Below are 45,658 nucleotides of genomic sequence, written 5' to 3' on the forward strand. Positions count from 1 at the left end.
CACCTCGGCGGCCTCTTTCACCGTCGAGCCCCAACCCAACAGAACCCAGAACAGCATCCGCACCTCATGGGTGTACACCGGACGTCCCATCGCAACCATCCCTCAATGATCAGGCACGTTGCGATGACTGCTTGAGACCGCCGTATAGCGGGCTGTACATTCGCGCGCACGTAGGGTGGCTCGCATGACATTTCTCGTACGGCTCGTGATCAATGCAGTCGCGATCTGGCTGGCCGCCCAGTGGGTGTCCGGGATCGCCGTATCGAGTTCGGGGCGGGGGACTGCCTGGGACCTGCTCGTCCTGGCCGGGATCGCTGCGGTGTTCACGATCGTCAACGCGTTCGTCAAGCCGTTGGTGAAGCTGTTGTCGCTCCCGCTGCTCATCGTGACGCTCGGCCTGTTCACCCTCGTCATCAACGCGCTCATGCTGATGCTGACGGCGTGGATCTCGTCGGCCACCGAGTACGGCTTGACGATCGCCACGTTCGGCGCGGCCTTCTGGGGTGCGCTGATCATCTCGATCGTCAACTGGCTGCTGGGAGCGTTCGTCCCGGAACGCCGTTAGGCGAACGCCAGTGCGGCTCCGGTCGTCAGGCCCCAGACGAGCATGGCCAGGCCGGAGTCACGTAGCGCGGGGATCAGCGCGAATCCCGTCTGCCCGGACCGCACCGGCTTGTTGGCCCGTGCCGCCAGCGGCAGAGCGATCAGCGCGACGAGCGCCCACGGCGTCCGGGCAGTGAGAGCCACGGTGACGGCGAACGGCACCACCATCAGCGCAAGGTGGAGCAGTCGTGTCCGCGTGTCGCCCAATTTGACTGCGAGCGTGAGCTTTCCCGAATCCGGATCGGTGTCGATGTCCCGCAGATTGTTGGCGACGAGTACTGCACTCGAGAACGACCCGACGGCGATCGCCGCGACCAGACCGACCCAGTCGACGCGGTCCGCCTGCACGAACTGCGTGCCCAACACCGCGACCAGTCCGAAGAACACGAACACGGCGATTTCGCCGAGTCCCGCGTAGCCGTACGGCTTCGTGCCGCCCGTGTAGTACCAGGCGCCCGCGATGCAGACCGCGCCGACGACGACGAGCCACCAAGCCGTCGTCGCCGCGAGAACCAGTCCCGCGACACCGCCGACGACGAAACATCCGATCGCCGCGGCTTTCACCGAGCCGGGCGACGCCAACTTCGATCCCACGAGCCGGAGCGGTCCGACGCGTTCGTCGTCGGTGCCGCGAATGCCGTCGGAATAGTCGTTGGCGAAGTTGACGCCGATGATCAGCGCCAGGCTCACGACGAGCGCGAGCAGCGCCTTCCACCACACCGCCGCGTCGAGCGACGCGGCCGCACCCGTTCCGACGAGTACGGGTGCGATTGCATTCGGCAACGTCCGCGGACGGGCGCCTTCGATCCATTGCGCTGTGGTGGCCATTCATCGATCTTTGCGCATGCCGTCCAGGTCTGTCTCGGGAGGTGTCGAGACGCGGAGAACCTAGGGAAAACGCAACGGCGGCAGAACGGGTAGTTGAATCTGCGGCAACTCGATGCGCGGCAACTGGAACGGCGGCGGAGGTGGCGGCGGGGCTGCGGGTTCGACGTACCCACCGGTGTCGTAGCGCGGCACACTCGGCGCAGTCGCCTGCGAATCAGCGGGGGGCGCCTCGATCGTGGGGGTGTTCTCGACGACCGGAGCAGGTGGCGGGAGGGTGGTCAGCAGCTGTGTCGCGGTGACGGGCGCCGTCGGCGTCGACGACGTGTCGACGGCAGGAGCAGGAACGCGGGTCGTCGTCGATTCCGCCTCCGGCGACGGCCACATGACCCACGACAACAACCCGAATGCGACGACGGACGGCAGACCGAAGCGCAGCAGCGGCGTCAGCAGCGATTTCGCGCTGCGCCTGGCAGGGGGCGCGGCGGCGTTGCCCACGCCGTCGACACGTGTCGCGTACAGCGCTGCGCCTCGCGACGCGATCAAGTCCGGTGCGTCGGGCCGAACGACGGGAAGCTGCAGGTAGCGCCCGAGAATGTCCTCGATCAGTGGGATGCGGGCCCCGCCTCCGATCGCGACGACGGCTTCCGGCGGAATCTCCGACATCTCCGCGAGATCGCGCAGCGCGATGGCGGACCGCTCGACCGCCCGCATGATGCAGATCTCGAACATCCGCCGGTCCATCAGTCGGAAGGCGCCGTCGGACGTCTGGGTTGCCTCGTGCGTCGACAACGCTTCCTTGATCTCGCGGCTGAACGCAAGCAGTCCCGCTTCCTCGTCGGGAGTGCGCGGAGTAGCCAGGATGTCGAGCGTCATGAGGTAGTCGCGCACCGCGAGATCGAGGACGTCGCCGCTGAAATCCTGCGACCTCGTCGCGGCATAGACCGTGCCGCTGTCTGTATCGGCGACGGTCATGTCCAGGCCGGTGGCGCCCAGGTCGTAGATCGCCACCGTGCGGTATCGGAAATCGGGGTCGGCCCGAAGCTGTTCGAGGGTGCCCGCGATCTCGGAGATGATGTGGACCTCCGAGACGTACTCCTCGACGAGCGCCGCTTTCAGTGCTGCGGAGTAACTGGGGTCGGGGAACGCGACGCCGAGCGAGTGCGGTGCGTCGGAGCGGTCGACGATGGTCCGGATGGCGTGCGCGACGTCGTCGGCGTCGGGAACGTCGGCCGCAGACGGGAACCATTCGGCCGAGAAGGACACGCCGTCGGCCGTGCGCACGGCACGAATGCCGCTCGCGCCCATCGACATTCCTATCGACACCATTGCTTCTCGCGCCCTCCCACTCCCCGATTCGGCAGTTCCTCCACCTGCGCGTCCTGGTGACCCCCGTCGCACTATACCGTCTTTCGGTTTGTTTTTTGATCGATAACCGACCAGGGGCTGAATGTGGGACCGTGTCGGCACACTCACCTACGATGTCGTTCGGTGCCTCTGGATACTCGCGCAGTCGACGTCGACGCCCCCGCCGTCAGGATCGACGTGGGCGTGCTCGGTCCTGTCAGCACCCGGGTCGACGGGCAACTCGTGTCCATTCCCGGCGCCAGGGCGCGGGCCCTGCTCGTCGCGTTGGCGTGCGCGCCGGGGCACAGCCGGAGCGTCGGCGCGCTCCTGGACGACGTGTGGCCCGACGCGCCCCCGCGGGCCCCGAAGAACGCGCTGCAGACCCAGGTCTCCCGGCTTCGGGCCGTCCTGCCGCCGAACACTCTGGTGAGCAGCCCCGCCGGGTACCGCTTGGTACTGACGCCGGAACAGCTGGACCTGACGTGCGCGGAGACCCGCGTCGGGCAGGCTCGCGGTCACCTCGCGTCCGGCAATGTCGACGCGGCTCTCGACTTGGTCGGGCAGGCTCGCGCGCTGTGGCGAGGTGAGCCTGCCTCCGATCTTCCGGAGGGAACCGTCGGCGACGACCTGAAAGCACGTGCGGACGCCGCGTCGGATGCGCTCGACGCGATCGAGATCGAGGCTCTGCTCGGGCTGCGTGACTTCGAGCGGGCCTTGGCGCCGGCTCGCCGCGTCGCGGCACGGGATGCGCTGGACGAGCGTGCTGCTGCCGATCTCATGCGATGCCTGCACGGCCTCGGCCGATCGAACGAGGCTCTCGCGGTGTTCGCCGAGCTGCGGGAGAACCTCGCCGACCGTCTGGGAACCGACCCGTCGCCCATGCTCGTCGACCTCAACGCCGAAATTCTGTCGGCGAGCGTGCCGCGCACCCCCGTCGCGGTGGGGTTGCGTGCCGCGCCGAACGTGTTGATCGGTCGCGAGCGCGACATCGCCGCGATCGAATCGCTGATGACTCGGGCTCGGGTGACCACCATCGTCGGACCGGGCGGAAGCGGTAAGACGCGTCTTGCCCACGAAATCGGCTCGCGCGCGTCGTCATCGGTGCCGGTGGTGCTCGTCGAGCTCGCGTCGTTGCGTCGCGGCCAGGACGTCGTGGCCGCCATCAGTGGAACGCTCGGGCTGAGCGAGACGGATCTGAAGATCGGCGGCATCGGAGGTGGTCGTGTACGGACCGCGGGGGAGCGTCTGCGGGAGGCGTTGTCCGGTCGGGCGGTAGTGCTGATTCTCGACAACTGCGAACATCTGATCGACGACGTGGCGGAGATCGTCGACGAATTGATCGGTGCCAGTGCGTCTTTGACGGTGCTGGCCACCTCCCGGTCTCCGATGTCGATCACGTCGGAATCCGCGTACCCGCTTCCGCCTCTGGTCGCCGGTGGAATCGACTCTCCGGCAGCGCAATTGTTCGTGTCCCGAGCGCGGGCGGTGCGGCCGGCGGCGTCGTTCGACCCGATCGAGGTGGATCGCCTGTGTCGCACGCTCGACGGGTTGCCTCTCGCCATCGAACTGGCCGCGGCCCGCGTGCGCACCCTCACCGTCGCGGACATCAATGCGAGGCTCGAGCATCGATTCGCGTTGCTGCGCAGCACCGATCGCACCCGTCCCGTGCGGCACCGGACGTTGCACGCGGTCATCGAATGGAGCTGGAATCTGCTGGAGCCGCCGCAACAACGTACGTTGGCCCGATTGTGTCGTTTCCCAGCGGGATTCACCGTCGACGCGGCCGAGCGTGTCGCCGGGTTCGCGGGCGTCGACGACGTCGCCGATGCGTTGGACGGGCTCGTGAACCAATCGTTGCTGACCGTCGTCGACGAGAACGAGCACGTGCGCTACCACATGCTCGAGACGGTCAGGGAATTCGGTGAGGAACAACTGCGCGAGGACGAGGCCGCGGAGGTCGGGGCACGACTGCTCGGGTGGGGAACCGCCGTCGCGCGCACTGCGGTCGCGGGCTTTCGCACGCCGGACCAGGTCTCGGTGATCCGCATGCTCGAAGCCGACCACGACAACCTGGTCGACGTGCTGCGCCATGCAGTCGACGACGAGCGGTGGTCGCAGGCGTACACGGTGTTCGCGGCGCTCGCCTTCTTCTGGTCGCTGCGCGGCGCGCACACCGAGGTGCTGAACTGGGCGCCGCGGATGTCGGACGCGCCTGCGGTCGTGAATGTCGACGACGATTCTCTCGTGCTCGCCCACGTCGTGCTCCTGGCGCACGTCGGGCGCGGCGGTCAGATCCGGGATGCGGCACGCATTCGAACTCGGTTGCGCCGCAGCCTACGTGCGCGTTCCGGTGTCGAGCCGGGCCTGCGGTTCGTCGCGGAGGTCCTGGTCGGACGTACCGACGGTCGAGGTCTCCCACGACGACTGGCCTATGCTGTCCGGGCCGACGAGCCCGCGCGTCGCTGTGCAGCACGAATGGTTCGAGCGGGGCTCGCCGAGAACTTCGGCTACCTGCACCTTGCCGCGCGCGACGCGGACGTCGCCTACGCACTCGCCGTCGACCGCGGTGACACGTGGGCCGCCGCGTCGGCGTCGCAGAGTCTCGGAAGTATTCACGGACAGTCGGGCCGAGCAGATCTCGCCGTGTCGCACTATGCGCGCGCAGCCGATCTGCTGTGGCGTCTGCATTCGTTCGACGAGAGCGCACAGATGCGCGGATTCGCCGGTGCTGCGCTCATCGCCGACGGCCGAATTGCCGAGGGCCGCACACTGATCGACGACGTCGCTGCGATGAGCGTGGACGGTGAGTCGTCGATCAGCTCGGATGCCGATCAGCAGGATCAGCGTCTGGCGTCGATCACCGCCACGCGTGCAGAGGCCGACCTGGCGGAGGGAAACATCGAATCCGGCCTCGCGCTGTACCGTCGCTCCACCGAGATCGCCGGCTTCTCGGCCGACGTACCCACCGACCCGTATCTGACGCTGCTCGCCGCCGCATCCGTCGCGGCTCACGTGCTGCACGGTGCTGCGGGCCGCATCGCCGACACCGTCGTCGTTCTGACCGAGGTCGCACTGCGACGGCTCGGAACCAACGAGTTCCGGGACCTGCCGCAGTTGGGATCGGTCGCCTGTGCCGTCGGATCGTTCGACGTCCACTCCGGGCGTGACCCCGGACGAGGCGTCGAGCTCCTCGCGCTGTCGGTGAAAGTGCATGCACGACACGACTACTCGACCATGCGTCCCCAGTTGCATCTCGACGCGGCACGACGCGTTCTCGGCGACGCCGTCGTCGACGACCAGGTTGCCCGTGTCGCGAAGACGACGAGAACCGAAGCGCTCGAAGGGATACTCGAGCTGCTTCGGTCCTGACCCGGGAACGTCACGCCTTGCGCATGTACGCCCTGACGGTGAGTGGTGCGACGACCGCGACGACGATCGCCGCGCCGAGAATCGACCACAGGACGTGGATTCCGACGTGCCCGTCGTTGGACAGTTCGCGAACAGCCGTCACGAGGTGTGAAACCGGGTTGACGCCGACGAACGTCTGCAGCCAGCCAGGCATCGTGTCGACGGGCACGAATGCGTTGGACAGGAACGTCAACGGGAACAGGATCATCATCGACACCCCCTGTACCGACGAGGCTTTGCTCATCAGGACGCCCATCAGGGCGAAGATCCAGCTGATGGCCCATGCGCAGAAGATCACCAGTGCGCCTGCAGCGAGGATGCCGAGTGCTCCGCCGCCGGGTCGGTAGCCCATCGCGTAGCCGGTGCCGAACGTGATGACGGTGGCGATGAAGTAGCGCACGACGTCGGCGGTCAGTGCCCCGGCCAACGGCGAGATACGGGCGATGGGAAGCGATTTGAAGCGATCGAACACGCCCTTGTCCATGTCTTCACGCAGCTGTGTGCCGGTGACGACGGAGGTCGTGATGACCGTCTGCGCGAGAATGCCCGGAATGATGAGCGGCAGGTACGCGTCGACGTTTCCGCTGATCGCGCCGCCGAAGATGTAGGCGAACATCAAGGTGAAGATGACCGGCTGGAAGACGACGTCGAACAGTTGTTCCGGGTTGTGCTTGAACTTGAGCAGTCCGCGATACGCCATGGTCAGCGAATGGGCGACGGACTGTCGAAGCGAGATGGTGCGCTGCGGGTTCAGTTGTCGTTGTGCGGGTTCGGGTTTGGTGAGTGTCGTGGTCATGCGGCCTCGATCGTGTCGTGTCCGGTGATGGTCATGAAGACCTCGTCCAGGCTGGGCTTGGAGACGGTGATTTCGTCGACGGCTATGCCGTGCTCGCGTAGCCGAATCAAGATCTCGGGAGTGTGCGACGGGTCGGTCATCGGTGCGGTGAGACGGCCGGATTCGGCGGACGCCGACACCTCGACGCCGAGCTGCGCGGCGACGATGGACCGGGCCGCGTCGAACTGTGTGCCGTCGGCGAGTGTCAGCTGCAGCGACGAGATGCCGACCGACGCCTTGAGCTCGTCCGCCGTGCCGTCGGCGATGACCTTGCCGCGGTCGATGACGGCGATCCGGTCACACAACTGATCGGCCTCGTCGAGGTACTGCGTCGTCAGCAGAACGGTGGAGCCCTGGGCGACGAGTCGGCGAATCGTCTCCCACATCTGCGCGCGGGTGCGTGGGTCGAGACCGGTGGTCGGTTCGTCGAGGAACAGCAGGGGAGGGGAGGAGATGAGGCTGGCCGCGAGATCGAGTCGACGACGCATACCGCCGGAGAAATTCTTCAGCGGACGGCTCGCGGCCTCGGTGAGTCCGAACTCCTCGAGCAGCTCGGAGGCCTTGCGGCGGCTCTCTTTTCGGCCGAGGCCGAGGAGCCGGGAGAAGACGACGAGGTTCTCGGTCGCCGACAGATCCTCGTCGACGGAGGCGTACTGGCCGGTGACGCCGACGAGCGAGCGCACGGCGGTCGCGTCGGACATGACGTCGTGGCCGAAGATGCGCGCCGCGCCGCCGTCGGGACGCAGGAGGGTGGCGAGCATGCGAACGGTCGTGGTCTTGCCTGCACCGTTCGGCCCGAGGACGCCGTACACGGCGCCTGCGGGAACCGTCAGGGATACGCCGTCCACGGCGCGGTGCGAGCCGAACATCTTGACGAGGTCCACTGCCTCGATAGCTGGTGTCATGCCACGAACAGTGCACCCGTCCGCTTGCACGACGCTTGCACGGGACATGCGCGTCGCACCCGTGCGCGGAAAGTTGGCCTCCGCTCCAACTATTCACGCACGAGCGCCGCCAGGCGCACTACAGCGGAAGTTCCGTTTCCGTCAGACTGGGGCCGCCGCCGACGCGTCTGAACCACTCACGCCCGAACGCGGCCTGCAGCATGTCGACGGGCATCTGCAGGAACGGCCCGAAGTCACCGACCTGCGTCTCGTGCGCCAGCATGGCGTTGCGCTTGGCATCCATGACCGTGCTGACGTCGACGACGGTGGTGATCTCCGACTCGGGCAGCCCGAACGTGTCGAGGTCGAGCGAGTTGTCCTCGTCGGCCCAGTTCGGGTTGAGCTCGACGAGTTTCTTCATGTGGTCGCGGTTGGCTGTCGTCTCGTAGACGTTCTTCGTCCCGGCCAGTTCCGCGGCCCTCGCGCCGACGTAGTGCACCTGGATGTGATCGGGGTGCCCGTAGCCGCCGTTGGGATCGTAGATGGTCAGGACGTCGGCGTTCTCCTCGTCGAGTACGGCGGCGAGCTTGCCTGCTGCCTCGTCGACGTCGACGTTGCAGAATGCGTCGGGCGCGTCGTTCTCGGGTGTTCCGGCCATACCGGAGTCGGCGTAGTGCAGCATGACGACTCGATCCGCACCGAGGATGCCCGCAGATGTCGCAAGCTCGGTCTTGCGACGTTCGGCCAGGGTCTCGCCCTCGGCGAGAATGCCGTCGGGAAACTCGCCGAGGGCACCGTCGGTCGCGGTAACCAGCACGACCCGATGCCCCGCGTCGGCCGCGAGGCGCATGACGCCGCCGGTGTTGAAGACCTCGTCGTCGGGATGGGCGTGAAAGCAGACAAGTGTGCTCATGAAGGGACATGCTTGCACGCCCCGTCGATTATTTCGTGGCTGCGGGTGCGTAACTGTCGGCGAACTCCGCGGTCGGAGCGATGTTGGTGATGATGTCCAGTCCGACGCCGTCCGGTGCGGCGATGATGAAGTGTCGTTGACCGAAGTCCTCGCTGCGGATGTCGAGCAGAAGCGTGGCACCGCCGCGCACCACGAGGCGGTCGTATTCTGCGTCCACGTCGTCGACTTCCAGATTGAGAAGCGTTCCGCGGGACGGGTGGCGAAGTGCGGGCGGAATCGTCTCGTGCGACGCGTCCAGGATGGCGAGTTCGAAATTCGGGTCGCGTCTGAGACTGACGTACCAGTCGCTGTCGAACGTCGTCTCGAACTGCAACGTTTCGACGTAGAACGACGCCGTGGCGCGTACGTCGTGGGTCATCAGAACGGGGTAGAAGCTGCTGAGCATCATGGACCTCCTATAGATACGTACAGTCTGTATGTGTTTGAGACTACACATACACTGTGTACGTATCAAGGGAGGAAACGATGAGTCCGACGAAGAAGGAGCAGAGCGCCGTCACGACTGCGCACTTGCTCGACGTTGCGCGTGAGATGTTCGCGGAGTCGGGATTTTCCGGCGTCGGTCTCGAAGACGTCGCGGCTCGATCGGGTGTGACGCGCGGCGCGGTGTATCACCATTTCAAAAGCAAGAACGGCCTTTTCGCGGCGGTGCTCGATCTGGTCGCCGAGCGTGTCGCCGACGCGGTGTCGGACGCCGCGTCACGCGCGGACACGGACTGGGGTCAGTTGGTCGACGGCTGTCACGCATTCGTCGACGCCGCGTGTTCCGACGCGCATCGACAGATTCTGCTGGTCGACGGGCCTGCGGTTCTCGGGTGGGCGACGTGGCGGGAGTCCGACGCCCGGCATTCGGGCAGGCTTCTGCGGGAGGGCTTGGCGGAGTTGCTCGGTTTGTCCGGCGCGTCGGCCGACCCTGCTGCGGTCATGTTGTCGGGGGCAATGAACGAGGCTGCACTGTGGTTGGCCAGGGCCGACGCAGCCCCGCAGGATCGTCGGAATGCGCACGCGATGCTCGACCGGTTGCTGGGGGCGTTGCGGTCGTGACGTCGTTCAGGCTCGGCCGGTGAGGCGTAGGTCGCGAAGGCTCAGCGACAGAGAAGTAGTCGACGGCGTCTGCGCCTTGCGGTAACGCCGAACGTCACACCAGTGCTGCGCCGACACCCACGCAGGCGCCGGTAGCGGTCAGGGCTGCGACCGACGCCTTCTGCGGATTCTTCACCCGTCGAACAGTGATCGGTCGCGTTCGATTCGATTGTCGAGGATGACCGCACTTTGGGGCGGGCCGAAACTTCATGCGGCGCAGCGCTGTAGAGGGCGTTCGAAGCAGGGTCCGCCGCTACGTCGTCGTGGAGGGAAGCCCGCGACCCCGGTTCGTGGCGCGTTCTTGTCGGTGGCATGTGATAGTGCCGATTCGATCGTAATGCACTGCGAGACAACCAGTTTCCTTGACATCCCGATCTCCGGTGGTATAGTCGAACATAAGTTCGAATCGAGTCGGGGGCTTGAATCCATGCCGTTCACTAGGCGCAGCGCGTTCGCGAAATACGTCGGACCACAGAAGAAACCGGTCATCGACACGGCGGTGTTGGGTGAACTGTCGCAGGTCGCGGTCCTGGAGAATCAGGCCTGCGCACGGAAAGTCGCTCTCGCAGCCCACATATGGGATTCGTGCATCCATCAAACCATTCAGGTCGGGGACCTGATCACCGACGCCGGCAACTATGCGGCCTCCGAAACAGCGAAGATTTTGGGCTGCTCGAAAACCGTCGCGGACACCTTCGCCGAGATCGGCATGGACCTACGCCTACGCCTGCCCGCGATCAAAACAGCATTCGACGCCGGCGAACTCGACCTCGCCCGCGTCCGCGCGATCTACCGCGTCACCTCCCCGCTGTCTTTGGATGCCGCCACACGGATCGAAGCCGAAGTGCTACACGCCGCCAGAAGGCTCTCCCCCGGACCATTGGCCACCGAAATCGCCGCCATCATCCAGCGCACCGCACCCGACGAAGTCGCCGAGGTGCGAGAAGACCTGAAAAAACTCACCGGAGTGCGCTACCGCGACAAAGACCTGATCGCCACCATCGAAGCAACCCTCGACGCCGCCGACGCCGCCGCCTGCTGGCAATCGATCACCGAAATGGCCGCCACCCTATGCCCCCGCGACCCCCGCACCCGCAGCCAACGCCTCGCCGCCGCCTACACCGCATGCATACGACGCGAAACCCATCTCGCCTGCACCTGCGAAGCCGACGAAGACCACCCCTGCACCGCCAACCGTGTGCTGCCGGATCGGCGAGTACCACTGACCTCGATCACCATCGACCTCGCCACCCTCGCCGCATTGAACGATCTACCCGCCTACCTCGCCGGACACGGGTTGATCGACGCCGCCTACGCCCGCGAACTCGCCGCCAACAGCGACTGGCAGATCGTCATCACCGAAGCCAGAAACATCGCCGACGAACTCCACATCACCCTCGACAACACCACCACAGCCGACACCACGGCCGACAACGACGACGAAGTAAGAGACGCGAGCGCAGTCAGCGATGCGGGCAACGACAGTGACGCGTGCGAGGCTGGCGACCAGAGTCAGGCTAGCGACGAGACCTGCAGCGGCGGAGGCGGCGAAAACGAGGCCGACGGCGAGAGCACGGGGACCGAGACCACCGAGAGTGAAAACACAGCGGCCAAGACCGCCGAGACCGCCCAGAGTGAAAACACGGCGGCCGAGACCGACGACCGGGTCGAGGAAAACGACGGCGACGCGGCTGACGACCGGGTCGAGGAAAACGACGGCGACGCGGCTGACGACCGGGTCGAGGAAAACGACGGCGACGCGGCTGACGACCAGGGCGACCAAAACGACTGCGACGCGGCCGAAGACACGGCTGCGGCCTCAAATGACGGGTGCGCGGCATCCGAAAGGGACGCCGCCGCAGCTACCGGAGGCTCGATACCCGTCGATCATCTGACGTTCCACCCACTCGGACGCGGGCGACGCCGACGCGGACTGAACCTACCAAAACCGGCTGCAGGCGCCGCTCGCGCACAGACCGTCCCCAACGACACCGGCCCCTACCGCGGCTCCTACACACTCATCGCCGCCCTCGAGAAAGCGATCGCCGCCAACCCTGCTGTCGCGCAAGCGCTCTACCCCGACGGTCACGGCGGATTCATCGAACCACCCGCCGGGGCGCTGCAGTACAAGCCCCGCGCACAGCTCGCCGACCTGGTCCGCCACCGCGACCGCACCTGCCGATTCCCCGGCTGCGACGTCCCCGCAGCCAGCTGCGAACTCGACCACATCATCCCCTACCTCCACCACGACCCCGCCCGCGGCGGCTGGACGATCCTGACCAACCTGCACTGCCTGTGCCGCTACCACCACTCCCTCAAAACCATGGGCGCCTGGCACACCACCACGCTCGCCGGAGCCATAGAACACTGGACATCGAACTCTGGCAGCACCGCCGTCACCCTCCCCGGAAACAGCGTCGGCGCAACCGATCTCACCGGCCACACACTCACACCACACATACCCCGCAAACGCAGACCCACATGCGAAAAGACATCACACGAACCGAAATCGACAGCCCCACCGCCCGTCGAGCCCGACAAAACCAGCGAGACAGAAAAGACCAGCCAGGCCGAGAAGGCCAGCGAGACAACCACCCACGATGAACCCACCGACCCCTGGAACGTCGACATCACCGGAAAAGAAAGGGTAGACGCCGATGACCCAGCACCGTTCTGAGCAGACGGCGACCCGCCAATATCGTTGTCGCCGTGCGGCGTCGGCGTTACGCGCCTCGGTGGAGAGGGTCGTCCAGCAGCTGTTTCCGCAGACCCGCGCGGTCCACTTTCCCCGGCCCACGCACGGGCAACGCGTCGACCAGGAAAAGCTCACGCGGCGCGGCAGTCGGATCGAGCGTCCGAATCACGTGCTCGCGCAACGACTCCAGCGTCAACGGCCCGGACGCGACGACCGCAGCCACGACGCGCTGGCCCAGCCGCTCGTCGGGCAGACCGAGAACCGCGCATTCACGCACCAACGGGTGTGTCACCAGCGCTGCCTCGACCACCTGCGGCACGACCGTCAGACCGCCGGTCGAGATGGCCTCGTCGAGCCTGCCCTGGATCGACAGCACGCCGTCGGTCAGGAGGCCGGTGTCGTCGGTGCGGAACCATCCCGGCTCGGCGAACGCGGGATGATCCGGCATGCCGCGATACCCGAGTGCCACGGTCGCGCCACCGAGCACGACGCGGCCGTCGTCGAGGCGAACGGTCACTCCGTCCAGCGGCACACCGTCGTAGACGCAGCCGCCCGCGGTCTCACTCATGCCGTACGTACGAACCAACCGTATTCCGGCCGCACTTGCTCTCTCCCGCAACGGAACCGGCGTGGCCGCACCTCCGAGCAGGACGGCGTCGAACGACGCCAATGCCTCCGTAGCCGCGGGATCGTCGAGCACCTTGACCAACTGCGTCGGCACCAGCGACGTGTATCGACGCCCGGACATGCGCGCGACGGCACCCGGGAGCGACGACGGATCGAAGCCGGCCGCGACGTCGAGAATCACCGGATCGGTTCCGGCGAGCGCGCTACGCAGCAGCACCTGCATCCCGGCGATGTGATGGGCGGGCAACGCCAGCAACCACGAACCGGGCCCACCCAGCCGGTCGTACGTCGCTGTTCCACTGGCCCGCAGCGCCGACGCCGACAGCATCGCGCCCTTCGGTGTTCCCGTCGTCCCGGAGGTGGCGACGACCAACGCAGCCGCGTCGTCGATCTCGGTGCCCGGCGCGAGGGCGTCGCGCAGCCTGGCGGTTTCCCGCTCGTCGGCCGCGGGGACGGGCAGGACCGCAGGGGAGCTGCCATCCAGAACCGAGCGAAGCCGCGGCAGGAGATCTGCCGCGGCTTCACCGGTAGGAATCTTCAGTTCTTCGAGCGAGTTCACATCGCAAGCCTATTCCGACGGCTCGATCGTGAACGGGTCGGCGAGCGGCCACCCACCCTTGGCGAGGTTGGCACGGACGCGGGCGATGTCCTCTTCCCGCGGCATCTCGTTGGTCACCTTCGTGATCGTCACCGCGATGCCCGCCTTGTCCGCTGGGATCTGACCGTCGGCGATGAGCGCGTCCATCACCGCCTGGACCTCGTCGTCCGACAGACGACGTGCCAAGAGCGCGAACAGCGGCACGTAATCCGAATCGGGCACACCCTCCGGATAGCCCACGCGGAGCCACCCGAGGATCGAGGCCAAGAACTGAGGCACTGCCATCTACTTCAGCGACGCGGGATCGGCGAGCGGCCAGCCACCGGCGGCGAGCCGAGCCGACACACGCGTGATGTCGTCGGCGGTGGGCTCGTGGTCGACGAGCTCGCGGATGTACGTGCTGATCTCCTCGTTCGAGATCGCGCCGTCCTGAAGCGCGCCGCCGACGGGGGAGACGAGGGACAGAACGACCTCGTGCACCTGCGCATCGGTCAGTTCGGCCTTGCGCAGCAACGCGACGAGCGGGAAGCGGTCCTTGGGCGGAACTCCCTCCGGGTAGCCGGCGCGAAGCCAGTTCAGGACGGAGCCGGGAAACGTGCTTGTCTCGGTCATGGAAGGTGTCCTTCTGATCAGAAGACGGAGATGCCGAAGGTGCTGTCCAGGAAGTCCTTCATGATGAAGAGAATTCCGGCGACGATGGCGACGATCACGACGGCGAAGCAGAGAGCTGCTGCCGCGGTGGCGACTACCGGACGTGCAGTGGTGGAGCCTGCTGAAAGACCCGACGAACCGGTGGCGGTCGTCGAACCGTCGTCGCGCGCTTCACCGATGGACAGTGCTTTGAGCCCGACCGCGAAGATGGCCGGCAGACCCGCACCGAGGAGAAGTCCGACGAGGACGACCTGCCACAGCGAGTCGAGCGTGTGCCTGAGCGTTTCCATTGTGTGTGTCCTAAACCGTTGTGGTCGTCTTGGCGTCGGCCGGAACCAGTCCGCCGTCCCACTCGTCGTTGACGTTGTTCGGGTCGACCGGCTGGCGGCGCGAGCGGATGTACATGAAGGCTGCCAGCGCGACGAGGATCGCGAAGACGACGAGGATGCCGGGGAGTCCGCCGATGACGTCGGCGAGGAACCAGCAGATCGCGCCGACGATGGCGGCCGACGGCAGAGTGACGACCCAGGCGACGGCCATGCGTCCGGCGACGCCCCAGCGCACTGCCGCGCCCGGCTTGCCGAGTCCCGACCCGAGGATCGAGCCGGTCGCGACCTGCGTCGTCGACAACGGGAGTCCGAGGTGGCTCGACGTGAGAATGATCGCGGCCGACGAGGATTCGGCTGCCATACCCTGCGGCGACGCGATCTCGACGAGACCCTTGCCGAGGGTGCGGATGACGCGCCAACCACCGAGGTAGGTGCCGAGTGCGATCGCGAGAGCACAGGTGACCTTCACCCAGAGAGGCATTTCCGAGTCGGGGGTGACGGTGCCGTACGCGACGAGGGCCAAGAAGATGACGCCCATCGTCTTCTGCGCGTCGTTGGTGCCGTGAGCGAGCGAGACCAGCGACGCCGACCCGATCTGGCCCCAGCGGAATCCGCGTTCCTTCGACTTCTCGGGGACGGCGTTGGTGATGCGGTAGATGACCCACGTACCGACGGTGGCCACGAGGCCTGCGACGACGGGTGCGAGCACCGCGGGGAGGACGATCTTGCTCCACACGCCGTCCCAGACGACACCCGAGGTGCCGAGGCCGGCGATGGTGGCGCCGATCAGTCCACCGAAGAGAGCGTGCGACGAGCTGGACGGAATGCCCAGCAGCCAGGTCGCGAGGTTCCACAGAATGCCGCCGACGAGTCCGGCGAAGATGATGGTCAGCAGTGCCTGACCTCCGGTGTCGCCCAGGTTCACGATGCCCTTCGCGACCGTGGCTGCGACCTCTACGGAAAGGAAAGCGCCGACCAGATTCAGGACGGCGGACAGAGTGACCGCAACCTTGGGCTTCAGTGCCCCTGTTGCGATCGACGTCGCCATGGCGTTGGCGGTGTCGTGGAAACCGTTGGTGAAGTCGAAGGCCAGAGCCGTCACGACGACCACCAGAAGGACGAGGAATTCTGCGCTCACGAGAAAATTGTGGGGCCGGTCCTGCCGAAAGCGATAATTTCGTTCGAAGTGTTCTTTTCGGGTTTCTGCAGGACCCCTTCCGTTCACCTTCCGTTCACACTTTTGCCTTATATGTCCGATTTGCGTGCGACCCCCGTCACTCGGCTTCGAACGTCGGCTCGAGCGACACTGTCGGACCGCTGTGGAACAGTGGAAAGCATGGATTTCGACGACGCTCCGAGCGGTGGGTTACCCAGCGGCGGGCACGGTGTGGACGAGGCCGTCGCGGCCGCGTTGTCGTACCTGGATTCGGTGGATCCCGCGACGGGTGCCGACGCTCGAACCGGCTGGGAGGGCCTGCGTCTCGTCTCGCCCGCCGCAGGTCCGACGCAGAGTTCGGTGCAGTCGTTCCTGTGGCTGCATCTTCGAGTTCTGGTCGACGACGCGGGTCGTGCCTGGGAGATCGCACAGGCGCTCGCCGACCTGCTCGATCGACTCGGTCACGCCCGCTACGCCGACATCGCGCGCGGCGAGAGCACCCGAGCGCTGCTGCATGCCGACGACGAAACGTGGCAGCAGCTCTTGTCCGACGCCGTGGCGCGGTCGGGTATCGGTGCGGAGAACACCGAACTCGTCACGTGGCAGGAGACGCCCATCGGCCCCGAGCGGGCGATGGTCGACCTGATCGGCGAAACACTCGAAGTCGCAACGGTCGCAGGCGAATTCGCCCCGAAACGGCTCGGCGGCGCGCCTCTGCGTGACACCACACTCGCCTCTCGACGGCGCGGCATCACCGACTCGGTACTGCGGTCCGAGCGCGCGGGGGGTGTTCTCCTCGAGCAACTGCTCGATCACCGTCTCGAGCTCTGGACTCGATACAGTCCGCCGCGCGCCGAGCTGTATCGGGATCTCTCCCAGCCGCTTCACGACGCCGGTGAGCCTGCCTACGGATGTGTCCGACGGCTCGAGGGCCTGCTCGCTCAGGTCGGGGAGGGTGTCGACGTCGACGCCGATCTGTCGGATGTGTCCGGACGCCTGTTGCAGCGGCTCGGACTCGTCCGCAAACACCATGGTCGGCTCGTGCCGACGACGCGTGCCCGCGGCATCAGCGCCGATCGGATGTGGGCCACCGTCGTCAGTCGATTGATCGGTACCGACTACCACCCCGACGCCATCGCCGCCGAGGTGATGGTGGCCGAGGTTGCCCGTGGGCAGTGGCCCCACGGCACCACCATGTTGACCACCGCACTGCTGCGGGCGGAGGGATGGACCACCGATCCCGATCCGGACGCCGACGCCGTCCTCGTCGACCTCGTCACGCTCGGGTCGCCGCGTGAGACGGACACCCCGTCGTCGGACGCGATGCGGCTGGCTGCGGCCGTGCTCCGACACCGACTCCTCCATACTCGGCTTCCCGCTCTCTGATCGGAGGCCGCCGCTAAGCTGACAGCTGCCTGTCCCATCCGACGGGTGGGACCGTCATCGGGAGGCGCAGTGGAACACGATGCCGTCGAACCGAACCGACGGTCGCAGGCGCGACGTCAGAGCGACTCGGCACGTCGATACCTCGACCTCGAAGCGACGACGCTCGCCCTGCGGTCGACCGTGGAACTGGCTGCGCGCAGCGTCGGATTCGCGATCGCGCAGCTGAACGTTCTCGACGAGAACACCCAGTACACCCTCGTGAACATCGGCGGCCCTCCCGTGTCGACCGTCGATCGATCGACGACCCTGTGCGACGACGTCGTCCGCACCGAGAAGCCGGCCGTCGTCGCCCGCAACCGCATCGACGCGACGGTTCGCCAGCGAGGCATCCTCGACGAGGTCGGCGTCGCCGCATACGCGTCGGTGCCGCTGCGTGGTCGCGAAGGTCTGGTGATCGGAACGCTGTGTCTGCTCGACCGAATGCCGCGCGACTTCAGCGACGGGCAGTTCCAGGAACTGGAGCAGTTCGCGTCGATCCTCGAAGAACAGCTCGACCTGCACCGACGCGTCGGGTCGAGCCCGACGCGACTCGACAGCGACCACGACCTGACCGGGGCACTGGACGCCGGACAGATGGTGCCGTGGTTCCAGCCCATCGTCGACATGCGCACCGAGAAGACCGTGGGGTTCGAGGCGTTGGCGCGCTGGCATCACCCCACGAAAGGGCTCGTCGCCCCCGCGGACTTCGTGCCGTTCGCCGAATCCACCGAGCTGATCATCGACGTCGACCTCGCCGTGATGCGGCAAGCGGTGAACGAAGCCGAGAAGTGGCACACCGTGCGCCCCGACCTGCGGCTGAGCGTCAACCTGTCCGGTCGTCATCTCAAGCACCCCGACGCGGTCGCGCAACTGCAGAGCTCGGTCGCCACGTCGTCGGTGTCGCCGTCCATGATCTCGTTGGAGTTGACGGAAACGACGTCGGTCAGCGACGGCCCGTTGATTCGCCGTCACATCGAGGACGTGCATGCCCTCGGGTTCCGTGTGCTGCTCGACGACTTCGGATCGGGATGGTCCTCGCTCGAACGCCTGGTGACGCTCGAGCCCGACGGTATCAAGATCGACGGCCAGCTCACCAAGTTCGTCGACACCGAGCGTGGCCGCGCGCTGCTGCGCGCGTTGTCGGTCGTCGCGCAGGATCTCGAGATGTCGATGATCATCGAAGGCGTCGAGACGCGGGAGCAGGCGGACATCGCGCTCGACCTCGGATGCACTCTGGCGCAAGGCTTTCTGTGGTCGAGGCCGCTGTCGGCGAGCGCGGTGCGGCGCTCGCTGAATCTGTAGTCAGTCGCCGCGCACGTCGCGTCGCAACGGATGATCCGACGGGATCTCGACGAGAACGATCGGAACGCCGTCGGGATCGCGCAGCCACATCTCGATCAGACCCCACGACTCCTGCTTCGGATCCCGATCGACCGCGACGCCACGCTCGCGCAGCTCGGCGGCCGCGGCCTCGATGTCACGAACCTGGAGCCACAGCGCACCGTCGAACGTGCTCGGCGTCGACGAACCGCCGTGAGCCGCGACCTCGATGAGGCTCTGGCCCGCGAAGAAGACCGTCCCCGCGCCGTACTCGCGGTGCACGGCGAGTCCGAGGTCGTCGCGGTAGAACGCGAGCGTGCGGTCGTAGTCGGCGGGACGCAGGATGGTTCGACCGCTCAGAATCTCCACGACACATCGATACCACAGGATTCGGACATCACGCGGTGAACCGACGCGTGCACAGGTCAGATCAACTGCGTCGCCACGCGGTTTCCGCCTGCGGCCTTCGCCTTGTACATCATCGAATCCGCCACGCGCGACGCGGTTTCGACGGTGTCCGCGCCGTTGATCCACAAGTCGGAATCGGCGTACAGAATCGCGGCCCCCACGCTGACCGTCACCGGAACCGCGTCGTTCTCGCCGTGCAGCGCGCGCCGAATTCCGTGGATCAGCGCGTCGATGTGCAACCGGGAGGTGACGACCGCCGCCAGATACTCCTCGCCGCCGGTGCGTCCCAGAATGCCGTAGCGCGCGACGTGCGCGGTGAGGCGTTCGGCGACACGGCAGATCACGGCGTCGCCCTCGTCGTGCCCGTAGACGTCGTTCACGGACTTGAACCTGTCGATGTCGACGACGATGATCGCCGCGCACCGACCTTCCTGTCGTCCCTGCTCCCACAGAACCGCAAGTCCGTTGTCGAGGCCGCGACGGTTGAGCAGGCCGGTCAGCGGGTCGAGAACCGAACTGCGGGCGTCGGCGGACAGCGTCGTCAAGAAGATGTGCGACGTGACGGGCACGCTCATGATGCCGAGAAGGACGACGTTGGTCTGCACGAGCAGCGTGATCGGATCGACGTCGCCGCGGAGCCAGAGCGCCGTCGCGAACGCCAGCGTCGTCACCGACGCGAACACCAGGTGCGCGACGACCCAGCGCGGACTGAGGAAGAACGTCACGAACGCGCCGATGACGGAGAACAGGACGCACCCCAACAACGCGTTGTGCCAATCGAAGACACTGAGCTCGGCGGCGACGCCGAGGTCCGCATACAGCGCGAACGCGACGACGCCTTTCTTGCCGGGGAACGGAAGCAGCAGCCACATCGCGGCGATGACGATGTTGGCGGTGCTCAGTGTCAGCGTCAGCACCGTTGCCGCGGTGCCCGTCGGCCCGCCCTCGGCGAACAAGCTGAGAAACGCCATCAGGCTGATGTTCAGCATCGACAGCGCGACGATGGCCCGGACGATCCGGCCCGACGGATGCGTGTTCTGGAACTCGGTCATCCATTCGTAGTCGTGAGACTGAACGAACCACTCCACCACGGACTCCCACGCGCCGCCGGGGCGTTCGCTCCGACGGCGTGTGAGGGGGTCACGAGAGAGGGACAATGCGGCGCCCGGGCTCAGAAGTAGCGCGGGAACGGCGACCAGTCCGGGTCGCGCTTCTGCAGGAACGAGTCACGGCCTTCGACGGCTTCGTCCGTCATGTACGCCAGGCGCGTCGCCTCACCGGCGAACAACTGCTGTCCGACCAGCCCGTCGTCCTGAAGATTGAACGCGTACTTGAGCATTCGCTGAGCCTGCGGCGACTTCGAGTTGATCTTCTTCGCCCAATCGATGGCCACGTTCTCGAGTTCGTCGTGATCGACGACGCGGTTGACGGCGCCCATGGTGTGCATCTCCTCGGCCGTGTACACCTCGCCGAGGAAGAATATCTCGCGAGCGAACTTCTGGCCCACCATCTTCGCGAGATACGCACTGCCGTAACCGCCGTCGAAGCTGCCGACGTCTGCGTCGGTCTGCTTGAACCGCGCGTGTTCCCGGCTCGCGAGGGTCAGATCGCACACGACGTGGAGGCTGTGTCCGCCGCCCGCGGCCCACCCGTTGACGAGACATATGACGACCTTGGGCATGAATCGGATCAGGCGCTGCACCTCGAGGATGTGCAGTCGTCCCGCCCGTGCTTTGTCGACGGTGTCTGCAGTGTCGCCTTCTGCGTACTGGTAGCCGCTGCGTCCACGGATGCGCTGGTCTCCGCCCGAGCAGAACGACCACACTCCGTCCTTGGGGGCGGGACCGTTACCGGTGAGCAGCACGGTGCCGACGTCGGAGCTGACGCGCGCGTGCTCGAGCGTCCGGTAGAGCTCGTCGACGGTGTGCGGGCGGAAAGCGTTCCTGACCTCGGGTCGATCGAACGCGACGCGCACCAAGTCGTCGGTGACATGACGGTGGTACGTGATGTCGGTGAGATCCTCGAAGCCGGGAACGGGTTGCCACAGAGCAGGGTTGAAGGTCACCCAGTTCACGATAGAGCCACCTGCCGACGTCGGAACCGGTACGCCTGACAATTGTGCGATTCGAGGAGAGATACGGTGAGGCGGTGACGGACAGTGCAGGTAAGGACGACTACGAGCACCACGGCGGATTCCCTCGGTACACCCCCGCGGAGGTCGGGCCCGAGTACGGCAGACTCGTCGACGCCCTCAGGACGCTGCAGGATCTGGCGGTGAGCACGGCGCCGACGCCCGAGGTGATCGAGGACGCCGCCGAACGCGTCGAAGCACTGATCGACCTGCTGAAGCCGTTCGCGGTACCCGAAGGCGAGCAGCCCGCAGGCCGCGTCCTGTCGCTGCCGGGACGCGGCTCGCTGCTGATGCTGCCGTGGACCGTCGAGAAGTTCGACGCCGAAGGTGTCCGTAGCCGTGGCATGTTCCGGCGCTATCACCTCGGCGGCAACGGCGCTGCGCACGGCGGGACGCTCCCGCTGCTGTTCGACGACCTGTTCGGCATGATCCAGCATGCGTACGGCCGTCCGATCAGCCGTACTGCGTACCTGCACATCAACTACAGAAAGATCACGCCGCTCGACACCGAGCTCGTCGTCGAGGGCAGCGTCGACAAGGTGGAAGGTCGCAAGACGTTCATCAGCGCGGTGCTGAAAGACCGCGAGGGCACGGTCCTCGCCGACTGCGAGGCTCTCATGGTCCAGCTGTTGAAGGGCCAACCGTGATCCCGTCCATCGACGAACTGCTCGCCGAGTCGGCTGTTCTCTCGTTGCCGATGCGGACGAAGTTTCGCGGCATCACCACACGCGAGGTCATGCTGATTCGCGGACCGGGCGGGTGGGGCGAGTTCTCGCCGTTCGTCGAGTACGACGACCAGGAGTCGGCGCCGTGGCTGCGTTCGGCGATCGAAGCTGCATGGGACGGGCCACCCGAGCCCTATCGCGCACGAGTGCGCGTGAACGCGACCGTGCCTGCCGTCTCCGCGGCCGAGGTGCCCGGCATTCTCGCGCGATACCCCGGCGTCGACACCGCAAAGGTGAAGGTCGCGGAAAAAGGACAGACGCTGGCCGACGACGTCGAACGCGTCCGGGCAGTGCGCGCCGAGATCCCGCGGGTGCGCGTCGACGCCAACGGCGGATGGACCGTCGACCAGGCCGTCGAAGCCCTCACGTTGCTGACCGAGGACGGAGACCTCGAATACGCCGAACAACCCTGTGCGACGGTTCCCGAGCTCGTCGAGGTCCGCAGGAGGCTGCCCGGAGTGCGCATCGCCGCCGACGAGAGCATCAGGCGCGCCGAGGATCCGCTGCGCGTCGTGCGGGCCGGGGGAGCGGACGTCGCAGTGCTCAAGGTCGCCCCGCTGGGCGGTATGCGAGCGCTGCTCGAGCTGGCCGGTGAACTCGGCGAGTACGGCGTGCCCGTCGTCGTCTCCAGCGCACTCGATTCGGCCGTCGGGATGGCGTCGGGGCTCGCGGCCGCGTCGGCGATTCCACGGCTCGAGTTCGCGTGTGGACTCGGCACCGGAAGCCTGCTGGAAACGGACGTCGCGGACGGGGCCGAACTCGTCGACGGAACCCTCCCGGCCGGACCCGTCGAACCCGACCCCGAACGGTTGCGCGCACTCGCCGCGTCCGACGAGCGAACCAGGTGGTGGCACCAGCGACTTCGGCGGACCTACACGCACCTGCGGTAACCTTCCGGCGGTTACGTACTGACCTGTAAATACCCGGGAGGAAAGTCGAAGTGGTTGCTGCTCTGAAGGAATCGTTGCTCGACGAGTCGAAGCGCGACGTGCTGCTCGCCGACGTCATCGAACTGATCGACGCCGAGGTGTCGGACAAGAAGGGCGCAAGCGGCCTCGCCGTCAAGGGCGGCTACGGTGCCGTCAAGAAGGTCGGACCGTCGTACATCGAGCGGGCCGTCGAAGCGCTGTGGCCCGACTTCGTCACGCAGCTCGAGCCGTTCTGGCAGTCCTACAACGCTGCGCCGGCAGGAACGTTCGCCGACTACCTCGTCGCGAACTCCGACCAGGTCTCGAACGCGCTGCTGTCGGTCACCGACTCGCGCATCGAGGAGACCGACAAGGGCGTCGTGAAGAAGTTCTACGGCAGCCTGCGCGGTTCGGCGCAGAAGAACGTCGCCGAGGCGCTACCGCGTCTGGGCGCTTTGGTCACCAAGTACGCCGGATAGGCGCCTTCGGCGCACGTGAGTGCCAATGTATAGCCCGCTATACATTGGCACTCACGACATTGGCACTCACGTGGCTGCGAAGCGGCCCGCCCGCACAGCCTCGACCAGCAACGCATGGTCGGCCTCGGTCTGATCCGCGTACAACCGCGCGAACCTGCTCAACGCGACGTCCACCGCATCGGACGTGCCCAGGTAACCCGCGATCATCGACGCCCCACTCGTACGGGCGTGTCCCTTCGCCAACAGCCGGCCGACGACGCCCGCATAGTCCACGAGCGCAGGCGCATCGATCGACCCGAGGTCGATCGTGCCCTTCATGTTCCTGAACTGCCGCACGTAGTACTGACGCCCGTCGATCGTCGTCCACCCCAGCAGTGGATCGCTCACCGTCTGCAGATCCTGCTGGTATTCGACGACGCGTTGCCCCTGATGCGCGTGCCACGCCGACTCACCGTGCACGTACGGCGCCAGCACCGAACGCCTGGCCTGCTTGAGCTGCAGGAACACGACGTCGTCGGGACTCGATCCCTCCAGCAGTGCGACGTAGGCGCGCAGCCCGACACTGCCGACGCCCACGACCCGATGCGCGACGTCGATCAACGTGTATCCGCCGAGCACTCGCCGCCAGTGCGGAGACAGCGTCGTCAGATACTCGTCGAGTCCCTCGGCGAGCAGCTCCTCGTCGCGCGCCGAGATGCGCGTGGTGATCGGCGGCTCCTCGACGAGCCGCCGCTTGCCCTCGTGCTCCTCGGTGAACTGCGGCAGCACACGGTCGCTCGTGCGTCGCCTGGCCTTCTTGGTCGCCCGCTTGATCTCCTTGCGCAGCGAACCCTCGGTGGCGTCGGCCTCGAGCCTGTCGGCGGTCAGACGCTGGAACGAGCGCGACATCAGCGGCTCGTCCGCCAGACGCGACACCTCGATGCGATACGCCCGAACACACGCGACGACGGCTTCCTCGCACTGCTGCTCGGTGCGTCCGTTCTGCCGGCCCGCCACCCAGATGCTGGCGGCGAGGCGTCGTAGATCCCATTCCCACGCGCCGGGGTGGGCCTCGTCGAAGTCGTTGAGGTCGATGACCAGATCGCGTTCGGGGGAGGCGTAGAAGCCGAAGTTACCGAGGTGCGAGTCACCGCTGACGACGGGCGTGATCCCCGTCGACGGCAACATCGCGACGTCGCGTGCCATGACGATCGCGGTTCCACGCAGGAACCCGTACGGCGATTCGACCATCCGCTCGACGCGGACAGGGATCAGCCAGTCGATGCGCCCGTCGTGCGAGAACTCGATCTGACGGATCGGGTCGAGCCGGTTCGCGGGCGGTGTCCAGTCGCCCATCGACTCGCGAGACACCTTGTCGCGCAAGCTTTTTCCGAGACGATAGCGCTCCTCGCGCGGAACCGGTCGGGCCCGGAGAGTGGCGAACGATCTGCCGTCGACGTCGACGATGTCGGGGACGACGGTGTGGCCGTGTCGAGCTTCGTGCATGAATGAACTGTAAAACCGAGCGTCTGCCTGCGCGTCAGGAAGGGGTGCCAGGACGCTCGATCGACGTCACCGCGGGCGGCAGTCCCCACTCGGTACGCCCGAGCCGGCTCAGCGGTGCGATCGCCTCGAACGACGGCAGCCCGTCGGCAGCGAGGAACTCGGGACGGACGGCCACCGCGACGACGTCGCCCATCACGACGAACGAGTTACCGACCTCGACGACGCGGTGAAGCGTCGCCTCGATCGCGATCGGTGATGCCGCGACGCGAGGCGCCTTGACTCTCTCGCTCGGTTCGCTCGCGATGCCGAGCTCGTCCAGCTCACTGACACCGTGGTCGTAGCCGGCGGACGACGCGTTGACCTGTTCGAGCAACGGCTCGGTGGCCAGGTTGATCACGAACTCGCCCGTCGCCTCGATGTTCCGCAGGCTGTCCTTGCGGCCGACGGACGTGAATTGCACGACAGGCGGGTTCGCCGACGACACCGAGAAGAAGCTGTAGGGCGCGAGATTGGCCACGCCGTCGGCCGACACCGTCGACACCCACGCGATGGGACGCGGCACGACGGACGCCGTGAGCAGGGGATAGAAGGCGCGTGACGGCAACTCGGCCGCATCGAAGACTGTTCGCACCGATCCATCCTGTCAAAGACCATGCACTCGGGCCGACCGACGCCTCCACCCGAGAATCTGACAATCTGAAGTAGTGAACCCATCCACTGCTCAGGCTGCCGCCGTCGTCGACGAACTCGTGCGCGGCGGCGTCCGCGACGTCGTGTTGTGCCCAGGCTCCCGGAACGCGCCGCTGGCGTTCGCGCTGCAGGAAGCCGACGCCGAGGGCCGTCTGAGTCTGCACATGCGCATCGACGAGCGGACCGCGGGCTTCCTCGCGATCGGCCTGATCATGGGCAGTGGCCGTCCGGTTCCGGTCGTCATGACGTCGGGCACGGCCGTCGCGAATCTCGGTCCCGCGGTCCTCGAAGCCAACTACGCGCGCGTCCCGCTGATCGTGCTGAGCGCGAACCGGCCTTACGAGATGCTCGGGACCGGCGCGAACCAGACCATCGAGCAGCTCGGTCTGTTCGGCAGCCAGGTGCGCGCGACGATCAGCCTCGGCCTCGCCGAGGACGACGCAGGCCAGAACAGCCAGTGGCGTAGCGCGGTGTGCCGCGTCCTCGCCGCAGCCCGCGGCACGCGATCCGGGAACGCAGGCCCGGTGCATTTCGACATCCCGCTGCGTGAGCCGCTCGTGCCGGATCTCGCCGACCCCACACCCGCGCCCGAAGGTCGCGACGGCGGCGCAGCATGGACGACGACGCAGCAGGCGACCCTCGACGTTCCCGTCGACATCGATCTGTCGGTCGACACGATCGTCGTCTCCGGTCACGGTGCGGCGCTGCGCCCCGAGCTCGCAGGTCTGCCGACCGTCGCCGAGCCGACCGCGCCGCTGCACGGTCTCCCGCTGCACCCGATGGCTCTGTCGCAGCTGAAGCCGCGGCAGGCGATCATTACCGGACGTCCGACGCTGCACCGACCGGTGTCGGCCCTCCTCGCGGATCCGGCTGTCGACGTCTTCGCTCTGACGACGGGTCCGCGCTGGCCCGACGTCTCCGGCAACGTCCTCGCGACGGGCACGCGTGCGATCGTGTCGGGCTCCCCGCGGGACGCGTGGATCGAACGCTGCCGGACGCTGTCGGCCAAGGCCGATCTCGCGGTCCGCGACCAGCTCGCGTCGCACCCGAAGCCGACGGGTCTGCACGTGGCTGCGACGGTCATGTCGTCCTTGCGTGACGGCGACCAACTGCTGCTCGGCGCCTCCAACCCCGTGCGCGACGCGGCCCTGGTCAGCTATCCCGCGCCCGGCGTGCGTGTGCTGTCCAACCGCGGCGTCGCGGGCATCGACGGAACCGTGTCGACGGCCGTCGGCGCGGCGTTGTCCCGGGGTGGGCGCACGATCGCGCTGCTCGGCGACCTGACGTTCCTGCACGACGCGTCGGGCCTGCTGATCGGGTCCGGCGAGCCGCGGCCGAAGGATCTGACGATCGTCGTGGCCAACGACGACGGCGGCGGCATCTTCGAACTGCTCGAGCAGGGCGATCCGCAGTACGCGGGCGCATTCGAGCGCGTGTTCGGCACGCCGCACGGCATGGATCTCGCGGCACTGTGCGCGGCGTATCGGATCGAGCACAGGAGTGTGGACACAGCCCAGCTCGCCACCGCCCTCCAGGACAACGCGGATCAGATCAGGGTGCTCGAAGTGACGACCGAACGCTCCGGCCTGCGCGAACTGCACGCGGGGATCAGGGCGCGCCTCTAGCTGTACGAATTCCGAACAGTTCCGGGTCACTCCGACGCGAGACTATGATCTGGAACACAGTAGGAACGTCGGAGGTGCCACGATCGTCACTATCGAACAGCACCCGGTCCGTCCCGAGATCGCACTGTCGTGGAAGCGGTCGCTTCTCAGCGGTGTCGACCCGTCGGCGACGGTCGCCGTCGATGTCCAGGTCGAGATCGACAGCAGGCTGCTGCGCGCCGCCGCGCCGGTGCTCGAACAAGTCGGTCAACAGATCGCGGGCACCGGGTTCTGCGTGCTGCTGGCCGACCGCGACTGCCGCGTCGTCGCCTCCGTGTACGCCGACGGGACGATCCGCCGTGCCGTCGAGCGTCTCGGAGTGTTCGACGGCGCGCTGCTGGGCGAGGACTCGGCCGGGACCAACGCGGTCGGCACGCCACTCGAGACCGGGCGAAGCATGGTCATCCACGGCGACGAACACTTTCTGGAGAGCTTCAAGGGTCTCAGCTGCTACGGACACCCGGTGATCCATCCGGTCACGGGGCGCGTCGAAGGCATTCTGGACATGACCGGCGTTGGAGCACACGCCAATCCGCTGTTCGCCCCGTTCCTGGCGAGAGCCGCGTCGGACATCGAGGCACGGTTGCTCGAGGGCTCGAAAGCGTCCGAACGACGGCTCGTCGACGCCTTTCAGCGCATCTCGCACCACAAACACGTCGCGGTGGCAGCCATCAGCGACGACTTCCTGCTGACCAACCGAACCGCGATGGACGTGCTCGACACCGAGGATCACGCCACCTTGCGTGAGCTCGCGTTGGATCTGGGTGCCGACGGCAGCCGCGTCGTCGCCGTCGACCTCGCGTCGGGAATACGGGCGAAGGTCAAGGCCGACCGTGTGGCAGGGGCCGACGGCGGTGCCCTGTTCACCGTGTTCGCCGACAAGAAGCGATCACCGATCCGACGCAGCGAGCACTCGTCGCGTCGACAGCGCTACGAACACGACGTCCGACTCGCCCGCACCGACGCCGGTGCGCTGTCGATCAGCGGTGAGCCGGGGTCGGGTCGGACCACCGCCGCGGCGGAGGTCGCAGGCGACGGCCCGGTGACTTGGCACAACGCGACGTCGATCGCCTTCGACGGTGTCGACGACTGGACGCGCAGGCTCGTCGACGCCGGACGCGAACCGGGGGTCATCGTCGTCGAGAACGTCGAACTGGTGCCGGAAACGCTGCTGCCGATCCTCACCGACCTCGTGTCGACCCCGCGCGACGGGCACCGCGTCGTGCTGACCGGCGCACCCATGTCGCACCTGCCGACGGCGACGGCCGCGCTCGTCAGTCGGTGTCCGAGCAGGCTGCATCTCACTCCGCTGCGTGAGCGTCGACCCGAGATGGCCGAACTCGCTCGAACGATTCTCGACGACGTGGCACCCGGAGTTCGGTTGGCGCCCAGCGCACTCGACGCACTCGCGTCGGCGCACTGGCCGGGCAACTTCGCCGAACTGAAGGTGGTGCTGACCAGCGCGGCCGACGCCCGGTCGTCGGACCGTATCGACGTCGCCGATCTCCCCGAGGATTATCGGTCGAGTACGCGCGCGTCACGACTGGGCGGTCGAGAGCAAGCTGAACGGACGGCGATCATCGACGCTCTGAAAACGTGCGGCGGCAACAAGTCTCACGCCAGCATGCAGCTCGGCATCAGTCGCAGCACCCTCTACGCGCGGATGCGCGCGCTCGACGTGACCTGCTGACGGACGGCCCGTGTCGTGTGTTCGAAGATCGAACAGTTACATCGCCTCACACGACGGAAATATGGCCTGCATCACATGAGTGATCGACCATATGAAGGAGCGTTCGATGACGGCCGTTGCAGACCACCCCATCCCGAGCGAGGCACGACACTTCCTGGCAGGACCGAAGAAGCTGTACATCGACGGACAGTTCGTCGACGCGGCGTCCGGTCGGACGTTCGCGACGTACAACCCCGCCGACGGAGAGAAGTTGACCGACGTCGCCCACGGTGAGGCCGAGGACGTCGACCGCGCGGTGCGGGCAGCGCGTCGGGCGTTCGAGGACGGGCCGTGGTCGCGCATGAAAGCCAACGAACGCGAACGACTCATCTGGCGTGTCGGCGACATCCTCAGCGAACGCGCCGACGAGTTCGGGCAGCTGGAAGCGCTGGACAACGGAAAGTCCGCCGTCATCGCCAGTGCTGTCGACGTCGCCTGGGCTGCAGACGTTTTCCGCTATTACGCGGGCTGGGCGACGAAGATCGAGGGCAGCACGGTCAACGTCTCGATGCCCTTCGCGCCGGGCGGTGAATTCCACGCCTACACACTGCGCGAGGCGATCGGAGTGTGCGGCCTGATCATCCCGTGGAACTTCCCGATCCTGATGGCCTCGTGGAAGCTGGCACCGGCATTGGCCGCGGGCAACACCGTCGTCCTGAAGCCGGCCGAGCAGACACCGCTGACGGCTCTGCTGCTGGCCGAGGTCTTCGAGGAAGCGGGCTTCCCACCGGGAGTCGTCAACGTCGTGACCGGTTTCGGTGACGCGGGAGCGGCACTGTCCGGGCACGAGGACGTCGACAAGGTGGCGTTCACGGGGTCGACCGAGGTCGGCAAGAAGATCGTCGACGCGGCCAAGGGCAATCTGAAGAAGGTGACGCTCGAACTCGGTGGGAAGAGCCCGAACATCGTGTACGCGGACGCGGATTTCGATGCGGCAGTGGAAGGTTCGCTGAACGCGTGGCTGTTCAACCACGGACAGTGCTGCGTTGCGGGCACACGCCTCTACGTCGAGGACTCGATCTTCGAGAAGTTCACCGAGGCGGTCGCGCACGCGGCGAGCCAGGTCAAGATCGGACCCGGCCTCGACCCCACCACCCAGCTCGGCCCGTTGATCTCGCAGGAGCAGTTCGACAAGGTGACCGGCTACCTCCATGCGGGCATCGCCGACGGCGCACGCGCGCTGACCGGTGGAAAGCGTTGGGGCGACAAGGGATACTTCGTCGAGCCGACCGTGTTCGTCGACGTCGATCCGTCGTACTCGATCGTGCAGGAGGAGATCTTCGGCCCCGTCGTTGCGGCACTTCCGTTCTCGGCCGACGACGGCCCCATCGCCGCGGCCAACGATTCGATCTACGGCCTGGCCGCAGGCATCTGGACGCGCGACATCTCGAAAGCGCACAGGACGGCCAAGCGGCTCAAGGCCGGCTCGGTCTGGATCAACCAGTACAACGGCTTCGACACCGCCATGCCGTTCGGCGGATTCAAGCAGTCCGGTTGGGGTCGCGAGCTCGGCGCGTCGGCCATCGATCTGTACACCCAGACCAAAGCAGTGAACATCGCCCTCTGAATTTCACTTCGACCGACGGGACAAGAACATGAAGACCACAGCAGCAGTACTTCTCGAAGCAGGCAAGCCGTTCGAACTGATGGAGCTCGAACTCGACGGACCCGGTCCCGGTGAGGTGTTGATCAAGTACACGGCAGCGGGGCTGTGTCATTCGGATCTGCACCTGACCGACGGTGATCTGCCTCCACGCTTCCCGATCGTGGGCGGCCACGAGGGATCGGGCATCATCGAAGAAGTCGGCCCGGGCGTGACCAAGGTCAAGCCGGGGGATCACGTCGTCTGCAGTTTCATCCCCAACTGCGGGACGTGTCGCTATTGCGCGACGGGTCGACAGAACCTGTGCGACATGGGCGCCACCATTCTCGAGGGTTCGATGCCCGACGGTTCGTTCCGATTCCATTCCAAGGGAACGGATTTCGGCGCGATGTGCATGCTGGGCACGTTCGCCGAGCGGGCGACGATCTCGCAGCACTCCGTGGTCAAGGTCGACGACTGGCTGCCGCTCGAGACTGCCGTGCTCGTCGGATGCGGAGTGCCGTCGGGATGGGGAACCGCCGTCAACGCGGGCAACCTCCGAGCCGGCGACACCGCGATCATCTACGGAATCGGCGGCCTCGGCATCAACGCGGTGCAGGGCGCGGTCGCGGCGGGATGCAAGTACGTCGTGGTCGTCGACCCGGTTGCGCTCAAGCGCGAGACCGCGCTGAAGTTCGGTGCGACGCATGCCTTCGCCGACGCCGAGAGCGCCGCCGAGAAACTGAACGAGCTGACGTGGGGGCAGGGAGCCGACGCCGCGCTGATCCTCGTCGGAACCGTCGACGAAGACGTCGTCAGCGCAGCCACCGCAGCGATCGGCAAGGGCGGAACCGTCGTCATCACCGGGTTGGCGGATCCGACGAAGCTGACGGTGCACGTGTCCGGCACCGATCTGACGCTGAATCAGAAGACCATCAAGGGAACGCTGTTCGGATCGATGAACCCGCAGTACGACATCGTCCGGCTGCTGCGTCTCTACGACGCGGGTCAGTTGAAACTGGACGAGCTCATCACCAGCAAGTACAGCCTCGAGGACGTCAACCAGGGATACCAGGACCTGCGCGACGGCAAGAACATCCGCGGCGTGATCGTGCACGACGCGTAGTTCGACGATCGGGCCGGCAGCGCGTCCGCTGCCGGCCCGATCAGTCCTGGCCTTCCTGCTGTTCTCGCTCGGCCGCCCAGTCGTGTGTCTCCTGGGTTTCCTGCTCGACCATGTCTCGGACCATGTCGTTGATGAGCGACTCGATCTTGCCGCCGATGAGCGGAATCTTGACGGTCGACGTGCCCTTGACCGTGATGATCGAGCCGGTGCCGTCCGGGCGCAGTGACATGGTCCCGTTCACCGACGCGGGGATGGCCGTCGCGCCCCCGGCCAGGGTGCCGTCGGCGCGGTCGCCGTCGAACGGGCCCCACGAATCGGTTCGAGTGACGAGCAACCGACCTCGGACGACCTTCTTGACGAACCCGGGTAGCTCCGACGTGCCGACCTCGTCGGTGATGTCGACGGTCAGACCGCCGTGATCGTGTCTGGTCAGCTCGTACCCGTCGGTCTTCTGCGCCCTCTCGAACCGGGCGAGCCACTGCTCTTCGCTGTTCAGAGCCTCGTAGACCTCCTCGGGAGAGTGTTCCGACGAGACCGTGAACTCGAAGTCGCGCGACATAGCAGCAGAGGCTACCGGAGCAGACGCCCGTCGGCGCCCCTGAGTAACGTCTACCGTCGTGGCATCCAGGGACAGCGACGACGGCAGGTCGCAGGCGTGGCGTCGGGCACGAATCTGCGTGATCGTCGTGGCGACCGGCATCTCGGTGTTGGCCGTGCTGTTGGTCGTCGCCGCCTGGAAGAACGACCGCACCATCACCTCCGACGAAGGCACTGCCACGGCCGAGGTCCTCTCCGCCGGCAAGCTGCGTTCGGCCGTCAGCTTCGTCACCCCCGACGGCGTCACACACAACCCGCAGCTCGGAGTGCTGTACCCGACCAATCTGATCGCCGGCCAGCGCATCGACGTCGAATACGCGAAGTCCGATCCGGATCTCGTGCGGGTCTCCGGCCGCGACGCCTCCGTCGCCATCGTTCCCGCGGGCTCGGTCGTCGTCGTGACCTGGGCCGTCGCGGTTCCCGTGCTGCTCCTGCTGCGACGACGCGAGCGGCAGCACCTGGCCGTCTGAGCCGCACTTCGATGTTTGGGTTCGCTACTCGTGGGTAACGCAGCGCCCGTGTCCCGGTGACACGTCGAAACGAGAACGACCCAACGACCGAAGGGGCTTTAGCGATGACTTCATCCACGTTGCTCGCGCAGTTGCGGGCCGTACTACAACTCACGAACACCGAGATCCAGGTCGCGGAAACACGCGTGGCCCAGGCGCGCACGGACGCGGTGCGCACGGAACTACTTCAGAACGCCGAGAACGGTCGGAAGCGGGCGGCGGAGATCGAGACGACTCTGCGTGACCTTGGCGGACTGCCCGACGTCGTCGCACCGTTCCTCGGGCGCACGCTCGCGCTGTTCAAGACCGTCGCCGAGCAGGCGCAGCCGTTCGACGAGGCACTTCTCGGCGATCTGGCGCTGGAACAGCAGCTGCTCGGCCGCGCCAAGTACATCAAGGCGCTCGCGACGGCGGACGACGTCCCGTCGGCGGTGCGTCTGGCCGAACGCCTGATCACCGCGCACAGCGCGACCGTCGACTGGCTGCAGACGGTACTGGCCGAGGACGCCCTCGGTGGCCCCGCGGCTCTCCGACGGACTCCGCTGCAGGCGGCGGCAGGCAGCGCCGTCAAGCTCGTGAATACACCTGCCGCCTGGTCCGCACGCGGACTGGACTACGCCGTCGACGTCGCGCGCACGACCCCGAGCCGCCTCGGGGAGTTGCTCGGGAGGGGCGCACACGCGGGCACCATCGCAGCCCGAGCAGTGTCGGCCGGTGGCGACGCGGCACTCGAAGCAGCCGAGGACGTCGTCCGCGACGAAGGTGCGGATTCCGTCGCCGAAGCACTGCACTCGGTGCGGACGGGCACGGCGCTCGAACCAGGAGACCTGCCGATCGACGACTACGACACGCTCAACGTGAACGACGCCGTCGCGGAGATCAAGGAGCTGACGGACCCGGACGACATCAGAACGATCGTCGCGTTCGAAGAGGCGACCAAGAACCGTCAGGGCGTCGTCTCGGCTGCGCAGACGCGTCTCGCCGCACTGGCGAAGGACATCGTCGGGGTCGACTGACTGCTCGGACGGATGTCCGGTGCGGATGCGGCCCGTCGGTCGCATCCGCATCGTCGTCTTCTTCGGGCGGCCTACGCGATGACCGACACGAACGCCGCTTCCAGCACGGACGCCACCGAATCGGATTGTCCGAGATAGCCGTTCACCATCGCCCCGTCGCGCAACATCATCAGCTGTCGTGCTGCGGATGCGACCTCGGAGACACCGGCGTCGGCAGCGAGCGCGGCGAAGTACTGCAGAATCCACTGTCGGTGCGCGTCGACGGCCACGCGAACCGGGTCGGCGGGATCGGCGAACTCCGCTGCGGCGTTGATGAACGCACATCCTCGAAAGCCCGGCCTGCAGCTCGCGGCCCCGATTCCGGCGGCCAACGCACGAAGCGAACCGGCCGGATCGCCGTCGCGGCGAATGCTCGTCAACCACTCGCGTTCTGCTGCTGCCTGCCCTTCCAGATAGGCGACGACGAGATCGCTCTTGGTGCGAAAGTGGCGATAGAACGTCACCTTCGTGATACCGACCTGCTCGATGATCTTGTCCGCGCTCGTCGCGCGAATCCCGTTCGCGTAGAACTGTTCGTTCGCCGCGGTGAGGATGCGCGCCCGCGTGTCCGACGCCGACGGCCGCGGTGTCGTCTTCTCCGAAGTCTCGGCCTTCATGCCGGCAGTCTACGGTTCCGCGGTGGACGAACCAGTAACTATGTCGGCGCGACGCGACGGAAGCATTCGTGTGAACTTCGCTCGCCCGTAACGTCGCCGAAGCCGGCTGGCCCGAGACGCTCCTCACACTGAGGAACGTGCGAGTAGCCATCGTTGCGGAATCGTTCCTGCCCAACATGAACGGCGTCACCAACTCGATTCTCCGAGTGCTCGAACACCTGGAGCGAGGCGGACACGACGCCATGGTCGTCGCGCCGGACAACCCCGCAGGCAAGCCGCGGGCCGACGTCGAACACGGCCGCGTCCCCGTCAACCGTGTACCTGCGGTGATGGTCCCCAAGGTCAGCTCCCTCCCCGTCGGTGTTCCCGGACCCGGTCTGACGGCCACGATCCGGGCGTTCGAGCCCGACGTCGTTCATCTCGCGTCCCCATTCCTGCTCGGTGCAGGCGGACTGGCCGCGGCCAACCGCATCGGTGTTCCCGCGGTGGCCGTGTACCAGACCGACGTCGCCGGATTCGCCGAAAGCTACGGCCTCGGGCTGACATCCAAGGCCGCGTGGCGCTGGACGCGTCGCGTGCATCGCGGTGCCGCACGGACGTTGGCGCCGTCGTCGTCGGCTGTCGAAGCGCTCGAACACCAGGGCGTTCCGCGGGTCCACCGGTGGGCGCGAGGCGTCGACGCCGTCCGATTCGCCCCCTCGGCGCGACGCGAGACGCTGCGTCGACGTTGGTCGCCCGACGGCAAGATGATCGTCGGATTCGTCGGCAGGCTCGCCCCGGAGAAGCACGTCGAACGTCTCGCGTCCATCGCCGACGACGTGCAACTCGTCGTCGTCGGTGACGGTCCGGAACGGCACGCGTTGGAGAAGCTGATGCCGTCGGCGATCTTCCTGGGTCAGCTCGGGGGAGACGAACTCGCGCAGGCGTATGCCAGCTTCGACGTCTTCGTGCACCCGGGCGAGCACGAGACGTTCTGTCAGGCGGTCCAGGAAGCACTCGCCAGCGGCATCCCGGTCATCGGTCCCGACGCCGGAGGTCCGCGCGATTTGATCACGCACTGCCGCAACGGCTATCTGCTTCCCGTCGACCGGTTCGCCGAGCTGCTGCCGAGTGCCGTCGCCGCGCTGCGATCGCCGGTGACTCGCGCACGCTTCGGTGAGGCGGCGCGCAAGTCGGTACTCCACCGCACGTGGCCTGCGATCTGCGACGAACTGCTCGGGCACTACGACGACGTTCTCGGCTGGGAACGTCGCAGGACGCTGCGCACTGCATGAGTAAGCTCGAGACGTGCCAACAAGTTCGCGTGCAACGCTCGAGAAGGACCCACACGAGGTCGCGTCGATGTTCGACGGCGTCGCTCGCCGTTACGACATCACCAACACCGTGCTGTCGTTCGGCCAGGATCGGAGTTGGCGCAAGCTCACTCGGGCCGCGCTGAACCTGAAGCCGGGGGAGAAGGTCCTCGACCTCGCCGCGGGTACCGGGGTGTCGACGGTCGAGCTCGCACGCAGCGGCGCGTGGTGCGTCGCCACCGATTTTTCGAAAGGCATGCTGCACGCGGGTTCCGGACGGCCCGTGCCGATGGTCGCAGGCGACGCGATGCACCTGCCGTACGCCGATGCCAGCTTCGACGCGGCCACCATCTCGTTCGGGCTGCGCAACGTCTCCGACTTCCGGGCAGGCCTGCGAGAGATCGCCCGCGTCACCAAGCCCGGTGGCCGGCTCGTCGTCTGCGAGTTCTCGACGCCGGTCTTCACGCCGTTCCGCACGGTGTACATGGAGTACCTGATGAAGGCGCTCCCCGCCGTCGCCCGCGCGGTGTCCAGCAACCCGGATGCGTACGTCTACCTCGCGGAATCGATCCGCGCGTGGCCGACGCAGGAGGAGCTGGCGCGCACGATCGCCGACTGTGGGTGGTCGAACGTCCAGTGGCGCAACCTCACCGGAGGGGTCGTCGCGCTGCATCGCGCAGTGCGCTAGCGCGCCCGCACGGGTGGCGCAGCCGCATCACGCGAACGGCGGGCGTTCGTCGATCTTCAGCGACGCACTGCCCGACGCACGCCACGCGCGTGCGACGAGGTCCGAATCCGCCTCGGTGACAAGGTTTCCCATGACGCGGACGGCGACGGTCATCAGTGCGCGCGACCGCATTCCGATCGGACCGGTGGCGGGCAGGAACCGCGGCACCGTCAGTAGACCGGCGAGGCGTCGCGCGATCGAGAACGCCTGACCGTAGTGCTCGCGCAGAATCTTCGGCCACACCTCGGTGAGCTCGGCCTCGTCCAGGATGTCGACGACCAGGCGCCCGCCCTCGAGACCGTAGTCGATGCCCTCGCCGTTGAGCGGATTCACGCACGCGGCCGCGTCGCCGATGATCGCCCAGTTGGGGCCTGCGACGTTCGAGACCGCTCCGCCCATCGGCAGCAGCGCCGACGCGACGGCTCGGAGGTCGCCGGTCAGTTTCCAGTCGTCGCGACGCTGCGACGTGTACAGATCCAGTAGCGGCCGCAGCGCGCCGGATCCTGGGCGCTTGGCGGTCGCGAGTGTGCCGACGCCGATGTTCACCTCGCCGGTGCCGAGCGGGAAGATCCAGCCGTAACCGGGCTGAAGTGTTCCGTCGCCGTCGCGCAGTTCGAGATGCGACGAGATCCACGGATCCGACGAGCGTTCCGAGCCGATGTACGCCCGAGCGGCGACGCCGAACGTGGTGTCCCGATGCCACTCTCGACCGAGTTTCTTGCCGAGGGGGGAGCGCACACCGTCGGCGACGATCACCCTGGTGCACCGAATCTCGCGGCCGTCGGCGAACACGACTGCCGTGACCGCGTTTCCATCACGCCGGACGTCGACGGCTTTCGCGCCTTCGAGCATCGTTGCGCCGGATTCGATTGCGGCGCTGCGTATTCTGTCGTCGAGTTCCGTTCGGGGCACCGCGCTGCCGACGGCAGGCAACGACCCGCCCGGCCATTCGAGCTGCAGCTCCTGCCCGAATCCCGTCAACCGCAGACCGCGGTTCTCGGCCCGGCCGCGCACCCATTCGCCGAGACCCAGCCGATCGAGCTCGGCCATCGCCCGCGGGGTCAGACCGTCGCCGCACGTCTTGTCGCGGGGGAAGGTGGCGGCGTCGGCGAGGACGACGTCCCTGCCGGCGCGGGCAGCCCACGCGGCAGCAGCGGAGCCGGCCGGGCCGGCTCCGACGACGAGAACGTCGGTGGAAAGGGGAGCGTTCACGCCTTCCAGTAAAGCAGCGGCGCGACGGCCCTCGCCGACCGAACCGAACCTTCCGTCATGGGCTACGACACCTTCCAACCATGTCACCCACTAGGTTCACTACGGTAGAACGAGGTACGTCGAGAGACGCCGAGAATCCGCGGACGACGAAGAGGACAGGACCAACAACTGTGAGCACAGACGACACGACTGGAACGACGGTCGTTGCCGGGGTCGATCTGGTCGATCCAGAGCTTGCACGAACCGTGGCCGCAGGACTGGAGAACGTCGAGAGTCTGATGATCTCGGAACTCTCCGACGGCGAGGACTTCCTGACCGAGGCCGCCCTTCATCTCGCGAAGGCGGGTGGCAAGCGGTTCCGCCCGCTCTTCACCGTGCTGACCGCGCAGTTGGGACCGAACGCGTCGGACGAATCGGTGGTGACCGCGGCGACCGTCGTCGAACTCGTTCATCTCGCGACGCTGTATCACGACGACGTCATGGACGAAGCGTCCATGCGACGCGGCGCCGAGAGCGCGAACGCGCGTTGGGGCAACAGCGTCGCGATCCTGGCAGGTGACTACCTGTTCGCACACGCGTCACGACTGGTGTCGACGCTCGGTCCCGAGGCCGTGCGCATCATCGCCGACACGTTCGCCGAACTCGTCACCGGTCAGATGCGCGAGACGATCGGTGTCAAGAAGGATCAGGATCCCGTCGCACATTATCTGCGCGTCGTCTGGGAGAAGACCGGGTCGCTGATCGCGGCCTGCGGACGTTTCGGTGGCACGTTCTCCGGTGGCGACGCCGACCACGTCGCCTCGCTCGAGCGACTGGGCGACGCCGTCGGCACCGCGTTCCAGATCTCCGACGACATCATCGACATCTCGTCGGTGTCCGCGCAGTCGGGCAAGACACCCGGCACCGACCTGCGTGAAGGCGTGCACACGCTGCCCGTTCTGTACGCGCTCCGCGAGGAGGGTCCCGACGGCGACAGGCTGCGCGAACTCCTCGACGGGCCCGTCACCGACGACGACGCCGTCACCGAGGCGTTGGCCCTGCTCGATCGCTCGCCCGGGATGGCGAAGGCGAAGGCGACGCTGTCCGATTTCGCCGCCAAGGCGCATGCCGAACTCGCGACGCTGCCCTCGGGGCCCGCGAACGACGCGCTGGGCCGGCTCGTCGACTACACCGTGGAACGGGTGGGCTGACGCAGTCAGTGGTGGGATCGGGCGCAGCTGGGCTGACATCTCGTTTCGGAAGGGCTGACGCGGGAACCTCGACAGGTGTCGCGGTCGTTTCTCGATTGAGGGAACGACGAAACGAAGGAAGTGGCGACCAATGAGCTTCGCGAACGGGGCAAAGACTTTCGGGCTGCTCGTGGGCATGTCGGCGCTCATCGTGTTCATCGGGTCGCTGTTCAACAGTCCGGGGATTCTGCTCGCGTCGGTCGCCCTCGCGGTCGGCGTGAACGGATGGGCGTACTTCAACAGCGCCAAGCTCGCGCTGCGGTCGATGCACGCGCAGCCGGTCACCGAGGTCGAACAGCCGGCGATGTACCGGATCGTCCGCGAACTGGCCACCACCGCTCATCAGCCGATGCCCGCGCTGTACATCAGCCCGACCAACAATCCCAATGCCTTCGCGACCGGCCGCAATCCTCGCAACGCGGCCGTCTGCTGCACGACGGGCATCCTGCAGATCCTCGACGAACGTGAACTCCGCGCCGTACTGGGTCACGAGCTGTCGCACGTCTACAACCGCGACATTCTGATCTCGTCCGTCGCCGGCGCGATGGCCGCGGTCATCTCGGGTTTGGCGAACTTCGCCATGTTCGCGTCGATGTTCGGCGGACGCGGCAACAACGGGGCCAATCCCATCGCGCTGCTGCTGGTCTCGTTGCTGGGACCGATTGCGGCGACCGTCGTGAAACTGGCTGTGTCGCGGTCGCGGGAGTATCAGGCCGACCAGTCCGGCGCCGAGCTGACCGGCGACCCGTTGGCACTGGCGTCGGCGCTACGGAAGCTGGAGCGAGGCGTGCAGGCTGCACCGCTGCCGCCCGAGCCGCGTCTGGCGTCCGAGTCGCATCTGATGATCGCCAACCCGTTCCGCGTGGGCGACCGCGTCGGGAAGCTGTTCTCGACGCACCCGCCCATGGCCGACCGGATCGAAAGGTTGGAACGGATGGCTCGGGGCGGCTGACGCCGCACGTGAGTGCGAATGCGTACTGGGCTACACATTCGCACTCACGGGTGCGAAGCACCTACCGGTAGTTGACGAACTGCAGCGCGATACCGAAGTCCTCGGCCTTCAGCAGCTGCTGGACGGCCTGCAGATCGTCGCGCTTCTTGCTGCTGACGCGCAGCTCGTCGCCCTGGATCTGAGCCTTGACGCCCTTGGGGCCGTCGTCGCGGATCTTCTTGGAGATCTTCTTCGCGTTCTCGCTCGTGATGCCCTGGAGGAGCTTTCCGGTGACCTTCCACACCTTGCCCGACGGGGCAGGGTCGTTGGTCTCGAACGCCTTCAGCGAGACGTCGCGACGGATCAGCTTTTCCTTGAACACGTCGAGGGCTGCCTTCACCTTCTCCTCGGACTCGGAGGTGATGACGATCACCTCCGACTCCCCGCTGCCGGACCACTCGATGGTGGTGCCCGAACCACGGAAGTCGAAGCGGGTCGCCAACTCCTTCGCAGCCTGACCGAGAGCGTTGTCGACCTCTTGCCGGTCGACCTTGCTGACGATGTCGAAGGAAGAATCTGCCACTGAGGAACTCCTGTGTCGTATCGAATGTTCACGTGCTGCGCACCCGACGTTAGCCGCTCCGCACCCCCGCTATCCACCCGGTTTGCGTTCTGGGGGCACAGTCGTTGTATTCTTTTCAGCGCATCGAAGAGAGCATGAATCTTCGACGTACACCCGGCAGATTGCCCGAGCGGCCAATGGGAGCGGACTGTAAATCCGTCGGCTTATGCCTACGTAGGTTCGAATCCTACATCTGCCACCCGAAGGGACCCCAGCGAGTTCGCTCGCTGGGGTTTCTCCGTGAAGAGGAAGTGCAGCGAGCCCGCTGACCACGTAATTTGGTAGTCGGCGTTCGAACTGTGTAACCTCTTGAAGGCTTCGGCGCACGGGAAACCGTGAACAGATGCCACGCCCCCTTAGCTCAGTCGGCAGAGCGTTTCCATGGTAAGGAAAAGGTCAACGGTTCGATTCCGTTAGGGGGCTCGCTGGATTGGATGGTTCGCCCAGACGATTCGCTACCGAGTCCGCCTCGGCAGTGAGAAGGTGTAGGGGTGAGCAACCTGAGGCGGTGTAGCTCAGTTGGTAGAGCAAACGACTCATAATCGTTGCGTCGCCGGTTCAAGTCCGGTCACCGCTACACAAGAAGAATGCACAGTCCTGATTCTCCGGATCAGAGTTACCTGAAAGTAGGCATCCAGTGGCCTCCTCCACCGATGTGCGGCCCAAGATCACCTTGGCCTGCGAGGTTTGCAAGCACCGTAACTACATCACGAAGAAGAACCGCCGCAACGATCCCGACCGCATCGAGCTGAAGAAGTTCTGCTCCAACTGCGGCACGCATCGCGCTCACCGCGAGTCTCGCTAGTAGCGAGCCTCTCGGCTGCAGGTTCTCGTTCGAAGTCGACGCCGCGCGTTAGGCTTACTTCTTCGCCCTAACGGATTTTGCGTCCTGGGTAGAAAAGGTACGAATTCCGCGTGACCGAAACCGATTTTCGCGTGACAGCGACGGCGCAGTCTGTTGCGCCGTCGCACAATTCAGAAGTTCCGCAGGATCCCGCTGCGCACGCCGCCGCGATGGTCGGCCACCATTACAAGGTGGATCAGCCGTACGAGGTGGGCCGGGAGAAAGTGCGTGAGTACGCGCGTGCAGTCCAGGACTGGCACCCTGCTCACCACGACGAAGAGGCAGCGAAGAGCTTCGGCTACGACGGGCTGATCGCGCCGCTCACCTTCATCTCGCTCGTCGGCATCATCGCGCAATCGCGGATGTTCAAAGAGTTCATCACCGGGTACGACCCGAGCCAGATTCTCCAGACCGACCAGCGTCTGCAGTTCCACAAGCCGATCCAGGTAGGCGACGAGCTCAGCTGCGAGGTCTTTCTCGAATCGTTCCGTCAGATGAGCGGCAGCGACATCATCACGACGAAGAACATCGTGACCGATCAGAACGGCGAGCTGGTGCAGACCACGTGGACCACACTGGTCGCCCGCACCGGTGGAGAAGTCGACGAAAACATCGCCCACGCAGTGAAGGAAGTGATCATGCATGGCGCTTCGTAATTTCGCGGACGTATCCGTGGGCGACGAGCTCCCCGAGCGCGTCGTCAAACTCACGCGCGGCGATCTGGTCAACTACGCCGGCGTGTCCGGTGACCCGAACCCGATCCACTGGAGCGACGAGGTCGTGAAGCTCGCGGGTCTGGACAACGTCATCGCTCACGGCATGTTGACGATGGGTCTCGGAGCAGGCTTCGTCACGTCGTGGCTCGGAGACCCCGGTGCCGTCACCGAATACAACGTGCGTTTCACGAGCTCGGTCTACGTGCCTGCGGACTCCGCTGCGTCGGTCGAGTACTCCGGCAAGATCAAGTCCGTCGACGCGGAAACGAAGTCGGCGGTCATCGCGATCACGGCCAAGTCCGAGGGCAAGAAGATCTTCGGACGCGCGACGGCCACCGTTCGCCTGGCCTGACCAGGTGGATTTCAAACTTTCATAGCCTGTGCAGTACACTGAGATTTCTGTGGTTGTCCAGCGCTGCGCGCTGCCTGAGTTCTCCTTTGGAGAGTTGTAGGGGTAGCGCGTATGTTGTGTGACCGCAGGACGGTCCGATCCAGTGCGGATCGAACCGAAGGGGCGTAGCTCAATTGGTAGAGCAACGGTCTCCAAAACCGTAGGTTGCAGGTTCAAGTCCTGTCGCCCCTGCCCACGTTGCACTCCCTCGCTCCGGCGAGGGTGTACGACAATTTCGGCTACTGAGAGGAACGACGGTGAGCGAGGAGCGCGGTAAGCGCGACGAGACGTCGGAAGATCTTTCCGCGTCGGACTCGTCGACATCCGACGACACTGCGTCCGCCACCGACGAGGCAGCTGCATCCCGATCGGGCGCTGCCGGTTCCGAAACCTCGGCCCGTCCGACCGGAAAGCGCACTACGCGCCGGACGCGCGCCGCATCGGTCGAGAAGACGCCGGCCGCCGCGTCGTCGGTCACCAAGGTCGCGACTCGCTCCGACAAGCCGCGTGAGCCGAAGCGCATGAACATCTTCAAGCGTCTGCGCAAGTTCCTCCGCGAGGTCGTTGCCGAGCTGCGCAAGGTCATCTGGCCCAATCGCAAGCAAATGGTCACCTACACGAGCGTTGTGCTCGTGTTCGTGGCATTCATGGTCGCGTTCATCAGCGGCCTGGATTTGGCGTTCACTCAGGGCGTCGAATGGCTGTTCGGCTGACCGGTATGGGTGAGCAGAACATGATCGACCCACGTACTGAACGAGAGAAAGGGTGCCTGCTGTGAGCACGCCGCACAACGACGCCACCGAAGTGGCCGCATTCGACGCCGATGTCGAGGCGACCCACCAGGGCCTCGAGGCGGAGCAGGCCGCTCAGGACCGCGAGACCGACGAGGCTATCGCCGACGCCGTCGAGGCAGAGGGCGCCGATGACGCGCAGGCCGACGATGCCGTCGCCGAAGGACTGGCCTCCGAGGCCGACGAGGTCGAAGACCCCGTCGCCGAGCTGAAGGCTGCGCTGCGACGCGCCCCCGGTGACTGGTACGTCATCCACTCGTACGCCGGTTACGAGAACAAGGTGAAGGCCAACCTCGAGACCCGCGTCCAGAACCTCGACGTCGGCGACTACATCTTCCAGGTCGAGGTTCCGACCGAAGAGGTCACCGAGATCAAGAACGGCCAGCGCAAGCAGGTCAACCGCAAGGTACTGCCCGGCTACATTCTGGTGCGTATGGACCTGAACGACGAGTCGTGGGGCGCGGTGCGCAACACGCCCGGTGTCACCGGATTCGTCGGCGCCACGTCGCGTCCGTCGCCGCTGACGATCAACGAGGTCGTCAAGTTCCTCATGCCGCAGCAGGGCGAGAAGAAGGAAGCCAAGGCTGCAGGCGCCACCACCGATGCCACCGCGGCGGAGACCACGGCGAAGCCGACCATCGAGGTCGACTTCGAGGTCGGCGAGTCGGTCACCGTCATGGACGGCCCGTTCGCGACGCTCCCCGCCAGCATCAGCGAGGTCAACGCCGAGCAGCAGAAGCTCAAGGTGCTGGTCTCCATCTTCGGCCGTGAAACTCCGGTCGAGCTCGGCTTCACGCAGGTCGCCAAGATCTAGCGGGCCGAACCACAGAACTTGCAGTAGTAACCGCAAGAAACCCGAGCGAATACAAGGAAAAAGAAATGCCCCCGAAGAAGAAGAAGCTAGCCGGGATCATCAAGCTTCAGATCCAGGCAGGACAGGCCAACCCTGCTCCTCCCGTCGGCCCCGCGCTGGGTCAGCACGGCGTCAACATCATGGAGTTCTGCAAGGCGTACAACGCCGCGACCGAGTCGCAGCGCGGAAACGTCGTGCCGGTGGAGATCTCGGTCTACGAAGACCGGACCTTCGACTTCAAGCTGAAGACCCCTCCGGCCGCCAAGCTGCTGCTCAAGGCTGCAGGCGTTGCCAAGGGCTCCGGCGAGCCGCACAAGACCAAGGTCGCCAAGGTCACCATGGACCAGGTGCGCGAGATCGCCAAGACCAAGCAGGAAGACCTCAACGCCAACGACATCGACCAGGCCGCGAAGATCATCGCCGGCACTGCTCGCTCGATGGGCATCACGGTCGAAGGCTGATCCTCAGCCGCAGCAGTACCCCCGTGGGAGGGCCGGCCAGGCCCGTCAACCACACTGAACTCACGATTGGACAGTAAGACATGGCAAAGCGCAGCAAGGCCTACCTCGAGCAGGCCGCAAAGGTCGACGCAGACAACCTGTACTCGCCGCTTCAGGCAGCGAAGTTGGCCAAGGACACCGCGTCGAGCAAGTTCGACGCAACCGTCGAGGTCGCCGTTCGTCTCGGCGTCGACCCTCGCAAGGCCGACCAGATGGTGCGCGGCACCGTCAACCTTCCCCACGGCACCGGCAAGACCGCTCGGGTCATCGTTTTCGCCGCTGGTGAGAAGGCTGTGGAGGCCGAAGCAGCAGGAGCCGACGTCGTCGGCGCCGAGGATCTGATCGAGCGCATCCAGGGCGGATTCCTGGACTTCGACGCCGCGATCGCGACCCCGGACCAGATGGCCAAGGTCGGCCGTATCGCCCGCGTCCTCGGACCGCGTGGCCTCATGCCGAACCCGAAGACGGGCACGGTCACCAACGACGTGACCAAGGCCGTCAACGACATCAAGGGCGGAAAGATCAACTTCCGCGTCGACAAGCAGGCCAACCTGCACTTCGTCATCGGCAAGGCATCGTTCGACGACGCCAAGCTGGTGGAGAACTACGGCGCCGCTCTCGACGAGATCCTCCGCGCGAAGCCGTCGTCGGCAAAGGGCCGCTACGTCAAGAAGGTCACCGTCTCGACGACGACCGGACCTGGCATCCCCGTCGACCCGAACCGCACGCGTAACCTGCTGTCGGACGACGTCGAGGCCTGATCCAGCTCGACTTACGAAAGCCGACTCCCATTCATGGGGGTCGGCTTTCGTCGTATCCGGGGGGCGGCGGCGGTCGGACCGAGGGCGTCCTTCGGTCACTCAGAGTGAGCGAGGGCGTCCTTCGGTCACCTGGAGAGTTTCGCCGGTCTGGAGCGAGGGCGTCCAATGGTCGCCCAGGGCGGTTTCAAGCGGTCGCTGCACCAATGAGCTCTGCGAACTTTTCCAACGGTGGTCTGTAGCCTAGCGTCGCCCTGGGGCGCTCGTTCAATTCCAGGGTGACGCGGCGCAGTTCCTCGGGTGAATGCACCGACAGGTCCGTTCCCTT

46 protein-coding genes and 4 tRNA genes are annotated in these 45,658 nt (G+C 66.2%); 30 read left to right on the plus strand and 20 right to left on the minus strand.

Annotated features, from left to right (window positions below; translation table 11 throughout):
* The first annotated feature begins 184 nt into the window (after positions 1–184).
* A complete protein-coding gene (locus A3K89_RS18875; protein WP_068429223.1) occupies positions 185–565 on the plus strand; it encodes a phage holin family protein in 381 nt (126 codons plus the stop codon).
* Here A3K89_RS18875 and A3K89_RS18880 read toward each other — a convergent pair.
* Positions 562–1,431, minus strand: a complete 870-nt coding sequence (locus tag A3K89_RS18880) for a 1,4-dihydroxy-2-naphthoate polyprenyltransferase (RefSeq protein ID WP_068429225.1) — start codon at positions 1,429–1,431, stop codon at positions 562–564. The two genes, A3K89_RS18875 and A3K89_RS18880, sit on opposite strands and share 4 nt — an antisense overlap.
* Before the next feature lie 60 nt (positions 1,432–1,491).
* A complete protein-coding gene (locus A3K89_RS18885) occupies positions 1,492–2,736 on the minus strand; it encodes an Hsp70 family protein (protein WP_254303580.1) in 1,245 nt (414 codons plus the stop codon).
* A 183-nt stretch (positions 2,737–2,919) separates the two neighbouring features.
* Here A3K89_RS18885 and A3K89_RS18890 point away from each other — a divergent pair, with 183 nt between their 5' ends.
* The gene (locus A3K89_RS18890) at positions 2,920–6,144 is read left to right on the plus strand and encodes a BTAD domain-containing putative transcriptional regulator (protein ID WP_254303581.1); all 3,225 of its coding nucleotides are present in this window, start codon (positions 2,920–2,922) and stop codon (positions 6,142–6,144) included.
* A 10-nt stretch (positions 6,145–6,154) separates the two neighbouring features.
* Here A3K89_RS18890 and A3K89_RS18895 read toward each other — a convergent pair whose 3' ends face one another.
* From A3K89_RS18895 to A3K89_RS18910, 4 genes are all read right to left on the minus strand, one after another.
* Positions 6,155–6,979: an ABC transporter permease gene (locus A3K89_RS18895; RefSeq protein WP_068429233.1), complete on the minus strand. Its 825-nt coding sequence runs from the start codon at positions 6,977–6,979 to the stop codon at positions 6,155–6,157.
* The gene (locus tag A3K89_RS18900; RefSeq protein WP_068429236.1) at positions 6,976–7,923 is read right to left on the minus strand and encodes an ATP-binding cassette domain-containing protein; all 948 of its coding nucleotides are present in this window, start codon (positions 7,921–7,923) and stop codon (positions 6,976–6,978) included. The genes A3K89_RS18895 and A3K89_RS18900 overlap by 4 nt, the downstream gene beginning before the upstream one ends.
* Before the next feature lie 118 nt (positions 7,924–8,041).
* Positions 8,042–8,815, minus strand: a complete 774-nt coding sequence (locus A3K89_RS18905; protein WP_068429239.1) for a PIG-L family deacetylase — start codon at positions 8,813–8,815, stop codon at positions 8,042–8,044.
* A 28-nt stretch (positions 8,816–8,843) separates the two neighbouring features.
* Positions 8,844–9,263 (minus strand): VOC family protein, encoded by a 420-nt coding sequence (locus tag A3K89_RS18910; protein ID WP_068429241.1) that lies wholly within the window; start codon positions 9,261–9,263, stop codon positions 8,844–8,846.
* Between the two features lie 77 nt (positions 9,264–9,340).
* On the opposite strand from A3K89_RS18910, the gene A3K89_RS18915 reads away from it, so the two are divergent.
* Both A3K89_RS18915 and A3K89_RS26465 read left to right on the plus strand, forming a co-directional pair.
* Entirely contained in the window at positions 9,341–9,919 is a 579-nt protein-coding gene (locus tag A3K89_RS18915) for a TetR/AcrR family transcriptional regulator (protein WP_068429244.1), read from the plus strand.
* 217 nt (positions 9,920–10,136) lie between these two features.
* On the plus strand, positions 10,137–12,635 hold the full coding sequence (locus tag A3K89_RS26465) for an HNH endonuclease signature motif containing protein (protein ID WP_254303582.1): 2,499 nt from the start codon (positions 10,137–10,139) through the stop codon (positions 12,633–12,635).
* 46 nt (positions 12,636–12,681) lie between these two features.
* Here the strand turns inward: A3K89_RS26465 and menE are convergent, their stop codons facing one another.
* Genes menE through A3K89_RS18945 form a run of 5 tightly spaced genes read right to left on the minus strand, consistent with a single transcriptional unit; the run spans position 12,682 to position 15,996 of the window.
* Positions 12,682–13,839 carry an o-succinylbenzoate--CoA ligase gene (gene menE / locus A3K89_RS18925; RefSeq protein WP_068429248.1) on the minus strand — a complete coding sequence of 386 codons (1,158 nt, stop codon included), beginning with the start codon at positions 13,837–13,839 and terminating at the stop codon, positions 12,682–12,684.
* Positions 13,840–13,848: 9 nt separating this feature from the next.
* The gene (locus A3K89_RS18930) at positions 13,849–14,163 is read right to left on the minus strand and encodes a DUF3349 domain-containing protein (RefSeq protein WP_068429251.1); all 315 of its coding nucleotides are present in this window, start codon (positions 14,161–14,163) and stop codon (positions 13,849–13,851) included.
* Positions 14,164–14,490 carry a DUF3349 domain-containing protein gene (locus A3K89_RS18935; RefSeq protein WP_068429254.1) on the minus strand — a complete coding sequence of 109 codons (327 nt, stop codon included), beginning with the start codon at positions 14,488–14,490 and terminating at the stop codon, positions 14,164–14,166.
* 17 nt (positions 14,491–14,507) lie between these two features.
* Positions 14,508–14,819: a hypothetical protein gene (locus A3K89_RS18940; protein ID WP_068429257.1), complete on the minus strand. Its 312-nt coding sequence runs from the start codon at positions 14,817–14,819 to the stop codon at positions 14,508–14,510.
* Between the two features lie 10 nt (positions 14,820–14,829).
* On the minus strand, positions 14,830–15,996 hold the full coding sequence (locus A3K89_RS18945; RefSeq protein ID WP_068429260.1) for an inorganic phosphate transporter: 1,167 nt from the start codon (positions 15,994–15,996) through the stop codon (positions 14,830–14,832).
* Positions 15,997–16,194: 198 nt separating this feature from the next.
* On the opposite strand from A3K89_RS18945, the gene A3K89_RS18950 reads away from it, so the two are divergent.
* On the plus strand, positions 16,195–17,400 hold the full coding sequence (locus tag A3K89_RS18950) for a hypothetical protein (RefSeq protein ID WP_068429264.1): 1,206 nt from the start codon (positions 16,195–16,197) through the stop codon (positions 17,398–17,400).
* A gap of 69 nt (positions 17,401–17,469) precedes the next feature.
* On the plus strand, positions 17,470–18,741 hold the full coding sequence (locus tag A3K89_RS18955) for a sensor domain-containing phosphodiesterase (RefSeq protein WP_068429267.1): 1,272 nt from the start codon (positions 17,470–17,472) through the stop codon (positions 18,739–18,741).
* Here A3K89_RS18955 and A3K89_RS18960 read toward each other — a convergent pair whose 3' ends face one another.
* The 3 genes from A3K89_RS18960 to A3K89_RS18970 form a co-directional block, all read right to left on the minus strand.
* On the minus strand, positions 18,742–19,128 hold the full coding sequence (locus tag A3K89_RS18960; RefSeq protein WP_068429270.1) for a VOC family protein: 387 nt from the start codon (positions 19,126–19,128) through the stop codon (positions 18,742–18,744).
* A 56-nt stretch (positions 19,129–19,184) separates the two neighbouring features.
* Positions 19,185–20,255 (minus strand): GGDEF domain-containing protein, encoded by a 1,071-nt coding sequence (locus tag A3K89_RS18965; protein WP_254303583.1) that lies wholly within the window; start codon positions 20,253–20,255, stop codon positions 19,185–19,187.
* A gap of 83 nt (positions 20,256–20,338) precedes the next feature.
* Positions 20,339–21,232, minus strand: coding sequence for a 1,4-dihydroxy-2-naphthoyl-CoA synthase (locus A3K89_RS18970; protein ID WP_068429330.1), 894 nt, complete (start codon positions 21,230–21,232; stop codon positions 20,339–20,341).
* Between the two features lie 83 nt (positions 21,233–21,315).
* Here A3K89_RS18970 and A3K89_RS18975 point away from each other — a divergent pair, with 83 nt between their 5' ends.
* From A3K89_RS18975 to A3K89_RS18985, 3 genes are read left to right on the plus strand one after another with little or no spacing between them, the layout of a single operon-like run.
* Entirely contained in the window at positions 21,316–21,945 is a 630-nt protein-coding gene (locus A3K89_RS18975; RefSeq protein ID WP_084423897.1) for a PaaI family thioesterase, read from the plus strand.
* Positions 21,942–22,913, plus strand: coding sequence for an o-succinylbenzoate synthase (locus A3K89_RS18980; RefSeq protein ID WP_068429275.1), 972 nt, complete (start codon positions 21,942–21,944; stop codon positions 22,911–22,913). Before A3K89_RS18975 ends, A3K89_RS18980 begins: the two co-directional genes overlap by 4 nt.
* 50 nt (positions 22,914–22,963) lie before the next feature.
* Positions 22,964–23,410: a DUF6918 family protein gene (locus tag A3K89_RS18985; protein ID WP_068429278.1), complete on the plus strand. Its 447-nt coding sequence runs from the start codon at positions 22,964–22,966 to the stop codon at positions 23,408–23,410.
* A gap of 66 nt (positions 23,411–23,476) precedes the next feature.
* Here the strand turns inward: A3K89_RS18985 and A3K89_RS18990 are convergent, their stop codons facing one another.
* Both A3K89_RS18990 and A3K89_RS18995 read right to left on the minus strand, forming a co-directional pair.
* A complete protein-coding gene (locus A3K89_RS18990; protein ID WP_068429281.1) occupies positions 23,477–24,895 on the minus strand; it encodes a DUF2252 domain-containing protein in 1,419 nt (472 codons plus the stop codon).
* Positions 24,896–24,929: 34 nt separating this feature from the next.
* Positions 24,930–25,526: a flavin reductase family protein gene (locus A3K89_RS18995; protein ID WP_068429284.1), complete on the minus strand. Its 597-nt coding sequence runs from the start codon at positions 25,524–25,526 to the stop codon at positions 24,930–24,932.
* A gap of 73 nt (positions 25,527–25,599) precedes the next feature.
* On the opposite strand from A3K89_RS18995, the gene menD reads away from it, so the two are divergent.
* The 4 genes from menD to A3K89_RS19015 all read left to right on the plus strand — a co-directional run bounded on the left by menD (position 25,600) and on the right by A3K89_RS19015 (position 31,686).
* Positions 25,600–27,210 (plus strand): 2-succinyl-5-enolpyruvyl-6-hydroxy-3-cyclohexene-1-carboxylic-acid synthase, encoded by a 1,611-nt coding sequence (gene menD, locus A3K89_RS19000; RefSeq protein ID WP_068429288.1) that lies wholly within the window; start codon positions 25,600–25,602, stop codon positions 27,208–27,210.
* A 229-nt stretch (positions 27,211–27,439) separates the two neighbouring features.
* On the plus strand, positions 27,440–28,939 hold the full coding sequence (locus A3K89_RS19005) for a sigma-54-dependent Fis family transcriptional regulator (protein WP_254303584.1): 1,500 nt from the start codon (positions 27,440–27,442) through the stop codon (positions 28,937–28,939).
* A 106-nt stretch (positions 28,940–29,045) separates the two neighbouring features.
* Entirely contained in the window at positions 29,046–30,545 is a 1,500-nt protein-coding gene (locus A3K89_RS19010) for an aldehyde dehydrogenase family protein (protein ID WP_068429331.1), read from the plus strand.
* Positions 30,546–30,573: 28 nt separating this feature from the next.
* The gene (locus A3K89_RS19015; RefSeq protein ID WP_068429294.1) at positions 30,574–31,686 is read left to right on the plus strand and encodes an NDMA-dependent alcohol dehydrogenase; all 1,113 of its coding nucleotides are present in this window, start codon (positions 30,574–30,576) and stop codon (positions 31,684–31,686) included.
* 40 nt (positions 31,687–31,726) lie between these two features.
* Here the strand turns inward: A3K89_RS19015 and A3K89_RS19020 are convergent, their stop codons facing one another.
* A complete protein-coding gene (locus tag A3K89_RS19020; protein ID WP_068429297.1) occupies positions 31,727–32,245 on the minus strand; it encodes a DUF2505 domain-containing protein in 519 nt (172 codons plus the stop codon).
* Positions 32,246–32,303: 58 nt separating this feature from the next.
* Here A3K89_RS19020 and A3K89_RS19025 point away from each other — a divergent pair, with 58 nt between their 5' ends.
* On the plus strand, positions 32,304–32,753 hold the full coding sequence (locus tag A3K89_RS19025) for a DUF3592 domain-containing protein (protein WP_068429299.1): 450 nt from the start codon (positions 32,304–32,306) through the stop codon (positions 32,751–32,753).
* Positions 32,754–32,857: 104 nt separating this feature from the next.
* A complete protein-coding gene (locus A3K89_RS19030) occupies positions 32,858–33,808 on the plus strand; it encodes a ferritin-like domain-containing protein (protein WP_068429302.1) in 951 nt (316 codons plus the stop codon).
* Between the two features lie 71 nt (positions 33,809–33,879).
* Here A3K89_RS19030 and A3K89_RS19035 read toward each other — a convergent pair whose 3' ends face one another.
* Positions 33,880–34,464: a TetR/AcrR family transcriptional regulator gene (locus tag A3K89_RS19035; protein WP_084423893.1), complete on the minus strand. Its 585-nt coding sequence runs from the start codon at positions 34,462–34,464 to the stop codon at positions 33,880–33,882.
* A 137-nt stretch (positions 34,465–34,601) separates the two neighbouring features.
* Between A3K89_RS19035 and A3K89_RS19040 the strand changes: the two genes are divergently transcribed.
* Positions 34,602–35,738, plus strand: a complete 1,137-nt coding sequence (locus A3K89_RS19040) for a glycosyltransferase family 4 protein (protein ID WP_217266272.1) — start codon at positions 34,602–34,604, stop codon at positions 35,736–35,738.
* A gap of 13 nt (positions 35,739–35,751) precedes the next feature.
* Positions 35,752–36,444 (plus strand): demethylmenaquinone methyltransferase, encoded by a 693-nt coding sequence (locus A3K89_RS19045; protein WP_084423894.1) that lies wholly within the window; start codon positions 35,752–35,754, stop codon positions 36,442–36,444.
* A 27-nt stretch (positions 36,445–36,471) separates the two neighbouring features.
* On the opposite strand, the gene A3K89_RS19050 is transcribed toward A3K89_RS19045, so the two are convergent.
* A complete protein-coding gene (locus A3K89_RS19050) occupies positions 36,472–37,695 on the minus strand; it encodes a geranylgeranyl reductase family protein (RefSeq protein ID WP_068429340.1) in 1,224 nt (407 codons plus the stop codon).
* Between the two features lie 170 nt (positions 37,696–37,865).
* On the opposite strand from A3K89_RS19050, the gene A3K89_RS19055 reads away from it, so the two are divergent.
* The gene (locus A3K89_RS19055; protein ID WP_068429308.1) at positions 37,866–38,885 is read left to right on the plus strand and encodes a polyprenyl synthetase family protein; all 1,020 of its coding nucleotides are present in this window, start codon (positions 37,866–37,868) and stop codon (positions 38,883–38,885) included.
* A 130-nt stretch (positions 38,886–39,015) separates the two neighbouring features.
* Positions 39,016–39,876 carry a zinc metalloprotease HtpX gene (htpX, locus tag A3K89_RS19060; RefSeq protein ID WP_068429310.1) on the plus strand — a complete coding sequence of 287 codons (861 nt, stop codon included), beginning with the start codon at positions 39,016–39,018 and terminating at the stop codon, positions 39,874–39,876.
* A 61-nt stretch (positions 39,877–39,937) separates the two neighbouring features.
* Here htpX and A3K89_RS19065 read toward each other — a convergent pair whose 3' ends face one another.
* Positions 39,938–40,438 (minus strand): YajQ family cyclic di-GMP-binding protein, encoded by a 501-nt coding sequence (locus A3K89_RS19065; protein WP_068429313.1) that lies wholly within the window; start codon positions 40,436–40,438, stop codon positions 39,938–39,940.
* Between the two features lie 155 nt (positions 40,439–40,593).
* On the opposite strand from A3K89_RS19065, the gene A3K89_RS19070 reads away from it, so the two are divergent.
* From A3K89_RS19070 to rplA, 11 genes are all read left to right on the plus strand, one after another.
* Positions 40,594–40,676 (plus strand) — tRNA-Tyr (locus A3K89_RS19070).
* Positions 40,677–40,827: 151 nt separating this feature from the next.
* Positions 40,828–40,900: transfer RNA gene (locus A3K89_RS19075), tRNA-Thr, on the plus strand.
* An 81-nt stretch (positions 40,901–40,981) separates the two neighbouring features.
* A tRNA-Met gene (locus A3K89_RS19080) sits at positions 40,982–41,054 on the plus strand.
* 60 nt (positions 41,055–41,114) lie between these two features.
* Positions 41,115–41,282 (plus strand): 50S ribosomal protein L33, encoded by a 168-nt coding sequence (gene rpmG, locus A3K89_RS19085; RefSeq protein WP_027498281.1) that lies wholly within the window; start codon positions 41,115–41,117, stop codon positions 41,280–41,282.
* Between the two features lie 209 nt (positions 41,283–41,491).
* On the plus strand, positions 41,492–41,977 hold the full coding sequence (gene hadA / locus A3K89_RS19090) for a (3R)-hydroxyacyl-ACP dehydratase subunit HadA (protein WP_174551472.1): 486 nt from the start codon (positions 41,492–41,494) through the stop codon (positions 41,975–41,977).
* On the plus strand, positions 41,964–42,389 hold the full coding sequence (gene hadB / locus A3K89_RS19095) for a (3R)-hydroxyacyl-ACP dehydratase subunit HadB (RefSeq protein WP_068429316.1): 426 nt from the start codon (positions 41,964–41,966) through the stop codon (positions 42,387–42,389). Before hadA ends, hadB begins: the two co-directional genes overlap by 14 nt.
* A 158-nt stretch (positions 42,390–42,547) precedes the next feature.
* Positions 42,548–42,620, plus strand: a tRNA-Trp gene (locus A3K89_RS19100).
* Between the two features lie 65 nt (positions 42,621–42,685).
* Positions 42,686–43,141, plus strand: a complete 456-nt coding sequence (secE, locus tag A3K89_RS19105) for a preprotein translocase subunit SecE (RefSeq protein ID WP_068429319.1) — start codon at positions 42,686–42,688, stop codon at positions 43,139–43,141.
* Between the two features lie 61 nt (positions 43,142–43,202).
* A complete protein-coding gene (gene nusG / locus A3K89_RS19110; RefSeq protein WP_068429322.1) occupies positions 43,203–44,033 on the plus strand; it encodes a transcription termination/antitermination protein NusG in 831 nt (276 codons plus the stop codon).
* A 65-nt stretch (positions 44,034–44,098) separates the two neighbouring features.
* The gene (gene rplK / locus A3K89_RS19115; protein ID WP_068099499.1) at positions 44,099–44,533 is read left to right on the plus strand and encodes a 50S ribosomal protein L11; all 435 of its coding nucleotides are present in this window, start codon (positions 44,099–44,101) and stop codon (positions 44,531–44,533) included.
* Positions 44,534–44,613: 80 nt separating this feature from the next.
* Complete coding sequence (gene rplA, locus A3K89_RS19120; protein ID WP_068429325.1) at positions 44,614–45,333, plus strand: 50S ribosomal protein L1; 720 nt, start codon at positions 44,614–44,616, stop codon at positions 45,331–45,333.
* The last annotated feature ends 325 nt before the right edge of the window (positions 45,334–45,658 follow it).

The sequence above is a fragment of the Rhodococcoides kyotonense genome (assembly GCF_001645385.1).
Lineage (GTDB): Bacteria > Actinomycetota > Actinomycetes > Mycobacteriales > Mycobacteriaceae > Rhodococcoides > Rhodococcoides kyotonensis_B.

Bases quoted from the DNA above. Each gene is read 5' to 3' on its own strand.
- rplA (WP_068429325.1), top strand. From the start codon at position 44,614: ATGGCAAAGCGCAGCAAGGCCTACCTCGAGCAGGCCGCAAAGGTCGAC.
- A3K89_RS18940 (WP_068429257.1), bottom strand. From the start codon at position 14,819: ATGGAAACGCTCAGGCACACGCTCGACTCGCTGTGGCAGGTCGTCCTC.
- A3K89_RS19015 (WP_068429294.1), top strand. From the start codon at position 30,574: ATGAAGACCACAGCAGCAGTACTTCTCGAAGCAGGCAAGCCGTTCGAA.
- A3K89_RS19035 (WP_084423893.1), bottom strand. From the start codon at position 34,464: ATGAAGGCCGAGACTTCGGAGAAGACGACACCGCGGCCGTCGGCGTCG.
- A3K89_RS18910 (WP_068429241.1), bottom strand. From the start codon at position 9,263: ATGATGCTCAGCAGCTTCTACCCCGTTCTGATGACCCACGACGTACGC.
- A3K89_RS18990 (WP_068429281.1), bottom strand. From the start codon at position 24,895: ATGCACGAAGCTCGACACGGCCACACCGTCGTCCCCGACATCGTCGAC.
- hadA (WP_174551472.1), top strand. From the start codon at position 41,492: ATGGTCGGCCACCATTACAAGGTGGATCAGCCGTACGAGGTGGGCCGG.
- A3K89_RS26465 (WP_254303582.1), top strand. From the start codon at position 10,137: ATGACCGCACTTTGGGGCGGGCCGAAACTTCATGCGGCGCAGCGCTGT.
- A3K89_RS18950 (WP_068429264.1), top strand. From the start codon at position 16,195: ATGGATTTCGACGACGCTCCGAGCGGTGGGTTACCCAGCGGCGGGCAC.
- A3K89_RS19020 (WP_068429297.1), bottom strand. From the start codon at position 32,245: ATGTCGCGCGACTTCGAGTTCACGGTCTCGTCGGAACACTCTCCCGAG.
- A3K89_RS18895 (WP_068429233.1), bottom strand. From the start codon at position 6,979: ATGACCACGACACTCACCAAACCCGAACCCGCACAACGACAACTGAAC.
- A3K89_RS19010 (WP_068429331.1), top strand. From the start codon at position 29,046: ATGACGGCCGTTGCAGACCACCCCATCCCGAGCGAGGCACGACACTTC.
- A3K89_RS18885 (WP_254303580.1), bottom strand. From the start codon at position 2,736: ATGGGCGCGAGCGGCATTCGTGCCGTGCGCACGGCCGACGGCGTGTCC.
- A3K89_RS19030 (WP_068429302.1), top strand. From the start codon at position 32,858: ATGACTTCATCCACGTTGCTCGCGCAGTTGCGGGCCGTACTACAACTC.
- htpX (WP_068429310.1), top strand. From the start codon at position 39,016: ATGAGCTTCGCGAACGGGGCAAAGACTTTCGGGCTGCTCGTGGGCATG.
- hadB (WP_068429316.1), top strand. From the start codon at position 41,964: ATGGCGCTTCGTAATTTCGCGGACGTATCCGTGGGCGACGAGCTCCCC.
- A3K89_RS18915 (WP_068429244.1), top strand. From the start codon at position 9,341: ATGAGTCCGACGAAGAAGGAGCAGAGCGCCGTCACGACTGCGCACTTG.
- A3K89_RS18935 (WP_068429254.1), bottom strand. From the start codon at position 14,490: ATGACCGAGACAAGCACGTTTCCCGGCTCCGTCCTGAACTGGCTTCGC.
- A3K89_RS18900 (WP_068429236.1), bottom strand. From the start codon at position 7,923: ATGACACCAGCTATCGAGGCAGTGGACCTCGTCAAGATGTTCGGCTCG.
- rplK (WP_068099499.1), top strand. From the start codon at position 44,099: ATGCCCCCGAAGAAGAAGAAGCTAGCCGGGATCATCAAGCTTCAGATC.
- A3K89_RS18930 (WP_068429251.1), bottom strand. From the start codon at position 14,163: ATGGCAGTGCCTCAGTTCTTGGCCTCGATCCTCGGGTGGCTCCGCGTG.
- A3K89_RS18880 (WP_068429225.1), bottom strand. From the start codon at position 1,431: ATGGCCACCACAGCGCAATGGATCGAAGGCGCCCGTCCGCGGACGTTG.
- A3K89_RS18905 (WP_068429239.1), bottom strand. From the start codon at position 8,815: ATGAGCACACTTGTCTGCTTTCACGCCCATCCCGACGACGAGGTCTTC.
- A3K89_RS18875 (WP_068429223.1), top strand. From the start codon at position 185: ATGACATTTCTCGTACGGCTCGTGATCAATGCAGTCGCGATCTGGCTG.